This window comes from Rhodohalobacter sp. SW132, from assembly GCF_003390325.1.
Taxonomy (GTDB): Bacteria; Bacteroidota; Rhodothermia; order Balneolales; family Balneolaceae; genus SW132.
Window position 1 is genome coordinate 346,029 of sequence record NZ_QUOK01000002.1, and the last position, 57,671, is coordinate 403,699.

Annotated in this window: 58 protein-coding genes and 1 tRNA gene (2 of these 59 cut by a window edge); 29 read left to right on the top strand and 30 right to left on the bottom strand. The window is 42.9% G+C overall.

What is annotated here, in order from left to right; all coding sequences use genetic code 11:
• From DYD21_RS06045 to DYD21_RS06075, 7 genes are all read right to left on the bottom strand, one after another.
• A protein-coding gene (locus DYD21_RS06045) for a GIY-YIG nuclease family protein (protein ID WP_116034091.1) crosses the window boundary here: on the bottom strand, window positions 1–249 show its 5' portion. It extends 21 nt beyond the left edge of the window; 249 of the gene's 270 nt are visible here — the first part of the coding sequence; it begins with the start codon at window positions 247–249; the stop codon falls past the left edge of the window.
• A 56-nt stretch (window positions 250–305) separates the two neighbouring features.
• Window positions 306–377: transfer RNA gene (locus DYD21_RS06050), tRNA-Asn, on the bottom strand.
• 523 nt (window positions 378–900) lie between these two features.
• A complete protein-coding gene (locus DYD21_RS06055; protein ID WP_116034094.1) occupies window positions 901–1,083 on the bottom strand; it encodes a histone H1 in 183 nt (60 codons plus the stop codon).
• A 120-nt stretch (window positions 1,084–1,203) separates the two neighbouring features.
• Entirely contained in the window at window positions 1,204–1,854 is a 651-nt protein-coding gene (locus DYD21_RS06060; protein WP_116034098.1) for a hypothetical protein, read from the bottom strand.
• The gene (locus DYD21_RS06065; RefSeq protein WP_116034101.1) at window positions 1,844–2,554 is read right to left on the bottom strand and encodes a cytidine deaminase; all 711 of its coding nucleotides are present in this window, start codon (window positions 2,552–2,554) and stop codon (window positions 1,844–1,846) included. The genes DYD21_RS06060 and DYD21_RS06065 overlap by 11 nt, the downstream gene beginning before the upstream one ends.
• Entirely contained in the window at window positions 2,541–5,480 is a 2,940-nt protein-coding gene (locus tag DYD21_RS06070) for a glycoside hydrolase family 3 N-terminal domain-containing protein (protein ID WP_116034104.1), read from the bottom strand. The genes DYD21_RS06065 and DYD21_RS06070 overlap by 14 nt, the downstream gene beginning before the upstream one ends.
• Window positions 5,481–5,526: 46 nt before the next feature.
• Window positions 5,527–7,977, bottom strand: coding sequence for a penicillin acylase family protein (locus DYD21_RS06075; protein WP_116034106.1), 2,451 nt, complete (start codon window positions 7,975–7,977; stop codon window positions 5,527–5,529).
• 117 nt (window positions 7,978–8,094) lie between these two features.
• Between DYD21_RS06075 and DYD21_RS06080 the strand changes: the two genes are divergently transcribed.
• Entirely contained in the window at window positions 8,095–8,940 is an 846-nt protein-coding gene (locus DYD21_RS06080; protein WP_348636178.1) for a 3-hydroxybutyryl-CoA dehydrogenase, read from the top strand.
• A 165-nt stretch (window positions 8,941–9,105) separates the two neighbouring features.
• Window positions 9,106–10,119, top strand: coding sequence for a low specificity L-threonine aldolase (locus DYD21_RS06085; RefSeq protein ID WP_116034111.1), 1,014 nt, complete (start codon window positions 9,106–9,108; stop codon window positions 10,117–10,119).
• A 142-nt stretch (window positions 10,120–10,261) separates the two neighbouring features.
• Here the strand turns inward: DYD21_RS06085 and DYD21_RS06090 are convergent, their stop codons facing one another.
• Entirely contained in the window at window positions 10,262–11,557 is a 1,296-nt protein-coding gene (locus DYD21_RS06090; RefSeq protein WP_116034114.1) for an ABC transporter permease, read from the bottom strand.
• Window positions 11,554–12,489 (bottom strand): ABC transporter ATP-binding protein, encoded by a 936-nt coding sequence (locus DYD21_RS06095; protein ID WP_116034116.1) that lies wholly within the window; start codon window positions 12,487–12,489, stop codon window positions 11,554–11,556. The genes DYD21_RS06090 and DYD21_RS06095 overlap by 4 nt, the downstream gene beginning before the upstream one ends.
• A gap of 199 nt (window positions 12,490–12,688) precedes the next feature.
• Here DYD21_RS06095 and DYD21_RS06100 point away from each other — a divergent pair, with 199 nt between their 5' ends.
• Window positions 12,689–14,128, top strand: coding sequence for a glycogen synthase (locus DYD21_RS06100; RefSeq protein WP_116034119.1), 1,440 nt, complete (start codon window positions 12,689–12,691; stop codon window positions 14,126–14,128).
• Window positions 14,129–14,137: 9 nt separating this feature from the next.
• Complete coding sequence (locus DYD21_RS06105) at window positions 14,138–15,412, top strand: glucose-1-phosphate adenylyltransferase (protein WP_116034121.1); 1,275 nt, start codon at window positions 14,138–14,140, stop codon at window positions 15,410–15,412.
• Window positions 15,413–15,488: 76 nt separating this feature from the next.
• Here the strand turns inward: DYD21_RS06105 and DYD21_RS06110 are convergent, their stop codons facing one another.
• Window positions 15,489–16,718 carry an FtsX-like permease family protein gene (locus DYD21_RS06110; protein WP_116034124.1) on the bottom strand — a complete coding sequence of 410 codons (1,230 nt, stop codon included), beginning with the start codon at window positions 16,716–16,718 and terminating at the stop codon, window positions 15,489–15,491.
• Between the two features lie 157 nt (window positions 16,719–16,875).
• The gene (gene lysS, locus DYD21_RS06115; protein WP_116034127.1) at window positions 16,876–18,411 is read right to left on the bottom strand and encodes a lysine--tRNA ligase; all 1,536 of its coding nucleotides are present in this window, start codon (window positions 18,409–18,411) and stop codon (window positions 16,876–16,878) included.
• Window positions 18,412–18,652: 241 nt separating this feature from the next.
• On the opposite strand from lysS, the gene DYD21_RS06120 reads away from it, so the two are divergent.
• The 4 genes from DYD21_RS06120 to DYD21_RS06135 are packed head-to-tail and all read left to right on the top strand — an operon-like array spanning window position 18,653 to window position 21,249.
• Window positions 18,653–19,324 (top strand): 4'-phosphopantetheinyl transferase superfamily protein, encoded by a 672-nt coding sequence (locus DYD21_RS06120; protein WP_116034129.1) that lies wholly within the window; start codon window positions 18,653–18,655, stop codon window positions 19,322–19,324.
• Window positions 19,281–20,033 (top strand): AmmeMemoRadiSam system protein B, encoded by a 753-nt coding sequence (gene amrB, locus DYD21_RS06125; RefSeq protein WP_116034132.1) that lies wholly within the window; start codon window positions 19,281–19,283, stop codon window positions 20,031–20,033. The genes DYD21_RS06120 and amrB overlap by 44 nt, the downstream gene beginning before the upstream one ends.
• Window positions 20,030–20,917 carry a Rossmann-like and DUF2520 domain-containing protein gene (locus tag DYD21_RS06130; RefSeq protein WP_116034134.1) on the top strand — a complete coding sequence of 296 codons (888 nt, stop codon included), beginning with the start codon at window positions 20,030–20,032 and terminating at the stop codon, window positions 20,915–20,917. Before amrB ends, DYD21_RS06130 begins: the two co-directional genes overlap by 4 nt.
• Entirely contained in the window at window positions 20,917–21,249 is a 333-nt protein-coding gene (locus DYD21_RS06135) for an MGMT family protein (protein ID WP_116034137.1), read from the top strand. The genes DYD21_RS06130 and DYD21_RS06135 overlap by 1 nt, the downstream gene beginning before the upstream one ends.
• A 68-nt stretch (window positions 21,250–21,317) precedes the next feature.
• Here DYD21_RS06135 and DYD21_RS06140 read toward each other — a convergent pair whose 3' ends face one another.
• Window positions 21,318–22,772: a capsule assembly Wzi family protein gene (locus tag DYD21_RS06140; protein ID WP_116034140.1), complete on the bottom strand. Its 1,455-nt coding sequence runs from the start codon at window positions 22,770–22,772 to the stop codon at window positions 21,318–21,320.
• A gap of 236 nt (window positions 22,773–23,008) precedes the next feature.
• On the opposite strand from DYD21_RS06140, the gene DYD21_RS06145 reads away from it, so the two are divergent.
• From DYD21_RS06145 to DYD21_RS06175, 7 genes are all read left to right on the top strand, one after another.
• Window positions 23,009–24,181: a DUF3095 domain-containing protein gene (locus tag DYD21_RS06145; protein ID WP_116034143.1), complete on the top strand. Its 1,173-nt coding sequence runs from the start codon at window positions 23,009–23,011 to the stop codon at window positions 24,179–24,181.
• A 119-nt stretch (window positions 24,182–24,300) separates the two neighbouring features.
• The gene (msrB, locus tag DYD21_RS06150) at window positions 24,301–24,771 is read left to right on the top strand and encodes a peptide-methionine (R)-S-oxide reductase MsrB (RefSeq protein ID WP_116034146.1); all 471 of its coding nucleotides are present in this window, start codon (window positions 24,301–24,303) and stop codon (window positions 24,769–24,771) included.
• Between the two features lie 710 nt (window positions 24,772–25,481).
• Entirely contained in the window at window positions 25,482–26,537 is a 1,056-nt protein-coding gene (locus tag DYD21_RS06155; protein WP_116034148.1) for a matrixin family metalloprotease, read from the top strand.
• A gap of 10 nt (window positions 26,538–26,547) precedes the next feature.
• Window positions 26,548–26,769 (top strand): hypothetical protein, encoded by a 222-nt coding sequence (locus DYD21_RS06160; protein ID WP_116034151.1) that lies wholly within the window; start codon window positions 26,548–26,550, stop codon window positions 26,767–26,769.
• 56 nt (window positions 26,770–26,825) lie between these two features.
• Window positions 26,826–27,155, top strand: a complete 330-nt coding sequence (locus DYD21_RS06165) for a hypothetical protein (RefSeq protein WP_116034153.1) — start codon at window positions 26,826–26,828, stop codon at window positions 27,153–27,155.
• 52 nt (window positions 27,156–27,207) lie between these two features.
• Window positions 27,208–27,648: a hypothetical protein gene (locus tag DYD21_RS06170; RefSeq protein WP_116034156.1), complete on the top strand. Its 441-nt coding sequence runs from the start codon at window positions 27,208–27,210 to the stop codon at window positions 27,646–27,648.
• A gap of 151 nt (window positions 27,649–27,799) precedes the next feature.
• The gene (locus tag DYD21_RS06175) at window positions 27,800–29,824 is read left to right on the top strand and encodes an ATP-dependent helicase (RefSeq protein ID WP_116034158.1); all 2,025 of its coding nucleotides are present in this window, start codon (window positions 27,800–27,802) and stop codon (window positions 29,822–29,824) included.
• Between the two features lie 10 nt (window positions 29,825–29,834).
• Here DYD21_RS06175 and DYD21_RS06180 read toward each other — a convergent pair whose 3' ends face one another.
• On the bottom strand, window positions 29,835–30,068 hold the full coding sequence (locus tag DYD21_RS06180) for a hypothetical protein (RefSeq protein WP_116034161.1): 234 nt from the start codon (window positions 30,066–30,068) through the stop codon (window positions 29,835–29,837).
• Window positions 30,069–30,177: 109 nt separating this feature from the next.
• Between DYD21_RS06180 and der the strand changes: the two genes are divergently transcribed.
• The 6 genes from der (at window position 30,178) to DYD21_RS06210 (ending at window position 34,786) form a co-directional block, all read left to right on the top strand.
• Window positions 30,178–31,488: a ribosome biogenesis GTPase Der gene (der, locus tag DYD21_RS06185; RefSeq protein ID WP_116034163.1), complete on the top strand. Its 1,311-nt coding sequence runs from the start codon at window positions 30,178–30,180 to the stop codon at window positions 31,486–31,488.
• Window positions 31,489–31,588: 100 nt separating this feature from the next.
• On the top strand, window positions 31,589–32,275 hold the full coding sequence (locus DYD21_RS06190) for an NADH-quinone oxidoreductase subunit I (protein WP_116034166.1): 687 nt from the start codon (window positions 31,589–31,591) through the stop codon (window positions 32,273–32,275).
• 15 nt (window positions 32,276–32,290) lie between these two features.
• Window positions 32,291–32,848, top strand: a complete 558-nt coding sequence (locus DYD21_RS06195; RefSeq protein WP_233505481.1) for a hypothetical protein — start codon at window positions 32,291–32,293, stop codon at window positions 32,846–32,848.
• 108 nt (window positions 32,849–32,956) lie between these two features.
• The gene (locus DYD21_RS06200; RefSeq protein ID WP_147303506.1) at window positions 32,957–33,439 is read left to right on the top strand and encodes a hypothetical protein; all 483 of its coding nucleotides are present in this window, start codon (window positions 32,957–32,959) and stop codon (window positions 33,437–33,439) included.
• 11 nt (window positions 33,440–33,450) lie between these two features.
• Window positions 33,451–33,924, top strand: coding sequence for a redoxin domain-containing protein (locus DYD21_RS06205; protein ID WP_116034171.1), 474 nt, complete (start codon window positions 33,451–33,453; stop codon window positions 33,922–33,924).
• Between the two features lie 490 nt (window positions 33,925–34,414).
• Complete coding sequence (locus DYD21_RS06210; RefSeq protein ID WP_158551435.1) at window positions 34,415–34,786, top strand: response regulator; 372 nt, start codon at window positions 34,415–34,417, stop codon at window positions 34,784–34,786.
• 2 nt (window positions 34,787–34,788) lie between these two features.
• Here DYD21_RS06210 and DYD21_RS06215 read toward each other — a convergent pair whose 3' ends face one another.
• Genes DYD21_RS06215 through DYD21_RS06230 form a run of 4 tightly spaced genes read right to left on the bottom strand, consistent with a single transcriptional unit; the run spans window position 34,789 to window position 37,462 of the window.
• Window positions 34,789–35,130: a DUF952 domain-containing protein gene (locus DYD21_RS06215; RefSeq protein ID WP_116034176.1), complete on the bottom strand. Its 342-nt coding sequence runs from the start codon at window positions 35,128–35,130 to the stop codon at window positions 34,789–34,791.
• An 11-nt stretch (window positions 35,131–35,141) separates the two neighbouring features.
• On the bottom strand, window positions 35,142–36,104 hold the full coding sequence (locus DYD21_RS06220) for a succinylglutamate desuccinylase/aspartoacylase family protein (protein ID WP_116034178.1): 963 nt from the start codon (window positions 36,102–36,104) through the stop codon (window positions 35,142–35,144).
• Window positions 36,097–37,020, bottom strand: coding sequence for a 30S ribosomal protein S6--L-glutamate ligase (gene rimK / locus DYD21_RS06225; RefSeq protein ID WP_116034180.1), 924 nt, complete (start codon window positions 37,018–37,020; stop codon window positions 36,097–36,099). The genes DYD21_RS06220 and rimK overlap by 8 nt, the downstream gene beginning before the upstream one ends.
• Window positions 37,021–37,045: 25 nt before the next feature.
• Entirely contained in the window at window positions 37,046–37,462 is a 417-nt protein-coding gene (locus DYD21_RS06230) for a RimK/LysX family protein (RefSeq protein ID WP_116034182.1), read from the bottom strand.
• Window positions 37,463–37,571: 109 nt separating this feature from the next.
• Here DYD21_RS06230 and DYD21_RS06235 point away from each other — a divergent pair, with 109 nt between their 5' ends.
• The gene (locus DYD21_RS06235) at window positions 37,572–38,669 is read left to right on the top strand and encodes an alanine racemase (protein WP_116034185.1); all 1,098 of its coding nucleotides are present in this window, start codon (window positions 37,572–37,574) and stop codon (window positions 38,667–38,669) included.
• Entirely contained in the window at window positions 38,666–39,178 is a 513-nt protein-coding gene (locus DYD21_RS06240; protein ID WP_116034187.1) for a hypothetical protein, read from the top strand. Before DYD21_RS06235 ends, DYD21_RS06240 begins: the two co-directional genes overlap by 4 nt.
• A 47-nt stretch (window positions 39,179–39,225) precedes the next feature.
• Here DYD21_RS06240 and pssA read toward each other — a convergent pair whose 3' ends face one another.
• The 8 genes from pssA to DYD21_RS06280 all read right to left on the bottom strand — a co-directional run bounded on the left by pssA (window position 39,226) and on the right by DYD21_RS06280 (window position 46,397).
• Window positions 39,226–40,035 carry a CDP-diacylglycerol--serine O-phosphatidyltransferase gene (gene pssA, locus DYD21_RS06245; RefSeq protein ID WP_116034190.1) on the bottom strand — a complete coding sequence of 270 codons (810 nt, stop codon included), beginning with the start codon at window positions 40,033–40,035 and terminating at the stop codon, window positions 39,226–39,228.
• Window positions 40,032–40,685, bottom strand: coding sequence for a phosphatidylserine decarboxylase family protein (locus DYD21_RS06250; RefSeq protein ID WP_116034192.1), 654 nt, complete (start codon window positions 40,683–40,685; stop codon window positions 40,032–40,034). Before DYD21_RS06250 ends, pssA begins: the two co-directional genes overlap by 4 nt.
• Before the next feature lie 3 nt (window positions 40,686–40,688).
• Complete coding sequence (rseP, locus tag DYD21_RS06255; protein ID WP_116034195.1) at window positions 40,689–42,032, bottom strand: RIP metalloprotease RseP; 1,344 nt, start codon at window positions 42,030–42,032, stop codon at window positions 40,689–40,691.
• Window positions 42,033–42,035: 3 nt separating this feature from the next.
• On the bottom strand, window positions 42,036–43,208 hold the full coding sequence (locus DYD21_RS06260) for a 1-deoxy-D-xylulose-5-phosphate reductoisomerase (protein ID WP_116034197.1): 1,173 nt from the start codon (window positions 43,206–43,208) through the stop codon (window positions 42,036–42,038).
• Between the two features lie 30 nt (window positions 43,209–43,238).
• Window positions 43,239–44,087 carry a histone deacetylase gene (locus tag DYD21_RS06265; protein WP_199535475.1) on the bottom strand — a complete coding sequence of 283 codons (849 nt, stop codon included), beginning with the start codon at window positions 44,085–44,087 and terminating at the stop codon, window positions 43,239–43,241.
• A 74-nt stretch (window positions 44,088–44,161) separates the two neighbouring features.
• Window positions 44,162–44,905, bottom strand: coding sequence for a peptidoglycan editing factor PgeF (gene pgeF / locus DYD21_RS06270; protein ID WP_116034203.1), 744 nt, complete (start codon window positions 44,903–44,905; stop codon window positions 44,162–44,164).
• A gap of 2 nt (window positions 44,906–44,907) precedes the next feature.
• The gene (gene aroE, locus DYD21_RS06275; protein WP_116034205.1) at window positions 44,908–45,783 is read right to left on the bottom strand and encodes a shikimate dehydrogenase; all 876 of its coding nucleotides are present in this window, start codon (window positions 45,781–45,783) and stop codon (window positions 44,908–44,910) included.
• 146 nt (window positions 45,784–45,929) lie between these two features.
• Window positions 45,930–46,397: an SRPBCC family protein gene (locus tag DYD21_RS06280; protein WP_116034208.1), complete on the bottom strand. Its 468-nt coding sequence runs from the start codon at window positions 46,395–46,397 to the stop codon at window positions 45,930–45,932.
• A 249-nt stretch (window positions 46,398–46,646) separates the two neighbouring features.
• On the opposite strand from DYD21_RS06280, the gene DYD21_RS06285 reads away from it, so the two are divergent.
• Both DYD21_RS06285 and DYD21_RS06290 read left to right on the top strand, forming a co-directional pair.
• Window positions 46,647–47,900: a DUF1302 domain-containing protein gene (locus DYD21_RS06285; RefSeq protein WP_147303507.1), complete on the top strand. Its 1,254-nt coding sequence runs from the start codon at window positions 46,647–46,649 to the stop codon at window positions 47,898–47,900.
• Window positions 47,901–48,049: 149 nt separating this feature from the next.
• Window positions 48,050–50,296, top strand: coding sequence for an RND family transporter (locus DYD21_RS06290; RefSeq protein WP_147303508.1), 2,247 nt, complete (start codon window positions 48,050–48,052; stop codon window positions 50,294–50,296).
• Here the strand turns inward: DYD21_RS06290 and tmk are convergent.
• The 5 genes from tmk to DYD21_RS06315 form a co-directional block, all read right to left on the bottom strand.
• Window positions 50,265–50,873, bottom strand: a complete 609-nt coding sequence (tmk, locus tag DYD21_RS06295) for a dTMP kinase (protein WP_116034215.1) — start codon at window positions 50,871–50,873, stop codon at window positions 50,265–50,267. The two genes, DYD21_RS06290 and tmk, sit on opposite strands and share 32 nt — an antisense overlap.
• Before the next feature lie 14 nt (window positions 50,874–50,887).
• A complete protein-coding gene (locus DYD21_RS21295) occupies window positions 50,888–51,571 on the bottom strand; it encodes a PspC domain-containing protein (RefSeq protein WP_233505482.1) in 684 nt (227 codons plus the stop codon).
• 106 nt (window positions 51,572–51,677) lie between these two features.
• Window positions 51,678–52,253, bottom strand: coding sequence for a 5-formyltetrahydrofolate cyclo-ligase (locus DYD21_RS06305; protein WP_116034218.1), 576 nt, complete (start codon window positions 52,251–52,253; stop codon window positions 51,678–51,680).
• Window positions 52,250–53,869 (bottom strand): bacillithiol biosynthesis cysteine-adding enzyme BshC, encoded by a 1,620-nt coding sequence (gene bshC, locus DYD21_RS06310; RefSeq protein WP_116034221.1) that lies wholly within the window; start codon window positions 53,867–53,869, stop codon window positions 52,250–52,252. Before bshC ends, DYD21_RS06305 begins: the two co-directional genes overlap by 4 nt.
• A gap of 1 nt (window position 53,870) precedes the next feature.
• Window positions 53,871–54,446, bottom strand: coding sequence for a bifunctional nuclease family protein (locus tag DYD21_RS06315; protein WP_233505483.1), 576 nt, complete (start codon window positions 54,444–54,446; stop codon window positions 53,871–53,873).
• 209 nt (window positions 54,447–54,655) lie between these two features.
• Between DYD21_RS06315 and DYD21_RS06320 the strand changes: the two genes are divergently transcribed.
• The 4 genes from DYD21_RS06320 to DYD21_RS06335 form a co-directional block, all read left to right on the top strand.
• Window positions 54,656–54,880, top strand: coding sequence for a translation initiation factor (locus DYD21_RS06320; RefSeq protein ID WP_116034223.1), 225 nt, complete (start codon window positions 54,656–54,658; stop codon window positions 54,878–54,880).
• A 129-nt stretch (window positions 54,881–55,009) separates the two neighbouring features.
• A complete protein-coding gene (locus tag DYD21_RS06325; protein ID WP_116034226.1) occupies window positions 55,010–55,399 on the top strand; it encodes a response regulator in 390 nt (129 codons plus the stop codon).
• A 53-nt stretch (window positions 55,400–55,452) separates the two neighbouring features.
• Entirely contained in the window at window positions 55,453–57,639 is a 2,187-nt protein-coding gene (locus DYD21_RS06330; protein ID WP_116034229.1) for a patatin-like phospholipase family protein, read from the top strand.
• Window positions 57,639–57,671 carry the 5' end (the start) of a tetratricopeptide repeat protein gene (locus DYD21_RS06335; RefSeq protein WP_116034232.1) on the top strand. Its footprint extends 594 nt past the window's final position, so only the first 33 of its 627 coding nucleotides appear in the window; the start codon lies at window positions 57,639–57,641; its stop codon lies beyond the right edge, outside the window. The genes DYD21_RS06330 and DYD21_RS06335 overlap by 1 nt, the downstream gene beginning before the upstream one ends.

Sequence of the window (57,671 nt, forward strand, 5' to 3'; positions counted from 1 at the left end):
GATAATTCCCTCAATCAGCAAGCGCGTCATCTTTTTGCTTTTCCACCCCTTGACCAGCCGTTCAGCAGCTTCAGCTTCTTTCCGGGTAGCGAATTTATGACGATATACGATATTCCAGGGTCGATAGCGTTGGGTAAATCCCTTATTCTCGCCGTTATGATGGGGGAGGCGTCGGTCTGGATCATCAGAGGATCCGTAATAGTATTTCTCTTGTATTTCTGAACGGAGGATGTATAAATAGCATGCCATAGCCTTAAACAAAAAAAGGACAATTCATGATAAGTTGAATTGTCCTTTTTCTAAAGCTCCCCGGGTAGGATTCGAACCTACGACCGATCGGTTAACAGCCGATTGCTCTGCCACTGAGCTACCGAGGAATGTGTGTGATGCAAAAAAATCAATAAATCAAAAACGGATTCGAACCTACGCCCCGACAGCGGTCGGGGTAACAGTCCCGATTGCTCTGCCACTGAGCTACCGAGGAATGTGTGTGTGTTGCAATAAAATCAATAAATCAAAAACGAATTCGAACCAACGCCCCGACAGCGGTCGGGGTAACAGTCCCGATTGCTCTGCCACTGAGCTACCGAGGAATGTGTGTATTGCAAAAAAAATCAATAAATCAAAACGGATTCGAACCTACGCCCCGACAGCGGTCGGGGTAACAACTCCCGAAAGCATTCGGAACTTTGCCACTGAGAAAGATAATCTAATTATTGAATCAGAATTTCAACCTTAGGCGTTCAAAAACAATAAATGTTTCGTTCGAACGGGTGCAAATATAAGGTGTTAAAACGTCGTAAGTCAAGTAACATTTCAAAAAAAAGAATCTTTTTTTTGATGAAATAAAAAAGCTGCTCTAATGAGCAGCTTTAAGTCTAATATTCGCAGCAAGTTCGTTTAAACCTTACCACTGTTCTTCATTTCCTGAATTTCAAGCCTGATCTCCTGAGATACTTTCTTAATCTCCTGAAGCGTCTTGCGGGCACGGGTACCTGCAGCCTTATTGCCTTTTTCATAAAACTTTTCCATGTCAGGCTCCAACTCGGAAATTAAGGATCGTACCTGTTCAATTCTGCTCATAAAACTCCTTGGTTAGTTAATGTTTACAATTTATTCCAATTAAGAAACTGACCAAAACTATGTAACCGAAAGATAAGGATCAAATTAAAAACCGCATTTCTTTTCAATTAAAGCGGTTTTTTACAAATCAAGAATTGTACAATTTTTTATATCTGGGTAATTCTGAAAATCTGTGGCTGTTGTCAATTTTCCATTTAATAAATTATTGTGAAATTCATCAGGTACTCTCTGCTGTATAAATTCACCGGCATTCTCGATCTCACTCAGTTTTGACGGAAGTTCTTTTTTTATGATGTCATCGTCTTCACTTTTCGTAAACAGGTAAAGGTTTTCTGTTTCAAATTTTTCCATCAACAATCCGGCAAGTACCGGTAGTTTTGCATGCACCGGTTTGTCTTCTTGCAATGAATAAATCAGCGTCGAAAGTAACAGTACCGGCTGTGTTGGGAGTTGTCTGAACTTGTCTAAATCAACATCTATTCCGGAATTGTCGATAGTGATCATCTCACGCTGGTATCCGTTCAGTCCGATGGCGGATACTCCCTGATCGGCCAGCAGTGCAATCAGCCGGTGATTCAAATCTTTTATGGCACGGATTCTGGCGTCTGCACGCATCACACCCGTTTGAATGATCCGGTCTGTGTAGGCACTATCGGAATGAAGAATCAGCCCTCGTTCACTATGACTCGCTACGGCTTTCGCAAAAGACGTTAGAAAAAGTCCGTTATCAAGATGGTCATGATCTAAAACTGCGATATATTCAATGTTCATTTTTGAGCTGACTGGATGAAAATGCAAAGGGGAGAAGATGTTCAGTTTTGTGTGTGGAGACGGTTAAATCGCCGTGGTGCAGTTCTACGGTTTTACCCGGCATCCACTCCATCAAAACCTGGCGGCAAGCGCCGCACGGACTGCTGAAGTCGCCTTTCGGGGCATACACTTCAAGTTTATTGAATGATTGAATTCCGGCAGAAACTGCCCTGAAAATAGCCAGTCGCTCGGCGCATAATCCGAGACTCCAGGAGCTTACTTCAACGTTCACTCCGGTGACCACACCGTCATCGGTGTAAAGGAATGCAGCAACAGGAAAATCAGAATGTGGAGTTACCGCTTTGGGAATTAGCGCCTCAGACAATTGCAGGCTTTTTTGTTGACCGTTTTCCAATATCGGATGGAAAAGATCGAGTGTTTCAGGAACAGCTTTTCGTTCTTGCAGATTGTATTCACTAATCCAGTAGGGATGAAGTTCATTGGTATCGGTTTCGGCATAAAATGATACCGGCTGATCCCCGTTCGCCAGACAGCTGCAGATCGCCCCGTGAAGCGGTGTGATCGTAAGGGGAAACGAGATATTCTCAACCCGAACCCCGGGATACCACAGGCCTGATTTTCCCTCAACTACGCACCAGTCACCGGAATGGTCAGAATAGGGTGAATAGGAGTAGGTTTCAAGTTGGTTAATCTTCTTCATTGATCAAACTTTTCATAATTGCATCGGCAACATCAGCTCTCAGGCGTCCAATTCCTCCGCCAAGATCTCTGTTGGGATAGGTCCGGTTTGTTAATATAATGATTGCCATGTTTTCATCAGGATCAATCCAGAGGCTTGTACCGGTAAACCCGGTGTGCCCAAACGTATTGGCGCCTGTCAGCGATCCCGCAGAACTGAATCCATCACTTTTCATGTCGTAACCATACGCCCGCTGGTTCAGCGGTGACTGGTTGCTAGTAAATGTTTCGATGATTTCCCCCGATAAATATCTTCTGCCCGCATATTCACCGCCGTTCAGTATCATTTGGGAAAAGATGGCGATGTCCCGGAGATTGGAAAAAAGCCCGGCGTGACCCGCGACACCATCCATAAAATAGGCGCGTTCATCGTGTACCACACCATGGACGGTCCCTCTGTTATAGACGTCGTCAATTTCCGTTGGAGGTATTCTCCGGGTCATCCAGCGGCCTGAAGAAGCGGGATTATACCGGGTTGAAAACATATTCATCGACCGGAAAAATTGATTGCGAACAAACCGGTCGATGCGATCTCCTGTGATCTGTTCCACGATTTCTGCAAGCAGAATAAAGCCGAGATCACTGTACGTATACTGTTCACCGGGAGCGGCTTCGAGCGGTTCATTCCGGATTGCATCCAGAATTTCGCCGCGGGTTTTAAGTCTGTCAACATATGTTCTGAATGCAGGTAAACCGGATGTGTGCAGTAACATCTGCTCGATAGTGATATCTCGTTTATCATCACGGTCAAACTCGCTAATATAATCTGCAACCCTGTCATCCAGTGATAGTCTGCCGTCATCAACCAATTTCATTATCGCTGTAGTTGTGGACATCACCTTGGTTAATGAAGCAAGATCGTACACGTCAGAATCCCGAACAGGCTGCGTTTTGGAATAGTCATGATAACCGTAACCTTCACTCCAGACCAGGGCGCCATCTTTCATCACACCAACAGCTCCTCCGGGAAATACAGAATCGTCAATGGCTTGCTGCATAATCAAATCCACTTCAATGAGTTTTTCGGTCCGCAGTGCAACCGATTCCGGAATATCGAACCGCAATGATGTGTGATTAAACTCAAGCCCATCACCAATCTGGTACATGCCGGGAATTTCTGCCGTCAGTTTTCCGCCAATATTTGCAGCTCCAAAGAGTCCGGGAACAGACTGACGAACCTGGTTTGCATCTGTTGACCAAGCCAGTACGTGCGAATCAACATCCCGCAGATCCCGAACGATATACGGATTACCAAAAGCCATCAGCATGGAAGGGGTATTCACTTTTGTTAACTCCACCGTGATGTCCCGTAATTCATCCGGCAGCTGAATGGGCTGATGGGATCGAACCATAATAAACGAACCGATGACCACAAGGTCGGCATTTCGTGCGGCTTCAAGAATCGATTCTTTCTCCTCGTCAGTCGTTCTTCGATCAATATTTCTATAGGTGACACGCTCGTGATACTGCCGGAATTCACGGGCCAGATTACTGCCGGTTGAGCCGGACCTGTCATCAGCAACGGTTACAACCAAAACATTCGGAAACTTGGCTTCTGTAATTGGCAGAATATTTCGATCATTTCGAAGCACGGTGAGCGACTGCCTTGCAATCGAGTTGGCAATTGCCTGGTAGTTCAGTGTATTGATTTCGAGGCCAAGCCGATTGATATCCACATCCGGCTGTTCAAAAACACCCCGCTCTTTTTTCAAAGTCAGCAGTTTCTGAACTGAACGATCGATTCTCTCTTCAGAAATTCGCCCCATACGCACAGCCTGTTCCACATCGGCGATTGCTGTAAGTTCATCCGGACTAATGAGCATAAGGTCGGCACCGGCAAGCAGGGAGAGCACAACAGCTTCGCCAGGGGAGTAGTGATCGGTAATTCCCTGCATTTCCAGTCCATCGGTAACTACAAGGCCGTTAAAACCGAGGGAATCGATCAGTATTCTGTTTAAAACGGTTTCATCAAGTGTGGATGGCCGGCCGATATTTTCACTGATACCGGGATATGCGATATGAGCGCTCATCACACTTTGCAGGCCATGTTCGATATTTACGCGAAATGGTACGAGTTCCAGCCCGTTGATTCGGTCGTAATCGTGCGAAATCGTGGGAAGGGCGAGGTGCGAATCGATATTGGTATCGCCATGACCCGGAAAATGTTTGGCCGTTGCCAGAATGCCTTCACTTTCAAGTCCCCTGATAAAATGGTTGCCAAATATTGAGACAGTTTCCGGCTCTCCGGCAAATGAGCGCACATTAATCACCGGGTTATCAGGATTGTTATTCACATCCAGAACGGGGGCAAATACCTGGTGAACACCGAGCGCTTTTGCTTCTTTCGCAGTGATTTTTCCTTTCAGATAAGCATTTTGAGGATCTCCGGTGGCTGCAATCCCCATTGCCGGTGTAAATCGCGTGGTACCCCTGACTCGCATCGCAGCTCCGAATTCCATATCCTGTGTGATCCACAGCGGTATTTCGGCCAGTTGCTGGAGTTGGTTGGTCATTACAGCCTGGCCGTATACGTCACCCTGCATGAAAATTATTCCGCCGATTTTCTGATCGCGTACCAGCCTTTTCAGCCGAAGATATCGCGCTTCATTTTCATAGGTAAACGAACCGTAAGCCGGAACCACAAATAGCTGGGCTATTTTTTCACGCAAACTCATGGATGCAAGCAGAGAATCCACATTAAGATCTGTGTCGTATTCAATTTTCTCTGGAGCTTCAAGCGGCGATTCCGAGGGTTCAAGAAGCACGGGAGTTTCTTCTTTTTCCCGAACTTCTGTTATCGGTTCTGATGTTCTGCATGAAGAGAACACAAGCGATAGAATGAGTATGGCGGGTACAACTATTTTAATGTGGGTGATCTGGTTGATCATGGATAAAATGGGTAATGATTTCAGATGATTGTTCTTACAAGCGATATTACCGACGGTTACCCGGTTGTAACGTCATCGTTCGGTAATTGATTTCGTTGAAAAATGTGCTGTCTGTATAAATACTTCTGTAACGACCATCAAGCCATAGATCGGTCTGATCTCCGTAATTTGCTGACAATGCATGGCCTGACTGCCCGGTTGGCAGAACGGATAATGAACGAGAGGGTGAATTAAAATCAATAATTCTGCGGATGGATGGACCGAGAATCACGGAAAAGGGATCGTTCCAGCTGTATTCTGCTTTATTGATCGTCATTCCGTGTCCGGCAGCCGGGTGCGGGCCGCTGCTTAACAGATTGTTTACGATTAATCTTAGAGCTGCAGGTGTATCAGGATGTTCGGAGATTTCACCGAGCAGGGGTGGTTTTAAATTCAATGTATGAACCGATTCCCAACGCCATTCAAATGATTCCGGGCCTAATTCCCGGGAAAGCTGATCTATCGTCTGCTGCATTGCTGAACGAACGGTTTCATTTCTGAAAGCGATATTCGCTTCCTCCACAACATTAAAAAAGGAGCTGCCATCAGACAAAATATGTGTCACCATCTGAACAGGTATATACTCAAGCCTCACAAGCCCTTCATACAGTTCTTCCGGAATATCTCTCTTCAGGATAAGTTCGGAAAGGTAAAGAAAAAAGAGGTCGAAAATAGTGGCGGCAGTTGAGTTTACACTGTAGTTATAATCCCAATTTTCGAAATAAGTAAGCACATCACTGAACTCATTATTCATTTGAGCTGACCGGAGCAACGGAATGATGATTTCCAGAATGATTTCAGCGTGCTCAGAGTAAATATCATTCTGAATTTGCTGCATCGTTTCGGCATTTGCGGATTCATTTTCATTCAGCAGGTATTCAATCCGGCTAATTCTGGATGGATTTGCCCAAAACCGCCCAATGTAATATGGGTATGTTTCTGCCGCTACTTTGTTATTCGCGTGGGCAACAAAGCCCCTGTCCGGATTGATTTCGCGGGGAAGTTCATCGAATGGAATCCATTCTTCCCAGCGATGTTCCGAATTCCATCCATCCCGGAACATATACGCCTCATCGCTGCGAATCGGCAAATTGCCAGCACCAATAAGGGCAATGTTATCTTCCCGGTCGGCGTAAATAAAGTTCATAGCAGGTGAACCGAATTCACTCAATGCATTCAAGAATTCATCTAAATCTGACGCTCGATTCATCTCGTAGAAAGCACCCAGCTCATGGCTGATCTCGTGCCCGGCCCATCGCATTGCAACCGGCTGCGTTCCGATGATTTCGCTGTCAGGATGAACTGAATTGATAAGTGGTCCGTGAATTGTGTGTGGAATCCGAAGCAGATAATCATCAGAGCCATTTATTTCAATAATTTCCTGCTGCCAGGTGAATGTGTTGTAGACAGCCTCACCGTTTAAACTATCAGCCAGGTATTCTGACGGATTTTGGGGATTACTTTGCATCAGAAAGAAATCTGTATCGTCAGCCATCATATTTGTGATACTCCAGGCAAGATCTTGATTCTGACCCAATACCACAAAAGGAGCCCCGGGGATGGTTGCCCCCGTAATCGAAAGTCCGGGGGAGTTCTGGCTGACTTCATACCAAAATCCGGGCATACTCAGCCCCATATGCGGATCGCCGGCAAGTATCGGCAAACCGGAATAGGAACGATCACCATTTACGGCCCATGCATTGCTTCCGACAGCAGAACCCTCTTTTTGCAGCTGACGCCTCACACGGATTTCACGATCTATAAAAGGTTTAAATATATCTTGTAATGAGTTGTCTGGGTTGTGATTATGAGATAAAACAGGAGCATCAGCGTCAGGAAATAGTTGTTGTAATCTATTGCCGCCAATTGATTCTGCAATTAATGCAAGGCTGATTTCACTCTTCCAGTGCATGTTCTGATCCCATGCCATTAAGCGGGAAACAGCGATGGAGTGAGCAGGTGTCCACCGGGGCGGGTCAAGTCCGAGGAGGGTTAGTTCAACCGGTTTTTTTCGGGGATATTTTTCCGTGTAGGCATTGATACCGTCAGCATACCGCTGCAAAACGGATAGGATCTCGTCGGGTGTTTCTTGCTCTATTTTCTGTGCTGTCCGCCAGATTCCTAAGGTTCGCTGATGAATATCAATCTCCAGAAATTCTTCACCGAGAAACTCAGCAAATCGTCCCTCGGCCATCAGTTGAGACAAGGTGAGCTGCCATAGCCGATCCTGGGCATGAAGATAGCCCATCGTAAAATAGAGGTCGTCATCCGTTTCGGCGTAAATATATGGAACTCCGTACGGGTCCCAGTGCACGTCTGCCGGCTGGGTTATTCCATCTATGTTTATGGTACCCGTGTGATCGGGAAGCTGATTATAAAATGTATGGTATACTGCAATCGAAGCAATTCCTACAAACAGAATGATAAAAAACAGAGATAACTTAAAAAATAACCTCATCAGCCGGGTGTATGTAAAGCAGTAATTTAGATTTGTAAATCCTCGCTAAAATACATACTCTCACTGCCGAATGAAACGTATTGAACACAGAATTTAGATATTTGAACAATGAGTAAAATTGAAAGAGTTGCGGTAGTTGGAGGCGGTACGATGGGAAATGGAATCGCCCAAATATTTGCCATGAATGGATTTTCTGTTACGCTGATTGAAACGCGGCAAGAACTCGCTGAGAAAGCACTAAGTACAATTGAAAAAAACCTCGGCCGGATGGTCAGTAAAGAGAAGATCAGCGAGGAAGAAAAGGAAGCCACACTGGAGAGAATTGAATCCTCAACAGATACAGCATCGGCGGTAAAAGATGTGGATTTGGTGATTGAAGCCGTTCCTGAGCTGTATGACATCAAAAAGAAAGTTTTCCAGACGATTGATGAAAATGCACCTGAACACGCGATTTTTGCCAGTAATACATCATCTATTTCCATAACCAAACTGGCTGAATGTACCGGCAGGCCGGAGCAGTTTATCGGGATGCACTTTTTTAATCCTGTTCCGGTGATGAAACTGGTTGAAGTGATAAACGGACTGAAAACGGACCCAGAAATCACCGATCAAATTATCAGTCTGTCCGATCAGCTGGGTAAAGTTGCGGTACCGGCTAATGACTCACCAGGCTTTGTCTCAAACCGCGTGCTTATGCCGATGATCAACGAGGCGATTTTTTGTGTGTATGAAGGCGTTGCCGAGCCGGAAGATATCGACAGCATCATGAAGCTTGGGATGGCTCACCCGATGGGCCCCCTTCGCCTGGCAGATTTTATCGGCCTGGATGTATGCCTCGATATCCTGGAAGTTCTCTACGAAGGATTCAAAGACCCGAAATACCGTCCATGTCCGCTTCTCGTGAAAATGGTAGATGCTGGTAAACTCGGTAATAAAACAGGCGAGGGATTTTTTACCTATTAAAAATCTATATCAGTTTGTCGATTGTAAATATTTTAGGCGAATCGATAGTTTTTATTACGAAGTGAAAAAGTATCCGAAACACATTTTACTCATTTTATCCGCACTTTCAATGAGCGGCCTGTGCATTGAAACTCTTACGATCAATAAAAAAATTGAAATAACTCTATGATCGATCTACGCAGTGATACGGTAACCAAACCCACGCCCGGTATGCTTCAGGCGATGGTGAAGGCTGAAGTGGGGGATGATGTTTTTGGTGAAGACCCCACGGTGAATCGTTTTGAAGAGAAGATGGCCGCTCATTTTGGAATGGAAGCCGGGCTGTTTGTACCAAGCGGCACGATGAGCAACCAGCTCTGCCTGAACGTTCTCACACAGCCGGGAGATGAAGTGATCATCGATGAACTGGGGCATGTATTCAATTACGAAACGGGAGCTGCTGCGCATCTTTCCTCTATTCAATTACGTCCGGTAAAAGGAACGCGCGGAAAACTCACCCCTGAGCAGATTGAACCCGCAATTCGAACCACGAATGAGTGGGATCCGCTGAGTCGGGTGATCGCTCTTGAAAATACAACGAACAAGGGTGGAGGTGCATGTTATTCCAAAGAAGAGCTTACGGAAATCAGAAAGCTCGCTGACCGGCATAATCTTGCCGTTCATCTCGACGGGGCGAGAATCTGGAATGCGATGGCTGCAACAGGAATCGATGCGTCATTTTTTGGATCCATCGCAGATACAATCTCTATCTGTTTCAGTAAAGGATTGGGAGCTCCAGTCGGTTCGATGATGCTTTGTTCCAGGGAACAAAAAAAGAAGGCACGGCGATATCGCAAAATGTGGGGAGGAGGGATGCGTCAGGTCGGTTTGCTCGCCGCCGCCGCAGATTACGCGGTAGAAAATCATCTGCCGTTACTCAAAAAAGATCATGAAAGAGCGCGGCAGTTTGCTGAAACGGTGCACCGGTCTTCGCATTTTAATATCACAATGGAAACTGTTGAGAGCAACATCGTTCTGTTTGATACCATCGAAAAGTCAGCCAAGGAGTGGGTAGAAGTGTTCACTTCAAACGGAATCGGCGTTGTACCGTTTGGACAGCATACTGTCCGGGCGACTTTCCATTTTCAAATCACGGATGATCAGTATGACCAGCTGTTAAGTACCGTTTCAGAACTTTGATGCAGTAAGTTTCGGGATTTTAAACGCTTTTAAAAAAAGAGAAAGTAAACTGAAATGAACCGACGAAATCCTGTAGCAGGAAAAACTGTGCGAATTTTGCGCACAGTCCCTGCTTTTTCATCAGGATTTTATCTGATAGGCATTACTGTCGGATCCACTTCAGGATATCTTTAAACCCTGCGCTGCTTCCGTAACTCAGGATTCCCACCTTGTAGATTTTCGCACTGAGCCACATGGTGCCGATAAAGGTGACAATCATCAGAATAATAGACAAACTAAGTTCCCAGAACGGCACATCACTGATCGCAATTCGCGTAATCATCACAATTGGGGCGAAAAATGGCACCAGGGAACCGACGACTGAAATGATACCATCAGGATTTTTTACCGCCTGAAACATGATAAAATAAGCGATAAATATCGGAGCCATAATGGGTAGCATCAACTGCTGAGTGTCCGTCTCTGAATCTGCGGCAGAACCTACAGCTGCAAATAGCGAACTGTAGAGAAAGTAACCCAGGAAAAAGAATACGATAAAAAATACAATGAGCGATGTTTCAATGGTTGGAATACTCGTAAGAATAGGAATATCGGTCTGTGCGGCAACTTCACCCATCGCTTGCTCCGCATCGCCGCCATTCGCGAGAAACATCGATAGCAGGGGAGCTGCGAGCAATCCAAGTCCCACGATTGTGATACCCCAAATACCGATTTGCGTGAGAGCCAGTGCACCCACGCCCAACATTTTCCCGGTCAGAAGCTCAATCGGCTTTACCGAAGAGGTGATTACTTCAATAATGCGGTTTGATTTTTCTTCAATGACCCCCCGCATAATGTAACCGCCGTAGCTGAATATGGCGATGAATATGATGAATCCCATGGCAAAACCTACGCCCGAAAGAAATGCGGTGTCATCGTCCTGTTCTTCACCGGCGTCCGTAAGCCGCCGTGACTCCACACCAATACGACTTGCAAAGATCTGCTGTATTTCATCCGATACCTCCGCACGCAAGAGTTTTTCTTCACGGATCACATCCCGAAGATCACTTCTGACGGAAGAAAGCAGAGTAAGCCCACCAGAACCGGTATAAATCAGCTCAAGCGGTATGTTCTCTTCGATATTTCGTTCATCAATCTGAACATACCCGGTGATTTCACCCCGCTGAGTCATGGCACGAAGTGTATCAATTTCAACATCGCTAACATCAAGGTAACGCTGCGGATCGCGCTCAACCAAAGATTGAACCACGGCACCGCTGTTATCATGAATACCAACTTCGTAGGAAACCTCACTGTCCCATATAATGACAAGGAATCCAATTCCGTAAATTGCAATAATGCCGATTGGAACCAGAAGTGTAGCAGCTATGAACCCTTTGCTTTTTACGCGCGTGAGATATTCCCGCTTCAATACTAAAAATACTTGTCTCCAACTCATACTAATGCTTCTTGTTCAGTTTTGATATTATCTGCTCCAACGGTGGAAATAAAAATCTCATTCAGAGAGGGTTCAACCAGTTCAAATTTATGAATCTCAGCGTGCTCAATGGCTGATTTTAAAATTGCTTGCGGGTCCTGTCGATCCAGGATTCTTATCTCAGCGAAATTAGTTGATCTGTTATTGACTCGCACATCAGAAAGTTTATCGATAAAACTTCCATCTCCCTGGAATTCAATGAGAACCGTATTTTTTCCAAAGTCCTTTTTTATTTTTCGAAGATTTCCTTCCAGTACCATTTTCCCGTTATTGAACAGGCAGATATCATCACACATTTGCTCAACCTGTTCCATTCGGTGTGTTGAAAAAAGGATAGTTTTTCCTTTTTCACGAAGCTCAATGATAATCTCTTTCAAAAGCTCGCTGTTGATAGGATCCAGCCCGCTAAACGGTTCATCAAAAATATAGATATCTGGATCGTGAACGATGGTTGCAATGAACTGAATTTTCTGACTCATCCCCTTGCTGAGCTCTCCTACGGTTTTCATGTGCCAGTCGGATGCGCCGAACCGCTTGAGCCAATATCGGATCTGTGTTTTTGCATTTTCAACACTCATCCCTTTGAGCTGAGCCAGGTAAATGAGCTGTTCACCAACTTTCATTTTTTTATAAAGCCCGCGCTCTTCGGGCATATAACCGATTAGTTTCTGAGTGCGCGGACTCACTTTTTGATTGTTGATGGTGATGGAGCCCTGATCCACCGGGATAATGTAATTAATCATCCGGATCGTAGTTGTTTTTCCGGCACCGTTCGGCCCAAGAAGCCCCGTGATTTTCCCCTTTTCAACGTTGAAAGAGACATTCTCTACCGCTTTGGTCTCTCCGAATGTTTTACTAAGGTTTTTAACTTCAATAGTGTGCTGTGGCAGCATGATGATTCTGTGAATTAATAAAAATGACTGTCTGAAAATCTGATACTCTGATGTTTATTGAAAGTAAAATCTGAAGTTTTTCTGAATAAAAATGCAATTTAGTATTCTCTTTTTGTAGATTATCCGTACGTGGATAAGGCTTTAGATAACAAATATTTCGTCAAAAGTACGTAGGTTTATTCAATTAGTTTCGAACAATATGAAGATCACACACATTACAGCCGAATGCTATCCTGCAGCTAAAGCAGGTGGATTAGGCGATGTAGCCGGTGCACTACCCAAGTATTTAAATAAAGAGGGCCACAGTGCCGAAGTGCTGCTCCCGTTCTACGAAACAGACTGGCTGAAGAATGTAGAAACGGAACTGATTTATGAAGGTACATTTCCATATCACTCCAAAAGTTTTCCATTTTCAATTCACCGGGTAAAGAAATCAAAGCTTGGGTTTGAACTCTACCTGGTTGAAATCCCGGGAAGATTTGACCGGCCCGGAATTTATATTGATCCGTGGTCCGGCCATCCATACTGGGATGAACGAGAGCGTTTCTTTTCCTTTCAAATCGCCTCTCTTGAATGGTTGATTTCGCGTCAGAGCAGGCCGGATATAATTCACTGCCACGATCACCACACCGCGCTTGTACCATTTATGATGAAAGAGTGTTTTCGGTTTGATGCATTCCGTGATATACCTTCCGTTTTAACAATCCATAACGGGGAATACCAGGGGCGTTATCCGATGGATGTGTATCAGTCGCTTCCGGCATTTAATTTACAAAATTTGGGTGTTCTTCAGTGGGATGAGGGATTAAACTGTCTTGCTGCAGGGATAAAATCTTCCTGGAAAGTAACTACGGTTTCAAGGGGGTATATGAAAGAACTTCTCACCTTTTGTAACGGACTTGAAATACTGTTGCAGCACGAGCAGGAAAAAACAATGGGGATCGTAAATGGAATAGATCCTGAAGTTTGGAACCCGAAAACAGACCCGCTGATTGATACGAACTATACCACTACAAAAGCGGATGTTGGAAAAGAGAAGAATAAAAAAGCGCTCAGTGAATTCTTTTCGATTCCGGGTGACCGCCCGCTTTTTTCGTTTATCGGGCGCCTGGTTCGCGAGAAAGGTGCTGATTTACTCCCCGATTTGATACGATCGTGCCACAGCCAGGGTGTGGAAGCTTCGTTTATTGTTTTGGGAACGGGCGACCCATCTCTGCACAATTTATTTAAGAAACTCGAAAGTGAATATGTTGGTTATTTTGATTCAAGGCTAGAATACAATGAACAACTCGCTCATTTAATTTATGCGGGAAGCGATTTTCTGATGATGCCGTCAAGGGTAGAACCGTGCGGGCTTAACCAGTTTTACTCTATGAGATACGGAACAATTCCCGTAGTTCGTGGAGTAGGCGGCCTTGCTGATACTGTAATCGATATTTCCCACAATGACGGTTACGGAATTGTGTTTGACAATTTTAATTTAGAAGAGTTTGTTGAAGCAGTAAAAAGAGGAGTTGATATATTTGGGAAAAAAGAGTTGTTTGAAAACGTACGAAAGAAAGTGATGAAACTCGATTTTTCCTGGAAACGTTCTACGAAAGAATATATTGAGATGTACAAATCCATAATCCCGAAATAAACCGAACTCATGAAATCATCTACAATTGCGATTATTCTGGGCGGGGGTAGGGGAACTCGTCTGCATCCGTTAACCGGTCACCGAAGTAAACCTGCCGTTCCTGTAGCTGGAAAATACAGGCTGGTTGATATTCCCATCTCCAACTGCCTGAATTCCGATATTCGCAAAATTTATGTTCTCACTCAGTTTAATTCTGCTTCCTTAAACAGGCACATCAAAAACACCTATAATTTTGATCTGTTCAGCCACGGTTTTGTTGATATTCTCGCTGCCGAACAGACACCTAAAAGCCAGAATTGGTTTCAGGGGACTGCAGACGCTGTCCGACAGTCGATCCACCACATGTCTAATCACGATTATGAGCATGTATTGGTTTTATCGGGTGATCAGCTCTACCAGATGGATTTTCGTAAGGTGATGGATCATCATAAAGAACAGGGAGCGGATCTTACCGTTGCTACAATACCGGTTACTGGCGATGATGCCACCGGCTTTGGAATCATGAAAACGAACAAGGAGGGAATGATCGACAGTTTTGTTGAAAAACCTTCTCACGATGAACTCTCAGAATGGAAAAGCAGAACCTCCCCGGAACTGAAAGAGAAAGGGAAAGAGTATCTGGCCTCAATGGGGATTTATGTTTTCAATAAAGAGGTAATGAAGAGGCTCTTCAATGAAAATCCCGATGCTACTGATTTTGGAAAAGAGATCATCCCCAAAGCGATCAAAGAAGGCACAAAAGTGTCGAGCTACTCGTTTGATGGATACTGGACAGATATCGGTACAATCAAATCATTTTTTGAGGCGAACCTGGAGCTTACCGATACACTTCCAGCATTTAACCTCTATGATGATGAACAGCAAATTTACACCCGTGCACGCCTTTTGCCGGCATCCAAGCTCGCAGGCACCAACCTCGAGCGTGTGATTGTTTCTGAGGGATGTATCATCGAAGCGAGCCGGATCGAACGTTCCGTGGTTGGAATTCGATCAAGGATTGGCAAGGGTACCAGCATCGAGGAGTCAATTATTATGGGTAATGATTATTTTACTACCCGCGAAGATCTGGCAAACCGCTCTACAGACCGTCCCCTAATGGGAATCGGAGAACGATGTTTTCTCAGCAAAACGATTGTCGACAAAAATGTGAGAATCGGTGACGATGTGAAAATCGTCGGCGGCTCCCATCTCGAAGACGGTAAATTTGACAACTATTATGTAGTGGATGGAATTGTAATTATCCCGAAAGGAAAAGTTATTCCAGACGGATTTAAACTCGGATAACCGAGTATCTTTCGTTCTATAATAAGTACCCTGGTTTGAGAATAATCCCTTTTGGATTTTCTCAGTCCGGGGTTTTTTATTTACCGAATGACAGAACCTGAACCGGATCTGTTTTGGCCGCAATACGGGCCGGCAGCCACGATGCGAGAGTACAGAGAAGAATTGTTAAAGCACCCACGATAAAAAAGTCGATAAGATGTGGTTCTACCGGTGCTGTGCTCATATAATAATTTTCTTCAGACAGCGGAATAATGTTGTATGTAGTCTGTATGAAATAGAAAAAGAGAGAAATTCCAATTCCGATAACCAATCCGGTGACAGCTACAAAGAATCCTTCAAGCAGAAATATTTTTCGAATTGCGCGGCTTTTTGCACCCATTGTTTTTAAAATTCCAATATCCCGGACTCTCACAAGTACCATCATCAAAATAGTGCCAATCAGGTTGAATGCGGCCACAATTACCATCACACCAATCACAAGCGGAATGGTTTCTTCCTGCAAATCGATCCAGGCAAAAATATTGCGGTAGGTTTGATAGACATTTTCTGTCACCAAAGGAAACTGGGTGCCGTCGCGAATAGTTGCATAGACCGGACGAATGTCGCTTATGTTCGAAGCGTTAATCTCCATCATAGATGCCTGGCGGGTACCCAGTCCGAAAAGTGTGCGCACGGTTGAGATGTCGGCTACAGCAAAATTATCATCAAACCGGTCAATTCCCGTCTGGTATATACCGCTTAGGTAGTATTGACGGATCTCAGGTGTGTTTAAAGGCGAGGGGAGTCCGTCGAGTGCAAAAACCGTCACTCTGGAACCGAGCACAGCCCCGATCTCTTGCGCAAGTGAATGCCCGAGAACAATGCCCGGCAACCCGTCCTCATTTCGTTCTACGTTGTACTCACCCTCAATGATGTAGGTATGGAGCTGGGTAAGATCACCTCCCGGCGTAATCCCTTTTAAAACCGTTCCGCTGATGTCTCCAGCGGATTGAATCATCACATCACCCAGAATTACGGGCTCAACCTGTTCAACTCCTTCAAATCCGGCCAGATAGGTTTGAAGTGTGTCGGATCTCTGGATAGGTTCGCTGGCAAGAAATGGCTGAACCGTGATGTGAGGTGCAAACCCGAGAATTTTCTCGTTAATAGAAGATTTAAAACCGTGCACAATAGCCAGTGAGATCAACAAGCCGGCAGATCCAACTGCAACACCAATAATCGCCATAATTTTTATAAAAGAGAGAAAACCCGAGTCTCTGTTGCTCCCTTTAAAATATCGACGGGCAATATACCAGGTAAAATTCATGAACGGTTTTAAGTGCGTGTGTTTTTTTGATAGATGAGGCTAACGTGTGATACCCCGGTATGTTTCGGCAACAGATTTTTAGGCCAAATTCGCCGAAGAGTAAAAGTAAAATGAGATCTGAGCACTTTTAAACTTCAGCTGCTATAGCCGGATGTAATTATGATTCGGTTTCTGGCCGCATCTGAGGGAAGAAAAGTACATCCCTTATAGAATCTGAGTTCGTCATGATCATCGCCAATCGGTCGATCCCGATTCCAATTCCGGCTGTCGGCGGCATTCCGTATTCAATCGCCCGAAGAAAATCTTCATCAACCGTCATCGCTTCATCATCACCCTCAGCCCGCAATCGCGCCTGTTCTTCGAATCGTTCGCGCTGATCCACCGGGTCGTTCAGCTCTGTAAAGGAGTTGGCAATCTCTTTTCCATTGCAAACGGCTTCAAATCGTTCCACAAGTCCATCTTTCGTGCGATGTTTTTTCGCCAGCGGACTCATTTCAATGGGGTAGTCTGTGATAAACGTGGGCTGAATGAGATTGGGTTCAACCGTTTCCCCAAAAATCTCGTCGATCAGTTTCCCTTTACCCATCGAATCATCTACTTCAATGTGGAGTTCTTTGGCGATCTTACGGATTTCATCCGTTTCTTTTTTGTAAAGATCATGACCAGTCTCATTTTTTATCGCTTCATACATCGGGATTCTTGGCCAGGGACGTTTAAAATCGATTTCGTGATCGCCCACCGTAACCTTTGTGGAGCCGTGAAGGGTAAGGGCAACTTTTTCGATCATCTCCTCCATGAAATCCATCATCCAGTTGTAATCTTTATACGCCACATAAAGCTCTACCTGGGTGAACTCCGGGTTATGAAAACGTGAAAGGCCCTCATTCCTGAAATCTTTTGAAAATTCGTATACACCGTCAAATCCGCCTACAATTAATCGCTTGAGATAGAGCTCGTTTGCAATTCGAAGGTAAAGATCCATATCCAGCGCATTGTGATGCGTAACGAACGGGCGTGCCGCTGCGCCACCATACACAGGCTGAAGAATCGGAGTCTCCACTTCAAGATATCCGCGATCATTCATAAAATTGCGCATCGTTTGAACCATCTGTGTGCGCTGACGAAAGGTTTCACGGACATCGGGGTTTACAATAAGATCAACATAGCGTTGGCGGTAGCGCTGCTCTTTATCTGAAAAAGCATCGTAAGTAATGGTTTCACCTTCATCATTTTCAACTTCTTTTGGAGTTGGAATCGGACGAATAGTTTTACCCAAAAACTCAAACTCTTCGGCGTGAACAGTGGTTTCGCCGGTTCTGGTTTTAAAAACGAACCCTTTTATACCGACGAAATCACCAATATCCACCATCTTCTTGAATACCTTATTGTATTCGGTGACGCCAACATCATCGCGGCGGATATAGATTTGTATCGTTCCCTGTGAATCCTGAAGCGTAAAAAATGAGGCTTTCCCCATAATACGGCGGGTCATAACCCGGCCGGCCACCGACACCCGCGGAGCATCCTCCTGCGATTCGGAGAAATACGATTCTTCATCATTTAAAATTTCTTGGGAGTGATGGGTTACATCGTAGCTGTAGGGAAAAGGATTTACATCAAGCTCCCGGAGCTGGTCAAGTTTTTCACGCCGGATTGCCTGCTGTTCACTGATACTCGGTTCGGTTTGAGACATATAAAATGGATGGATGCAGTTTGTATAAAAATTTAACAGCCAAAAATAAGAAAATTGCGGCCCAATTCGCATATCTTAATTCGTGGAGATGGAATGGGGGCATCCCCTGAATTTAATATCACAAACTACTAAGGAAGTTAGAGTACCTCTGGTGATTAAATCAAAATAGGTCCGCTAATTTGCCCTTACATCTTAAGAATTGCTATTTTAGAGTGATTAAAAATTTTATGTATCACGGCACATGACATCAAAAGAAGATCAGCCTACCTATATCAAAAAAACATTCTTTCCGCATTCGCTGATTGTTGCCATGAGAAAATTGCAACGTGAGATCACGAAAGAAAATCAGGTAGAGATAGAATCCAATTCCGGTAAAAATATTTTACAGGTGATGGTTTCGCAAAAGATGAATGGGAGGGAGGTGGAGTTTGTGACGAAAAAATATGAAAAACCACAAGCTTTTCTGAACGGAAACCCTATCTCTGTTAGTTTTTCACATACACCCACAGATGTATGTGCTGCTGTTTCTGAGGAATGGGTTGTGGGCATAGATATGGAATCGCAGGAGCGCACCGTATCCAGCAAGCTTGCAAACCGAATGAGAAATCACAAAGAGCTGCTCAAGTTTTATGATGAACATCCGATAATTCAAATATGGACCATGAAAGAGGCTGCGCTGAAAGCGATTGGCACGGGATTGCGAAAACCGATGAATAGTGTTCAGCTTTCTGCAGAATCAGATTACATATTTCGTGCAGAATTTGATAATGGAACTTTAGCAAATATTTGTAGTTTTCTACAAGATAAACAGTGGATATCCATCTGTTATATTTCATCACAATTATCTGAATCATTATTACCTGAATCATATGTGCCTATTCACACGGGAAGAGATCAAAGAAAAGCTCAATGAAGCCTCCGGAAACGTACAGGACTCATCGAACCCAACTCGAATCATATTTACACCTACATCGCTAAATCATTACTCCATCGAACGATTCAGTGAAGTGTATGCTCAGATTCACGATGGTGATTTTGATACTGTTGTGATTGTGGAGTCGCAACCCGGTACTCACGAGAAAAAGTTACCAATGCCGTCTCATAAGTCGTTTACTACAAGATTTGGAGAGGTGCCGGTGAATGATAAGCTGCGTAATGAACTCTGTGATGAAGACGACGACTTTTTTATTGATGATGAGGCGTTCAGCAAAGATCTGAGCCTGTTTGATCAGCTGCTTTTCCTGCAGAATCAGATAGATAACTTTTCCGTTTTAAGTTTGCAGATTACAGATGAATCTCCAGCTATCATTAAGGAACTTTCTGCTGCTCTTGAAGAAATCCTCGCATCGCGAAACGCACTGCTCATCTTTTGCTGTGATATTCACCACCTGGGCGTTGAACAGTTTAAAACAATAAAGAAACAAATCAAGGACGGCAACATACCCGGTTTGATGCACTCCATGAATTCAGGTGAAGTGAAAATGAAGGGTGCGGGTGCGTTTTTTGCGGGACTTCTAATCGCAAATAAATGGAATTTAAATGTTCAATTTTCTGAAACAAAGGGAGAAGAAATACCGATTTCAGGGTACGGAAAAGTCCAGTATCAACCTGTTTTTGGATGATGGGAAAATCTTCTGCTATTTCAGTTATCGGACCGGGCGCACTTGGGTCTGCGCTGATAAAACTTATCAATAAAAACCCCAAAATTACTACATTACAATCAGTTTGGGGTAGTAAATCATTTGATTCCTATTCTGTTCTTGATGGTGAAATAATTCATCAGCCTAACAATTCTCCTCAATCTGTTTCAGATTTTGGCCGTATTATTTTTATCACAACACCCGACGATAAAATAGCAGATATCGCCCAGGTTATTTCGGAACTTTCTGTTGACTGGAGCGGCTACAGCTTTGTTCACTTTTCAGGAAGTTTTAATAGCGATCTGCTGCATTCGCTCAAAAAGAAAGGTGCAAAAACGGCCTCACTTCATCCACTTCAAACATTTACAAAAGGTGACGCTGAGGAACGGTTTCACAATATCTGGTTTACTTTTGAAGGGGATACCAGCCTTTTTTCTGAACTTGAATCCTTGGTGAAAGCTGCTGGGGCGCGTGTGAAGAAAATCAGTTCGGAACAGAAAAAAGCAATGCACCTGGCCGCTGTGATGGCATCAAATTATATGGTTTCATTGATGGATGCTGTCCGGGAAGTAACCGATTTGTTTGAACTTGAAGATGGAGTGGCAATGCTTGAACCATTGATTCATCAGACCACACAAAATATTTTCGAAAAAGGAATTCCGGATTCACTCAGTGGTCCTGTTGCAAGAGGGGATCAACAGACGATCAAATCCCATTTGGATCAGATAAAAAACCATCCTGAACTGACAAATCTATACTCTCTTTTGGGTTTAAGAGCCGCCAAAATTGCTTTGAATAATGGCAGACTCGGTAAAGATCAATATCAGGAGTTAAAAACGTTATTTTCAGAGAAAAGTAAATTGTAATGGCTGACAATGATCTCTACCCGCGGATTTATGAAATATGCCGTACTATTCCGGCGGGAAGGGTCACCACATACGGAGCAATTGCCAGGGCAGTAGGAGTGGCGTCAGGCGCAAGAATGGTAGGTTATGCACTGAATGCTTCCATTGAATCAGAAAACGCCGTGCCGGCTCACAGAGTGGTAAACCGGCTGGGTCAGTTAACCGGCCGAGCCTACTTTCCCGGAGATACGATGCGAGAAAGGCTAAAGCAGGAAGGTATTTCTTTTACAGGTGAATACACGGTGGATATTGAAAAGCATTTTTGGGAGCCGGGTGAAAAAATGCAGGCTTAAACTTATGAAGTTATGTGAAGTTATAGCACAGTCGCTAATATCGGAAATAGTTGAATATAAGACTGTATTTACCGCACCCATCGTAAGCCAAAAGTAAACCCGAATTGATTTCCAAAAAGATCGCCACGATCCCAAGCAACATCGGTGAGCAGGAATACCGGTTGTTCAAACAAAGATATGGGTGTTTGGGACTGAAGACCCAGTGAAATTTGGTTTGCCGGATCCTCAAAGGGATCGTCACGCGTACCGAAATTTCGGCTGAAAGTCGCTTTTCCAATGACTGCAGAGTTTCCCAGCCGTGTATCGACTCCGATATGGTGGGCGATAATCCTGTTGTTATCAATTCCATCAACAAGCTGATCGAGCGGAGTTTGCGAGGTTCTGAATAGGGCATTCCCGATTGTCCGGCCATGTGTAGCCCAACCGGTTCGGTAGATGTGATGGTTATAGTAGTTTTCATTTCCCTGGAATGGGTCCCGGCAGCGTTCCGGTTCCTCGCTGCAGCGTGTGCCATCATCCAGAATATTTTCTACCCTTGGACCATCCTGCCATTTGGTATACATAAATTCGTACACAAACCCACGAACAGGAAAATTGATACTCTCATGAAGCCGAACGGAAAATCCGTTTAGTGCATCCTGCATGCTTTTCAGTTTCAGATTATCTTTCGTCTCCAGCGGGTGCTGTCGGTAAAAAGTCGCTGAAAATAGATCCATTTCAAGAAAAAAACCGAAATCCCATGCTCCCAAATGATCTCCAAGCATATAATCTGCTTCAACAGCGGGGGCATCATCTCCACCGCCGCGTGCAAAAAAAACACGCCAGAAATCGACAAAACCGGATGGTAAATCTCCAAACTGAGGATTGTTTTTCCCTCCCCATTTCGCATAGTGTGCGATACCCCCATATAAATTTAACGGAAAATCCCCGCCAAAACGAGCGTGCCCGACTTTTTCGTGGTACAGCACATTATCCGTGTAACGTTCTCCTCTAAGCCACCCATGAGCGGCGTGAGCTCGTATCTGGATAAAATCATTTGTAAAGGGGAGACTTGTCCAGTCGGCCAGTCCAATGCGTACTTGCGGAACGGGAGCGGAGTTGGTGCTCACTCCAAGAGAACCCATTCCCAACTTTTCATCATGGATAGGCGAACTGTTATGAAAACGTCCGCCAGTTAATTCAACTCCGTAAACATTCACCCGGAGATACGCCTGGTTGAAGGACAAGGTGCCATCACTGCCGGGGCGTGCAATGAGATCTGCACCGTATTGGGTAGAGATTTGAGGATTATCAAAAAGATCAGAGCGAGCGTGCAGCTGCAAACGGGTTAGGAGTTGATCCCCGCTTCGGTGATATATTCCATGCCTGTTAGATTGTATCCAAAAGGGCGTTGTATCAGAACTGCTAACTACACCTGCTACATCAAATGATGTCGTTAGAGTTTGAGCTATTGTTTTTAAAAGAAATCCCGATAAACAGACTAACAGTATAGAAAATAAGAGGCCTGCAATAAGTTTTTTCATACGGATAAGTAAACCGATAACAGTTTGAAAATATTCAGATAATTTTGTTACAACTCAATTCCTATGCTCGATAGATCTGAGTGATAAATAGATAATGTTGGATCATTTGCTAATTACGATGAAAAACTCGCAAAATCATCACATGATTGTTACACAGATTGATTGTTTTGTACCTAATCTACGTTGTTTTTTATTGAAATTCAGATCGGTCTGCACCTACGGAGAGCTCACGAAGTATGAACGTATCTAATAAGAATTTCTACGGGAACTTGCCGGAAATCATCCGCTTTACGGATATTCTTGACCTTCAATATTATGCTGAGATTCCGGGTGACTGGTTAATTGTTGCGACAGATATCAGGGGATCTACAAAAGCTATACATGATGGAAAATACAAATCTGTGAATATGGCCGGGGCTTGTGCAATCGCAGCAATTTGTAATGAATTTTCAGATCTCGATATTCCATTTGTATTTGGTGGTGACGGAGCTACATTTGCAATTCCGGATGTGGGAAAAGAGCACATTATGGGGTTACTTCTTTTCTGCAGGGAAGCAACCGATTCGGTGTTCGGATTGGAGCTTGCTGCCGGATGCCGTAAGATGTCAGAACTACGTGACGCCGGAAAAAATATCAAAATTGGAAAATATCGTCTTTCAAATCATATCCAACAGGCGATATTCTGGGGTGATGGTGTGGATTATATCGAAGAATTAATAAAGGAACAGGATAACAATTTTCTGAATTACCAGATGATTGAAGCTGATTTTACCGGACTTGAATGCCGCTGGAATGAAATACCCTCAGACAAAGGTGAAATTCTTTCCATTATTATTAAGTCTGTGATTTCTGATGAAAACGAGAAAAGCACATTTTATAAACGATGCTTTGCAACCATTGAATCCATTTACGGTTCTGCTGATGAATACGCACCGGTTAAGGAGGATAAATTGAAGCTGGCAGGCAACCCATTTAAGCTTTCTGTAGAAGCACTTATCAGAAGTTATCCGGCAACTTATACAAAAAAATTATGGCATTATCTGAAACTATATTACATGCAAATAGCAGGGCGGTTTTTGATAAAGAAGCGCATCAAAACAAAACATACCAACTGGGGAGATTATAAAAAGGATTTTGTGCAAAATGCGGATTTTAGGAAATTCAGCGACGGATTGAAACTGGTTGTTTCTGGAAACGAAAAGCAACGGTTAAAACTTCGGGCTTTTCTGGAAGATGAGCATCAAAAAGGAAATGTTGTGTTTGGTCTGCACAAATCTCCGGCCGCAATGACAACCTGTTTTGTAACGGATTACCAGGGGCAGCATATTCATTTTATTGACGGAACAAATGGCGGATATGCTGCTGCCTCGGTGGAACTAAAGAAGCAGCTAAATAGGTTAAAGGAGTAGTTGTAATCAAAACAGACCTCCTAAAGCAAATGAATCCAGTCCAGATCTTTATATTTTGTACAACAATCTGTTTTGGATTCCTTATCTCTGCCTGTAATTCAAATAGCCAGCCACCACAAATGACTCAATCTGATCACGAACAATTTCTTGAATCCATTTCTTACGAAGAAGCACTTGAAGATACTAATAATTCAAAAAGAGTTGAGCGAAGTGAAGAGGAGTGGAAAAATCTGTTAAGTTCGGGTGAGTACAGAATTCTTAGAAATGAGGGCACTGAAATGCCTTATGTTAATGAGTACAACAGTTTATATGATGAAGGTGTATACCTGTGCAGGGCTTGTGGAAATCCCCTTTTTCATTCAGATGCAAAATATAACAGCCGAACCGGATGGCCAAGTTACTGGGAGCCGATCCGGGAAGGGGCCGTGGGAGAGCGCGAAGATAAGAGCCTGTTCATGACGCGTACTGAAACCATTTGTGCCCGCTGCGATTCTCACATTGGCCATGTTTTTGAAGACGGCCCCGAACCAACCGGACTGAGATACTGCATGAATTCCCAGGCACTGAAGTTTATTCCGAAAGAGAATTAATAGACGATTAATATTTGAGCTATAAATTTTGATGGATGCTTTAATCTGTAGTTCGAGACTGTGACCCTCTGGCTCGGAAAGGATTAAAGACCCTCTTTAGATGGGAAAACGAACGGAGTGAGCAGGGGGATGCACTCTGAGTTCGGAAGTGTCCAATTCTTGAAGTTTAGGCAAGGAAGATAATCCCATATTTCCCCTTCTCCCCTAGTAGGGATACCTTTGGGAGAAAGCGGACACTCCAAAGTAAACTCCATATTGAAAAAAATAATGGATTCTAAATCGATACCTCGCGGGCTTTGCCCCGAGTTAGTTCATTGCTATTCGTCCTTATCCTGTTCTCATCTGTACTATCAAAAGAACACTGCGTAGTTGTTTCATCACCGCACGTTTTTTTGAGATATAAGAGAACTAATGCCATTACCACTAAATTGGTTAAGTAATTTTATATCATTATCTGGTGTAGGTAAGATTTTTTAAACTTAGCTTTCTGAATTAATTTGTCTCGGTACCAGAGCTCCACCTCTTCATATATTATCAAATCATTTTATTAATTATAAACTATTAATTAAATGATTAATTATTACATAATTGACATTTTAAAACACATTAATATACTGTTAAATTGATTAATTATTTTTTGAAATAAATTGTATTTTTTATTTCGGTTATATATATTCGGCTAGTTTCTTAAAATAAAAAAAGGAGGGGAAATGGCATTAAAAGCAGATCTTGTGCCAACCAGAGCAGGCCTGAATAAAGGGTCGGAGGGTGTAAATGTAGAGAGACTGCAAAACTATCTCGAACGGTTTGGCTATCTAGAATCAGAATGGACCAAAAAATCAGAGATAAAAAGCAGCCTCGCTGAATCTGCACCTGAAAAGAAAGGTGAGTTTGATGAACAAACTGAAAAAGCGCTTATAAATTTTCAGAAGTTTACCGGATTAGAACCAACCGGTGAGCTGGATCAGCCAACGCTGGAAAAGATGAAGCAGGACAGGTGCGGTACCCTGGATATTCTGCCTGGCAAAGCCACATCAGGTGAAATTCCATCCAGTTATGTATTATCCGGATGCAAGTGGGGGACAACGCACTTACGGTATGGCTTCGAAAATTTTTCAACTCATCTGACTCAAGCTCAGGTGAGAAGTGCAATGCAGGCAGCCTTCAATCTTTGGGCCGCGGTAACGCCGTTAAGTTTCTCGGAAGTTGCCCTGAGTCAAAATCCTGAAATAAGAATTCGCTTCGGGACTACAGGTCACAATGGGTGTGGATACCCATTTACCGGTGAGCTTGCGCATAACTTCTACCCGCCCACCTGCGGGGGATCCCAGGCTGGAGATGGGCATTACAATGAATCATATACCTGGTCGGTGAATTCACCGCCTTCAAATTATGATTTAATCACCATAGCCGCACACGAAATCGGGCACGGACTGGGTTTGGCACATTCAACCATAAATGATGCTTTGATGTATCCTTATTATTCAGGCGAACATCGTTTTCTGCATCAGGATGATATCGATGGAATACAGGAGATTTATGGATCTGCCGAATGGTTAAACAACCAGGTAATCCAACGGGTATACACCTCACATCACAGTCAAAATTGCTGGGCTCTGCTACAGGGCAAAGGATGGAGAAAAGTGGATACCGGAAGTGTGGATGGTACCACAAACCTGTTTAAAAATTTGTGCTATGCGCGAAGTTCAAATCAGGAAGTGAATTTATTTCTCGAAAATAATAATATACAAATCATGTACTTATAAGGAGGGAATTATGGCATCATATAATGTAAAAATCACAAGAACCTATTGTTCACACCATTCGCAAAACTGCTGGGCACATCTTCAGGGAATAGGCTGGAGAAAGGTGGGTAATTTATCTGTTGATGGAACATCTAATGTTTTTACTGCCCTGTCAGCAGCAAGAACAAGCAATATCACTCCCAATGTGATAACTAATGCTGCAGATAATCAGATTGAACTTGTGTACGTCTGATATACTTGATCGATCCGGATTTATTTTCATAATAGTTTAAACATTGGAGGTATATTTTGAATTCAGAAATAACGATAAAAATTACGCCGATTGACAATGGTAACGTTAGTATGGGTCAGCAGCGTGCCGGCGGAGGCCCCGAGCCGGATAGTAATATGGGGATGAGCGATTCTCAGAAGGGTATGACCAGCGGTAGTGCTCCCGAACCTGATAAAGCTCTTGGGAATTCATCAGGTGGTGGTGAAATGCACGGTCAGCCGCCAGCACCGGAAGGTGTTCAAACCTCAGAAAAAAACGAGCAAACCCATCCGAAACCTGTTGAAATAGATGAAATCGAAAATCTGGGAGGAAAAGCGGGCAAGTCATCTTCGCCTAATCCAGAGTAGTTTTGACACTAAATTTCAATATAAACAAAACGGAAACCGGGTAGATGTTAAAATGAATCAACAAGATAAACAGATCGTAAAATTACAATCGATGTTGCTTTCATCGCTGATTCAACAAACCACTCTTCCCGGTATGTCCGAGCCTATCCAATTTCCTGATATCCTTCATCTTAGAAATCAGGATATCATTTATGTATCATCTGAGAATATTAAGGCGGATTTACTTCGTGAAAGTCTGCCAAATTTGGAGATTGAAATTCTGAATGAAACCATGCTCAAAAGTAAAGCCGTTGAAAACAGGGATATCTATTATCTTAGCTTGCGAAAGCCAACGGTAACCGAAAATGAAATTCGGATAATATCAGATCTGAAAATGTGTCCCTCCGAGAAAAACATTCCGCCGTTGTCACTCGGTGCAGTATTAATCATTTTCCAGCAGAATTCGGCTGGTGAATGGATAGTAAATGATTCTCCCTCTGCTATTGCAATGTAAGCCCTATCTTATTGCTGCTAAATTGTGCCTATACCTATAACAATTGAGGTTTAATTCAAAAAAAATACTTACATGGCAGTAGTCATATTAGTATCAGAATTGAATTCTAACATAAATTTTACATATTCGGAGAATTCTTTAGTTTCCATGTATGAAAAAATTCGTTCTCCACAAAGATGACAGTACCCGGAAGGAGCATTACTCCATTGAGTATGAAAATCTGCTCAACCCGGCACAGTATGAAGCTGTAATGCATGGCACTGGACCCGCTCTGGTCATTGCAGGTGCAGGTACGGGAAAAACACGCACATTGATTTACAGGCTCTCCAGGTTGATAGAAAGCGGCTGTGATCCGTCATCTATTCTGCTCTTAACGTTTACTCGCAGGGCAGCCGGAGAAATGTTGCGCCGCGCAACGGCCATTCTGGATAATCGATGCAGAAGGGTGGAGGGAGGTACATTTCATCACTACTGCAGTAAACTTCTGCATATTCATTCCGAAGAGATCGGGTATCCTGAGAATTTTACCATTATTGATTCGGGAGATGCGATGGATACTATTCAGCTGCTCAGGGGAAGGATCGATAAGTCGAAAATTCGTAAACGGTTTCCAAAAAAATCAACACTCTATTCCATTTTCAGCGGATCTGTAAACAAAATGGTTTCCATTCCAGAACTGATTCAGAATGAATATTCACAATTTTTGAATCATACGGAAAACATTGAAGATCTGTATCAGGAGTACTGCCGGTACAAAGAAAAAAACTTTGTGATGGACTTCGATGATTTATTGGTAAATACCCGTAACCTTATGCGCAACAATAAAGAGGTTCGAATTAAAATAGCCATCAAGAACAAACATGTTCTTGTTGATGAGTACCAGGATACGAACGCATTACAAGCTGAACTTACAGAACTCTTCAGCAGTGTTCATAAAAATGTGATGGCTGTAGGGGATGATGCGCAAAGCATTTATTCATTTCGAGGTGCGGACGTTCAAAATATGCGGGAGTTTCCTGAACGTTTCAAAGGCACTAAAATCATCAAACTGGAAGAAAACTACAGGTCAACACAGCGCATTCTTGATCTTGCAAACCAGGTTTTATCTCAGTCGAAAGAAGCGTTTGAAAAAAATCTATACACCAACAACAATGAAGGGGATCTTCCTGGCCTGGTAAAAGCGGCAAATAATAATGACCAAAGCAGGTTTTTAACTCAAATGATTTTAAATCTGCGGGAACAGGGCAGAGACCTTGCTGATATGGCCGTGCTATTCCGCAATGGACGCGATTCGTTCGACCTTGAAGTTGAGCTGAATAAGAAAAACATTCCTTACACAAAATATGGCGGACAAAAATTCACAGAAGCAGCACATGTAAAGGATGTATTGGCTCATTTGAGAATCTATATCAATCCGCAGGATACCATTTCCTGGAACCGTGCTCTAATGCTGATGGATGGGATCGGGCCGAAAACGGCCGAGGAGTTTTTTACCTGGGCACAGCAAAGCAATGATCCGTTCAATCCCCACAAAGCGCCCCATGCGAGTGACCGTTATTTGAATCAGTTGAAGGCTCTGAGCACACTCTTTACCGATTTAAAATCATTTGAAGGATCCGTTTCCGAGCAGCTTCAGTCGGTTGTCGATTACTACAGCACATTTTGTAAAAAAAGGTTTGATGATCATCCCAAACGGATGAAAGATCTCGAGACGTTTGTGGATATTTCGGGTACCTATCGCTCTCTGCAACACCTGGTTGAAGAAGTGGCCCTCGACCCGATTGAGGCAACCGCGATTGATACCGAAGCAGCAGAGAAAGATGAATCACCGCTTATATTGAGCACGATTCACTCCGCAAAGGGCCTGGAATGGGGGACGGTATTTCTGATACAGTGTCTGGATGGAATCATTCCTTCAGGTTACGCGATTGATGATCCGCTGCAGATGGAAGAAGAGATTCGCCTCGTATACGTTGCCGTGACCCGTGCGAAAGACCAGCTATTTTTAACGTATCCGGCGATGCACCAGGGGGCCTATGGAGATTATTTCACCAATCCGTCGAGGTTTGTGGAAGATATTCCGGAGTCGCTGTTAGAACCGTGGCTCCTTGTTGAAGAGCCCGAAAGTAATGCACTGGATCCATCAGCCGACGATCAGCAGCTTTTAAACGAGTAAAAACAACGCTTCATAGTTTATTAAGCTGACGTTTTTGAGAAATCATCTCTGCAATCAACCAAAAGACAGGATAAACCGGAATTAAAATCCCAAAAAATAACCGGGCTATTGTCCCTTTCTGACCCTCATGTTCTTTGCAGATGCCCGCGACTCCCGCCATCCAAAAAATGAAGAAAAAGAAAATGCCCAGGGAGACAACCAAAGATCCTAAGAAACCAAAATTATTATAAACAGTTTCAAGCATTTACTTGCAATTTTATCGTTACCTTTAGGATTGAAAAATAGCTGACAATTCACTTCCATTATTTCTACAGTCAGCATATATAATCTAAATTACAAATTTACCACAACAGATGTTACCCACGGTTTCTATAGTCGGCCGACCCAATGTTGGAAAATCTACACTTTTTAATCGCCTGATAGGTGAGCGGCAGGCCATTGTACATGATGAGTATGGCGTAACGCGCGATCGACATTACGGGGAAAGTTTTTGGAATGGCCGGGATTTTACGGTCATCGATACAGGCGGGTATCTGCCGGATGAGGGCAATGTGATCTCAGAAGGTATTCGCGAACAGGTACATGTTGCTATTGAAGAGTCGGATCTTATCCTTTTTGTTGTTGATGTGGAGCATGGTATCAATACCCTTGATAAATCGGTGGCAGGCATTCTCAGGAGGGTAGATAAACCGGTTTTGGTTGTAGTGAATAAAAGTGATAATGAACGCCGTAAGATGAATTCCGTTGAGTTTTACGAACTTGGACTCGACGAAATTTTCCCGGTTTCTGCCATCAGCGGAACGGGAACCGGCGAACTGTTGGATCGAGTCGTTGAGCTTTTACCGGAATCACCCGAAGAAAGTACAGAGGACCAGACACCAAAAATTGCATTCGTTGGTCGCCCCAATGTGGGTAAAAGTTCGCTTATGAACTCCTTGTTGAAAAGTGAGCGCTGTATTGTCTCGGACATCCCGGGAACAACACGTGATTCCATTAACAGCCGGCTCAGCTATAACGGAAAAAATTACACACTGATCGATACCGCCGGGCTTCGAAAAAGAGCAAAAGTTAAAGAGAATATCGAATTCTTCAGTAATGTCCGCACGGATCGCGCTGTTCGAGATTCTGATGTTGTTATCGTAATTCTGGATGCCACGCAAGGGTTTGATGCCCAGGATAAACGCATCATCCGGGAAGCTGAAAAATATAATAAAGGTATTGTAATTGCCCTGAATAAATGGGATATCGTACCGGATAAAGACACAAATATTCTTCGTGAATTTGAGCAGTATATTTACGATCGGATACGAACAGCAACGTACATTCCTATCATCTCTATATCTGCTCTTAAAGGAATGAGAATTGAACGGGTCATTGATGTGGCTGAAATGGTGCTGCAGGAGCGAAGGAAGAAAATCAGCACGCCGGAAATGAATGATTTTGTGAAAAAAATCCTCAAAGAACGACAGCTTCCCATGAAGCGCGGAAATCAGCTTAAAATTCAATATGCACTTCAGGTAAAACAGAATCCTCCTGTGTTTAAATTTTTTATGAATAATCCACAGGAACTTCCGCCGAACTACAGAAGGTTTATTGAGAGTAAATTGCGCGAAGAGTTTGGGTTTACAGGTGTTCCGATAACGATGGTCTTTCGCCAGAAATAGAGGTGGCCTCGTCAGAATAAAATTGAACGATACACTTCAAAAGGTTATTTTTCTCAAATAGTACTTAGCATATTTTTAAACAAACAGACGGTTCTTTTTGATGGATTTGGATAAACCGGTATCAAATGCGTTAAGTGAAGATTTTAAACGCGAAAGAAAGTTATCATTCTTAGAAAACCTCTATCTGCCCGAGATTTTCAAAGGGTTGTGGTACTCATTTAAACAGATGTTTGCTCCCACATTTACTATGAATTACCCTGAAGAGAAATGGGATCCGCCATCTATCTTCAGAGGTAGGCCTGTTCTGGTTGAAGACAACGGGAAAGAGCGATGTGTAGCCTGCGGATTATGTGCACGCGCATGTCCGCCTCTGGCTATTAGTATGCAGGCAAACGAAGATGAGGAAGATCCGAAAGAGCGATATCCTGACTTTTTTGAAATTAATATGCTTCGCTGCATCTATTGCGGCTACTGCGAAGAAGTTTGTCCGGAAGAGGCAATCGTAATGAGTAAAGATTATGATATTGTTTTTGAATCCCGTGAAGATGCTGTGTACGACAAACAGCGCCTGCTGGTTCCCAAAGAGGATTTAAAAGAACGACTCGATTTTCTCAAAGAATATAAAAACCGACAATTTGGCCAGTTCTGGGATTTTCAGGAAGAGAACAACATTCATTCCGTACGTGATCGAGATCGCGACTGGAATTCAGGTCTTTCCCTTGTTGATATGCTTGAACAGCAGAAAAAAAATGATGCAACCAAAGCATCATCTCACTGGTCGGTTTAAAAAGAGCGGCTCTTAATGATGAAAGATTTTGAGGTGACCCAGGAACAGGTACAGTCATTAGTAGATGATGCCCGTTACCTGGAAGATGAGGCAGAGGCTCTTACCTATCTGATTGAACAAGTTCCGTATGCCGAAGTACCATCCGGCGGTATGTCAATTCTGCAAAAACTTGCCTTAATTGATCATGCACAACACCGATATTATCGCCCGCTCATTGAAAAAATATTTGCCAACGCCCGGCCACTGAAAATACAGGACATTGAGCATTACAGAGATTCCTTTGATTTTCCAGATGACGAAAAAGATGTCCAGAAAGTTCTCAGGAAAATTATCAAACACAGGGCTGCATTACTTAGTCTTTTTGATAGAATTCCCTTAATCGACTGGGAACGGGAAGTTATTGATCCAGAAAACAATTCCATTACTCTCTACCAATTCGCGAGGAATATGATACAAGAGGAGAGAAGGCTCTTAAAAGAAATTGCCGACCTTGTACTAATCTATCAGAATAACAAGCAAGCTAACCGCGAGGCAAACGCTAAAGCTAAAAAGCGCAATAACAGAGAGGAATAACACTTGTGGAGCTCAATACTTCTTATTCTTATATCGCTGTTCTGTTGCCTTGCGGTTTGGCGAAGACTTAAAGGCTCGCCTCACATTGAATACCTCTCATACACGATTTTGCTTTTAATTACAGCAATGTTTGGTATGGAAATTACCGAAGCAATGGTTTTAAACCGGGCCATTGAATTGGTATATGTCGCAATTTTGCTGCTTTGTATGGTATTTTTGATGGTTGTTGTACACGAGCTTCAACCAAATTATGCCAGGCAGCCACTGGCCTATTCATACCTGCCGTTAATTATCTTTCCATTCTATTACTTTTTTATAGATAATCAGATACTGGCAGACATCACGGCTTTGGCTTTGCAGGGAACTATTCTGATCGTATTTGGCGGACTCATAATCGCTTACTTCAAACGCGTAATCAAAGGGTATCTTCTGTTAATAGCGCTGTTATTATTTCTTTCATCGTTTGCAGTGCATTGGTTAGTTGATTTTGAGAGTGAATGGATAACTGCTTCTGTACATTTAACAACGGGTGCGGGAATGATCATAACCAGTTTTAGATTCCCATCTGTAATTAACAAACACAAACGTTAAATGAGAATGTCATGAGCATGAATAAAGGCGATAGAGCCCCTGAATTTCAACTTACAGATACCAATGGTGATAAAGTTACTCTCAAAGAGATTCAGGCCCAGGGGCAGGGCGATACTATTTTACTTTTCTTTCCGCTCGCTTTCTCTGGTGTTTGCACAAAAGAGATGTGTACCGTTCGGGACAATATGAAACTTTATAATGCATTTAAAGCAACTATTACTGCGATAAGTGTAGATAGTTTTTTTACCCTGAAGGAATTTAAAAAAGCAAATAACATAAACTTTACTCTGCTTAGTGACTTCAATCGGGAAGCATCAAAAACATATGGTGTTCTTTATGAAGATTATTTTGGGATGAAGGGAGTTTCAAAGCGTTCAGCATTTATTATCTCACCTGAAGGAAAAATTAAATATGCTGAAGTGCTGGAAGATTCCGGTCAGCAGCCAGATTTTAAGGCGATACAAAATATCTTGTCAGGAAAATAACACCGTTATATTTTTTAGCAGTGTGATCCTGATCAACGAGGTGTTGCTATACATTCGAAGTGAAAGGCAGGACCTCAAAACCTGGCAGGATTCTTATCATATTTCGAAAGACTTCAATTGTAAATTTGGTATCAAGGGCGACTGTTCACCCAAGAGATGGGGGAGCCATCGTGAAGTAGAAGATATGATGATCGCATGTTATTAAGATTATAACTTTACATAATATATATTATACGACATTTATATAATGCCTGGATTCAGAAGTATGTAATAAGCTGGCTTTTTCATGATAAATTTTTAAAATGGCGACATCTCCCCATTCCAAGATGGCTCAATCAGTTACAGTAATTTGTTTCGAAAAATGGATTTATTAGTGAATTTCTTTTCAAAATTTCAGGAACATTCTAACTTTTTCATCTTACAAGCATAATTATCAGTGTACATAATTAGTATTAGCAAGTATTAGATGGATCAGGATCTACCCCGGCAAATGACAGTATTTATTGTTGAAGATGATAGTATTCAATCTCTCCTTTTAAAATTAATGGTCGATAAACTGGATGTGCAAATTACCGGAACCGCAGCTTCAGGTGAACAGGCTCTCCAGAGAATTGTGCACCTGAAACCAGATATCATATTAATGGATATCATGTTAAAGGGTTCTGTAGATGGTATATATGTTACGAAGGAAATCTATAAAATCTACCAGCCTGCAATTATCTATATCACAGGGAATTCAGACCGGGCAAGTAAAACCCGCGCTGAAAAATTTGGTTACCACGACTACATTAATAAACCCGTGTCGCTTAACCAGCTGAAAGATTCTATTTATTCCGTGGATGATGATGTTCTGCATCCATAAAATTATGTAAAGCTCTTAACCGACAGGTCAAACTCCCCCTTTTCATTGGAGTCTATTCGAATTTTATCGAGAATGGCATCAATATTGATCGGATCCTTTAAATATATATATCCGTTTTCTTTTGATTTACGAATGTTGGTTGCTAAACGGGATACATCTATAACTAATAATATCAGGTTTTTACGATCTTTAAAGTGTGTATTTAAATATTCCTGAAGTTTATCAGGAACTGCACACTGTATTTTCCCTTCCTCTTCAAAATCTTCTGGTGTAAACTGTCCGTTTTTATTTAAGCGTGTCCATTTTCGCCTGGAAACTGCGTGAAATATTAAATCTTCCTGCATGGTGACCTTTTTTATTTTACTTCTATAAGTTCATTTGTAGCAATGTGCATCACAGCATCTCCTTTGTGAACCACAGGAGAATTGTTTAAACCTATGACTCTGCCATCAAGTCGAGCCGAGATATTAAAACTTTCATTACCATATGGATCGGTAATTTTACCAAGTATCTGGCGCGGTTTAATGACATCTCCCAGTTTAACTTTTGGATTAAAGATACCTGCATATTTCGCCCGTATCCAATTCGATTTACGATATATTGCTGGTTTGATGAGTGGCTGAGGACTGCTTTTTCTCATTTTCATGTGATGAAGAAATCGTTGTGTACCCCTGATTGCAATAGCAATTCCATCCTCATCAAACCGCATAGATTCACCTGTTTCATACACCAGAATCTGTTTCCCTTTTTTACTGGCTGCCTTTCTGAATGATTTATCAATGAGTCCGGAATGAAGGATGACCGGTGGAGCAAAGGCTTTCGCAAGCTTTAGATCGTCTTTTAAATCGAATACACAGCGAATCTGCGGATAATTTGCCCGGCTGGCCCCGCCTGTGTGAAAATCAATACCGTAATCGATAATAGGGATAATCTCCTTCACAATGGTGTGAGCGACAAGCATCGCTAAAGAACCGTTTTTAGTCCCTGGAAATGAACGGTTGATATCTTTTCCGTCCGGTACACCTCTTACATTTTGAATAAAACCGTAGACATTCATTAAGGGCACTGCGATGATTGTACCTGCAGTTAGCTGAAGGTGATCTTTTGAGATTAGCCGGCGTACTATTTCAATTCCATTAATCTCATCACCGTGCAGCCCACCGGAAAGCAGAACCACCGGCCCATCCTGTTCCGCGCGAATTACCCGAACGGAAAGGTCTATATTCGTATAGGTGGGCAGCCTCGCTATGCTTATGTGTACCTGTTTGTCTTCTCCGGGTCGTATCTCTTCACCGTTAATTTGGATCACTTCAGGCATTACTTTTCAGGTTTTTTCTGCCATTGGGCTTTTCACGGTTTTTTTCAGCGAGCTTTACAACGTAGTTCACTATTTCTGAGGCAATATCTTTATTGATTGTTTTTTCGATTCCTTCCAGTCCCGGTGATGAATTCACTTCCAGCACAAGCGGACCTCTTTCAGATTGTAGCAGATCCACTCCTGCAATCGATAAGCCCATCACTTTAGCAGCCGTAAGAGCCACCTGTCGCTCTCGTTTTGATAATTTAATTAATTCACCTGTACCGCCCTGGTGAAGGTTAGATCTGAATTCTCCTTCTTTTCCCTGTCTCTTCATCGCGCCTACTACCCTGTTCCCGATCACAAAGGCACGGATATCAGCGCCTTTTGCCTCCTCAATAAACTCCTGAACTATCACTCGGGCTTTCATGCTGTGAAACGCTTCGATGATAGACTCCGCGGCTTTTTTTGTGGGAGCCAGAACTACTCCATACCCCTGTGTGCCTTCTAAAAGTTTCACAATCAACGGAGCACCGCCAACACTATCGATGATTTTTTTCACCTCTTTGGAGTAGTTGGTAAATACGGTTTTTGGCATCCCCACATCAGAACGTGCCATCACCTGCAAGCTTCTAAGTTTATCCCTGGAGCGAACTAAAGCCTGAGATTCAACTGCGGTGGGTACTCCCATCATTTCAAACTGGCGAACAACCGATGCACCATAAAATGTCACAGAAGCTCCAATACGCGGGATTACGGCATCCACATCTTCAATTTTTTCGCCCTTGTAATAGATCGAAGGATTATCCTGTTCGATTACGATATCACATTTAAGATGATCGAGCACAGTGGCTTTATGGCCTTTATTTTCAATAGATTCTATCAGGCGGCGGGTTGAATACAGAGAGCGGTTTCGTGATAATACAACTATATGCAATGGATTGTTGTTTAGTGAATTAGGGTTATGACATCAAATATTTCTCAGATACATCTACCAGAAAGTTTCTCAAGAATCTTCTGCCTAAAAGCAGATCATATTTCATGTTGCTTCTGTCTGTTAGCGTGAGTTCAATGGATCTTTTTTTTCCACAAAATATGGCCGACTCTTTTATAGCGTAGCGTGTCTGGACCTCTCCGTTTGAACTTTTCACTTTACGAACATCGTGAAGTTCTGATTTAAATCGCTGTTTACGATATGACGGGTGCTCCGGATCAAAAAGGGAAAACACGACAAACTCTTTACCATCAATCTTCTCTACTTCAATATGGTGGCAATGGAGACTTGAGGTATACGCTCCGGTATCAACCTTTGCATCCAGTCTGTCGACAGACCAAGCTGGAAAACTTATTTTTTCAATTCGTCCTATAATTTTCTTCAACTGACTAACTTATTTTAACATCAAAAATTCTAAAAATAACAGCTTTTAAACTCGGTTGCATTCACTATTTTTGAACCGGACGATTTATTTTAAAAAACAGTAACCGTTTATGCCCAATATACCTCTTTCCCGCCCGAAAGCCGTTGTTTTTGAACAACATTGTAAATCAAATATTAAATCCATGCAGAACAAGGCCCAATCTGCCGGAGCTGTTTTCAGGCCACATTTTAAAACACATCAATCACTGGAAATCGGGCAATGGTTTCGTGATGAAGGTGTAACTGGAATTACGGTCTCAACCCCCGAAATGGCGAAATATTTTGCTTCTGACAGCTGGGACGATATCACAATCGGATTTCCATTTTACAGTGGTCAGATTCATGAGATCAACGAACTAACAAATCATTGCTCTTTAAAATTGTTTGTGCACCGGCCGGAAGACGTCCGGTATCTGGCAACTGAACTGACGAATCCTGTGTCTATATTTATTGAAATTAACGCGGGGTATGGCCGAAGTGGTGTTAATATTTATAATTCTGAGCTTATTCGGGAGATTATCAAGGCGTGTGAAGAATCTCAAAAAACTAGGTTTTACGGGTTTTACATTCATGATGGAGATACCTATAAAGTTCACGGCTCCTCAGAAGTAGAATCTGTAATTAAACGAGATTTCAGCGCTTTAAATAATCTGAAAAAAAACTGGCCTGACGCATCTGTTTCACTGGGTGATACTCCCTCCTGTTCACTTCTAAATGAATTTCCAGGTATTGATGAACTTACTCCCGGTAATCTCGTGTTTTATGATCTGATGCAGGTAAATATCGGCAGCTGTACTTATAGCCAGGTGGGTCTTCTTATAAAAGCTCCGGTTGCCCAGCTAAAACCGAAATCGAATGAATGTATTATTCATGGAGGTGCGGTTCATTTTTCGAAAGACAATATTCACATGGACGGTAAACAATCGTACGGGCAGCCGGTAACTGTATCTGATAATGGGAAAATCAAACCCATAAACGGAAGCTCGCTTGTGGCTCTTTCGCAGGAGCATGGCACCGTTACCGGGTTAAAGGAACTGCAAAATGCGCTTGGTAAAAATGAGTTAGAGGAAATTTGGATCTGTCCTGTTCACTCTTGTTTGACCGCAAATCTCTTTAAAGAGTACCACACTTATTCCGGATCTGTAATAGGTAAAAAAGTTTTATCATGAAGAGCACACTAAACGTTTCGGAAAAATACTCGCGACACTGGCCGGCTATTGCAGTGGGAAGCATCATTGCATCAATCCTGTTTTTCGGCGCCTATGTGGCCGTGTCTGACGTTCTGATCGGGAGTTATCTCAGGCTTGCTGCATTCGCATTTTTTGTAATAGGGTTTCTTAGCTTTTTTAAGATCAAAGATGGCAGAATTGAAATTCAGTTTGAAGTGAATCAAAAAAACAGCAATGAACTGGATGTGGAATATTCCGTTCGCGGTCGTGAAATACATGCTGAGCTCATTGAGCTGGACGATATCAAAGATATTAAAACCGATCGGATGCCGAACCGTTCTTTATATAATGATTTGAACCGAACGGACCGTTCTGTTCGATTTCAGAAAAAAAACATGGAAGGCTGGCTCTATCTGAATGAAATTCACGGTCGTGTGATCCCGCTCAGTGAAGATAACGCAAATAAAATTGTCGCTTTTATCCTGTCACTTCGGCCAGATCTCAACTAAAAGATTTATGAGCTCTGGTAATTCTAAACATAAAGCGAAAGTAGAAATCAAAGAGGAACTTCAAGCGGTTCGGTCTCATCGGTAAACGCGCGCTTCCAGAAAACAATCAAACCGAGAACCAGGCCTTTCAGAATAAAGAACGTAAAAACCACCATCAGACCAATATCCTGGAAAATGGCAATCACAAGAATGTAAATAAAAAAGAGAATCATCCGGTTTTTATACTTTTTGATAGAATCTCTGTCAAATCTCGGGATTTTATCGAACGGAATAGTACTCACCATCAGAAATGAGAGCATAATCACAATCGGGATGATAAAAGAGATAAAGCCGTGCTCAAAATTTGCGAACCAATCCATTCGGTTATTGAATGTGAGGTATAACGCCGAGATCATTGCAGCTTGTACCGGTATAGGCAATCCGCGGTAAAAATCGAGTTCAACATGCTTTGTATCTATGTTAAACCGGGCCAGGCGTATGGCACCGCAAACCGGCGGAAGTGCACTAAGGATAATCCCGATTATTGCCAATTCGTGAAGTATGAATGTATAAAGCAAAAATCCCGGGGCAACACCAAAAGAGACAACATCACTGATCGAATCGAGTTCTATGCCAAATTCGCTGGTTGCGTTGGCGAGGCGTGCCATAAATCCATCGAGTGCATCGAACAGGCCCGCTACAACGATCAGCCACGCACCAAAAATCATGTTCCCTTCTGCAACCATGATTATGGAAAGAAATCCGCAAAAGAGATTCATCAAAGTGAAAAAACTGGGGATCACAACCCGGGGAATCGGTTTACGTTTCCTTTTTTCCCTTTTTCGCTTTGATCGAAGGCGCTGAATCGGATATTTCATGACTGGCGAATCCTCCCGATTACTGATTCGCCCGCAACGGTCTTCTCCCCTTTCTTTACCAAAATTTCTACATTATCGGGAAGTAAAAGATCCATTCTCGAGCCAAATTTCATAATACCGAATCGCTCACCGGCCGTAATCTCATTTCCCTCTTCTAATCTATACACGATTCGGCGGGCCAGAAAACCGGTGATTTGCTTAAACAAAATTTTTACACCGGATGGATGAACGACACCAAAGTGTGCCCTCTCATTTTCTTCCGACGCATGATCTTCCCACGCCATCAGGTATTTTCCGGGCGAGTAACGCACATATTCCACGGTTCCTGAAATGGGGACGCGGTTGACATGGACATTCAGCGGGGAGAGAAAAATACTTACCTGCGTTACGTTTTGGTTCAGGTATTCGTTTTCTTTGGCTTCTTTGATAAGAACCACTTTCCCATCTGCCGGCGAAATAATCAGGTTTTCATCATCAGGTGTAACGCGCTCGGGATCACGAAAAAAGTAGACGGTAAGCCCGAAAAGAATAAACAGAAGTATATAGATGATTATGCTGATCAAATTTGGCAGATAGGAAGCACCAAAAGCGACTACGATTGAAAAGATTGCAACCACTACTATGGTAGAATAGCCATCTTTAGCTATCATGAATTAACCCCCAAAGGTTCTTAAAATATCATTAAAAGTCACCAGGATAATTAGTCCGATCAGGAATAAAAACCCAATTTGCTGCAGGCCCATTCGAACTTTAGGTGATGGCTCCCGCCTGGTAATGCCTTCGTACAGTAAAAACATAAAATGTCCGCCATCGAGTGCAGGAATGGGCAGCATATTCATTATTGCAAGAGTGATGCTCAGGAATGCCGTAATTTCCCAGAAACCGAGAAATCCTCGTGAATCAGTAGCCTCTTTGGTTACATTCGCGATAGCAACCGGACCACCAAGGTTCTGGCGAACAGAGATATCACCGGAAAACATCATTCCAATTCCCTGAATGATACCAAAGAAAGTGTCTTCAGATTTCTTCAGGCCTTGCCCGAACGATTCAGCGAGGTTATAATTGATGGTTCGCACATCAAAAATTTCCCGTGGATTTGGCGGTGCGATACCGATCATATTGGTTTCGGGGTCAGCAGCAACCTCTATTGTATGCTGCTCTCCGTTTCGCAGAACAGTGAGAGACAGTGCTGATTCACTATTTTGAATTTTTTCAACAAGCTGAACCCAATACCCGATCTCTTCGCCATCAACGGCCACTACTTCATCACCATCCTGCAGCCCGGCTTTGTGTGCAGGGCTGTCTTCAAGAACCATCGAAATATGGCTGGGAAGTGCGTTCGATTGATTCAGAAATCCATCCTGACCAATCCGGTCCAGGAAATTTGGCGGTGTAAATAAATTTTCAACTTCACCATCTCGTACAATCATAAAAGACAGATCGCGACCAGTAATAGCAGCAGGATTAAATATTTCATTAAAATATTCAACTCGTTCACCATTTATCCCGATGATCTGGTCACCGGTTCGAAAGCCTACTTCATACGCGACACTCTCTTCAACAACATAAATACCGCCAACTGCTTCAATCGGAATTACATCCTCGCCATATGAAAAAGCAATACCGGCATAGATAAACACAGCCAGGATCACATTGAAGATCACACCTGCGGTAATCACAATCATCCTTTGCCACACCGGCTTACTGCGGAATTCGTCGTCTTTCGGCTCTTCGTTCATGAATTCATCATCCATGGACTCATCGATCATTCCGGCAATACTTACATACCCTCCCAGTGGCGTTGCACCGAGTACGTATTCGGTTTCCCCTTTTTTAAACCCAAATATTTTGGGCGGAAAACCGATTGAAAATTTGTCCACACGCATGTTGAAAAACTTCGCTGCAATAAAATGCCCCAGTTCGTGAATTGTAACCAGGATAAAAATAGCCGCGATGAAGATCACGATTGTGGTTGATAAGCTAAAAATCCATTCCATTCTTTACATCAATAGTTTGTTCGCGAATTTACGTGTTTCCCGGTCGACTTCAAGAAGAGTTTGTGGTGAAACAATTTCTTTATGATGAAATTTATTAAGCGCTTTTTCGATTAATTGCGAAACTTCAATATAACGAATTTCTCTGTTTAAAAAGCGATCAACAGCAACTTCATTTGCTGCATTCATAACGGCAGGCATGATCCCTCCCTCCTTCGCTGATTCCACAGCAAGCCCAACGCAGGGAAATTTCTGCATGTCTACAGGTTCAAACGTCAAAGACATCCGTTCGTTGTAGTCTAAAACCGGATTTTCATAATTTATTCTTTCAGGATGCGTGAGCGCATAGAGAATTGGCACTTTCATGTCCGGCGGACCAAGCTGGGCTTTGGACGAACCATCCACAAATTCTACGATTGAATGAATAATACTTTGCGGGTGAATTACAGGTTCAATTAATTCGAGGTCAATTTCATAAAGCCAATGCGCCTCAATGATTTCAAGCCCTTTATTCATCATCGTAGATGAATCAATAGTGATTTTTTGTCCCATCTCCCAGTTTGGATGATTCAATGCATCTTCAACGGTTATTTTGTGCATTTCATCTTTGGAAAATGTACGGAATGGTCCGCCGCTTGCCGTAATAATAATTCTTGCTATATTTTCCGCTCTTTCGCCCGTCAGGCACTGCCACATTGCGGAGTGTTCCGAATCTACCGGTACAAGCAGTTCTTGAAATCCTGTGATATTCGAAAGCAGTTCGCCGCCAACAACAAGCGATTCTTTATTGGCAAGCGCTACTTTCTTACCACTTTTCAGTGCTTCATATGTAGACATAAACCCTGAAAATCCCACGAGTGCATTTAAAAGAAGATCGGATTCGTCGTCAATAGCCAGGTCAGTGAGAGAATCCGGGCCGTAGAGAATGTCATCCGGACGGTAACTGAGTGCGCTCTCAAATTCTGTTCGATATTTTTCATCAGCCAAAAGCACTCGTTTCGGTTTAAACTTATTCACCTGTTCGGCGAGCCTCTTCCAGTTTTGGTTTGCAGAGAGGCCGGTTACAGTGAATTTATCAGGATGATTTGAGATGATTTCAAGCGCCTGTGTGCCGATAGATCCGGTGGAACCGAGAACGGTAATCTTTTTTGGCAAATGTCCGTCTTTTTTTGATTTCATAAAGTTCTGCTAAAATAGAAAAAATATCATTCAAAGCCGGTTTTTCCAGATTTCCTTTGCTGCCCGGTACATGATGGCGTGGGCTTCCGCTGTTTCTCTTACACTGGGTGCATATCCGCCGGACAATAGCAGAGTTAATGGAATGTTTCGTTCTGCTACAGAAGAAATCACCAAAAATTCCCTTTCCCTGAGGCCCTGTTTTGTGAGCGACAAACGACCAAAATGATCGCTCTCCAGCGGATCAATTCCGGCAAGATAGAAAACAAGGTCGGGTGTAAATTGATCAAATATTGAATCGATAGCTTCTGTTAGCGTATTCAGATACTCTTTATCTCCGGTTTGATCGGGAAGTCCGATATCAAGCGATGAGGGCGGTTTTTTGAACGGATAGTTCTTCTCGCCATGTATGGAAAAGGTAAATACAGAATCATCATCCCGGAAAATTTCAGCTGTACCGTTTCCCTGGTGTACATCGCAGTCGATTACCAGCACATTCTTCACCCACATCGCCTGTTTGAGCACCCTTATTGCCACGGCAACATCATTATATACGCAAAATCCTTCGCCGTAATCCGGCATGGCATGATGTGTACCCCCGGCAAGGTTACCGGCCAGGCCATCCTGCAGCGCCATCAGACCCGCGTTGATGGTTCCCTGTACCGCAAGCCTGGAGCGGATAGCAAGACTTTTACTCCACGGCAGCCCCATTCGTCTCTCCTCCTTTCGGGAGAGTGATCCATCCCAGACTGCCGTTGCATATCTGGGGGTGTGCGCGCTGTAGAGATGAGTGAAATCTGCGAACCCTGGTTCTACTACTTCCTGTTCGCGGATAATCTCGTGATCGAGCAGATAGCGGTGCAGTGCCACAAATTTTCCCATTGGAAAGATATGGCCTTCTGGTAACGCAGCATTGTATCCCGGGGAAAAACTGACTCGCACGTAATTTGTATCCGTTATGATTCGAATGTGATAAATGCTAACATCCGTCCGGCCTGGCTGCGTTCTCTTCGGAAAGAATAAAACCTTTCGTCTTCGATGGTACATTTGCTGTCCACATCAATCGAATCCCGGCTGATTCCGGCCTCAAGCAGCTGCTGAGTCAAAAACGATTTTAAATTCAGGTGGGGTTTCGGCCCGATGGTTCGATCGATAAACGAATCATCAAATTTAGCGGCAACCTCTTCCCCAACTTCAAAATTTTGTACGGAAATACACGGTGATATATAAGCTGACACATCGTTCATTTCACACCCCAAACTTTGCATCTTCTGGAGAGCGGAAGGCAGAATATTTGCGGCGGCACCGCGCCAACCGGCGTGAACTGCGGCAATGGTTTGTGTGGTGGGATCTGCCAGAAGTACCGCAGCGCAATCGGCTACTTTAATTGCCAGCGTCAGATGTTTTTGGCGGGTCACAAGTCCATCCACGCCCAGGTAATATCCCGGCTGGGATACGATTTTTACTTCTCCGCCATGAACCTGTTCAGCCCTGGCCAGTTGATCTGGTTTTAAACCTAATTCACGAAAAAAGATCTCAAAATTTTTGTCAACTTCTGCTTGTGGTGCGTTTGTATTCTCCCCCAGGTTCAGTCCCCGAATGATTCCTTCACTATTCAGGGAATTTCGCGAAGCAAAGGTTATCCCCGCTTTCAAACCGTTTACTGAGTTTAATAAATCAGATTGTTGAAATGCTTTCATTCTCAAAAATGGGTTAACAGCTCATTTTTAACAAGATCAAATGGGAACGTATAGCCGGTCCAAATTTCAAATGAACGGCTGCCCTGGTAAATCAGCATATCCAGACCGTTAATGGTAACCGCACCGGATGTTTTTGCCAGTTTCAGAAATTTGGTTTCCATTGGGTTATAGACCAAATCATAGCAAACCGTATCCATCAAATAGTCAGCATCCTGTTGATTGACGACTGAACTTTCCGAATACTTTCCCATTCCAAGTGGAGTGGAATTTATGATCAGGCACGCCTCATCAGCAAATTCCTGCCATTGTGAATAATCCACAACCCTGGTAAAAGAGTTGCCAGCCGGAGGCTGAATGCGGTCAGGGGTTCTCGATACTATGATAATCTCTTCAAACCCTTGCTCTTCCAAAGCGTATTGCACAGCGAGGCTGGCTCCGCCTGTTCCAAATAGAATGGCCCGGCCGTAATCAAGTTTATCCCGGTACTCCTCCAGCGGTTTCTGAAATCCGTAAATATCAGTATTAAAGGCAGAAAGTTCGGTTCCTTCAGGGTTCCGTTTAATTGTATTAATTGCACCCACTGCTTCTGCTTCTGGTGAAACCGAATCAACTAAAGGAAATAACTGTCGTTTATACGGAATGGTGATATTGCATCCAAGAAACGAATCACGATTCATCCAGGACGTAAAGTCTGCGATTGATTTGGGATTTAAATCAACTGCTACATACTTCGCCTCAATGCCGTGGTGGCGAAGCGCAAGATTATGCATAACCGGAGATAAGGAATGGCTTATTGGATGGCCAACAACAAGATAGTGTGGTGAGGTGGAATAATTAGAGGTTCTGAATTCATCAAACGAGTAGATAGTTTGTTGCATTGAACGGGTATAACCGCTTAGGATTAATCGCTAACTCACCACGAGTAAGGAGATTGAAAGAATTGGTAAGGCTAAAAATCTCGCGGAATAAAAAAATGCGCACCGTATTGGTGCGCATATTCAATCCCATTGAGATCAGGAAAAAATTAAGCAGTCACTTCGCTGCTCTTCTCTTCTGTCTGTTCATCTTTAAAGGTGTCTGTTTCAGCCAATTCTTTGAATTTGCCAAGATCAGCTTTGAGCTGTTTCGCCAGACCTTCAATAAAGTTTGCAAGTTCTTCTTCCGGCTCGCCGAAGAACGTTCTGTAATCGAGAGAAAAATCAATTCGAGTGCGCTTTCCGTTATCCAACGGAGTAAATCGAATAGTACCGGTTTGATTTAAATTCCCATTAATAGTAATCCAGGCAAAACGTGTGTTTCTTAGATTATCAATAATATTTGTTGTCCATTGAAACTCCTCGCCACCAATATTGGTTTTGTAGTCGAACGTTTGGGAATTGACTTTTTCGATCTCGTCAATTCTATCCAGAAATTTTGTATAATGTACTGGATTGCAAAGCAATTCGTAAGCTTTGGCAAGGGGTAGGTCTACTTCGATTCTTTCGTGCGCCATAGTATGATTGAACTTCGGAAATGAGAATTTTAGTTCATGTTTGAGAAGTTTGTGGTAAGCAGATACGGCTTATCCACAATGCATCAAATTTAAACATATTTTGATTAATCATCAATCAATTTCGTGCAGAAACATTTTAAAAAGTTTTTCTTTGTCAGTATCACCTCTTTTCTACCGCTTCTTATTTTCTTTTTTATCTTCCTTAACCTCTTCACCACCAACAGTTTCGCGCAACAATCACTATCTGGTATGTACCAGAATTATACTGGCTATCAGCTAACGGGAGATCATGAACTTGTTGCCGGCAGAAACCGATTACGGGTGCAATTTAATCAATCTCTTCCATTTGGTACGCTGTATGCTGAGATCGATTTCCTTGACAAATACGCTGATGAGCGTGATTTTGAAATACTGCCGAGGCAAATGTATGCTGATTGGTATACTTCCAATTACGATATCCGGATCGGGAAGCAGAATGTAATATGGGGTGAATCGATTGACACATTTGTAAATGATATTATTACACCCGTGGACTTAAGCGAGTTTTTAACTCAATCGCCCGAGGATTTGAGAGTTGGTGTTACGGCTGTAAATATCCGCCGCTACTTTGGAAGTCACTCTCTTCAGCTTATTATCACCCCGGCTATCCAGCCCGATCGGTTACCCGATCCAGATTCCAGATGGTTTCCGATTGAGCAGCCTCCAACATTTATTCCAGTCAGCTTCAGAGAAAGAGACCGATCCCCTGCCCTATCCGATGTTCAGACTGCGTTGCGGTTTGCCTGGCGGCCATCCGCATCCCTTGATGTTGATTTTATGCTCTACCGCTGGGCGCATCCCATGCCCGCTTATTCGGTACGACCAGCCATTCAGGAATTCCCGAACACGCCTGAAGTCAGCCTGAGAGAGAATTACAAAACATCTCCAATGGCGGGATATTCTCTCTCCTGGCAAATATCCGACCGATGGAGTTTTGTTTCAGAAGCGCTTTATGTTTACAGCCGCCTTTTCACCTATTTACCTGTATCCGTAAACCGCCTGGAATCGGCTCTGGATAATCCGGCAGAAATTTTACCTCTTTTGCAGGAATTTGAAATTCGGGATGATGGTTATCTCCTCACCAAACCGTGGCTACACACAATGGCAGGGATGCAGGCAGATCTTTGGGATACCATCGTGGGAGTGCAAGCGTATACCGAGCTGATTCTGAATTATGAAGAACGAATACTCTCCCAGCAGCTCTTCCCCTACCTGTCTGCTTTCGCCCAGCGAACATTTCTGAGAGAACGGCTGGCTCTAACAGCAAACGGACGTTACAACATTTATGGTGAAGATTTTTGGGCTCAAATCCGAACCTCGTATGAAATAAATGATGGCTTTGAGGTCGCAATGGGTACCAATCTGTTTGGCGGCCCATCCATTTCTCCATTTTACGGCCACCTCTCATTTGAACTATTTAAAGAGAACAGCTTCGGTTTCGTACAAACATCGATCTATTTTTGATCACAGATATTTAGATTGAACCGCAAATTTGCGGGAATGTATCACGTAATCAATTAGTTCAGAAGCTGAATTCAACAGACGCAAATGGCAGTATAGTGGAACGATTTGGCAACATATTACTGGCGGCTCCGGGTACGGTAATCACAGGGATGATATTACTCATATTCCTTGCTATCTATCCTGCAAGCCAGATTACCACCGATTTTAACCTGGAAGGTTTTTATCGGGAAGATGATCCTGTAATCGAGGATTATCAGCTTCTGGAGGATGAATTCGGAAGAGATGACAATACGATTCTGATCGGCTTTCGTGCAGATGATATCATCAAACCGGAAATTCTAAGAGATATTCGTGACCTGACCCACCGATTTGAAGAGATCCCGTATATTGAATCGGTGAGAAGTATTACCAATGCCGAGCAAATCCGGAATGTTCAGGATCAGCTCGATTTTTCACCGTATATCCCTGAAATACCAGAATCTGATGATGAACTTTCCAGTCTGAAATCATCGCTGACAGAGGATCCTTTTCTCAGCGGGCTGTTAATCAATCAAAACGCAACAGCGACCTCGTTTCTGCTCACAATTCGTGAAGCCGACAACACCTACCCAAACAGAAATGTAATCATCAATCAGATCAATGAGATTACAGGTGAATATTCCGGGGATTATACATTTCGAAAATCGGGGATTCCATTTTTCAGAAATCAATATGTAAATTTGCTGAACGGTGAGATTTTCATTTATATAGGTCTTTCGTCGGTTTTGATCATACTATTACTTTGGTATCTCTACAGAAGTATTTGGGGTGTACTTTTCCCGATGATTATAGTTTGGACAACACTGCTGTTTACCGTTGCCATTATTCATCTGACGGGCGGTTATCTCGAAATCATGAGCAGCACCATCGCCCCGATTCTTCTCTGCGTTGGCGTTGCCGATGCTGTTCATATGATATCAAAATATGACGACGCCAGGGAATCAGGAATTAAAAAGAGGGCTTCGATTATAGAAATGCTGAAGACGCTTGGCAGTGCTACGTTTCTCACCAGTGTCACCACCGCAATTGGCTTCGCATCCCTTCTGAGCAGTTCTGTAGTACCGATGGCACGTTTTGGAGCCTACACGGCAGCGGGAGTTCTTCTGGCTTATGTGATCACCATCTTCTTTCTTCCCGTAGCGTTGTCAAAATCGCGAAAATCCCGTGTGTTCAATGAGAAATCCGGTTCGTTTTATCCCGCCATTCAAACGATTTTATCCCGGATTAGCGCGATTAACCGGGTGCATTATAAAAAAATACTGCTATTCGGTTTGGTCGGTACTACAATTGTGGCTTTAGGAATAAAAAATGTGGATGTTAACGGAAAAGTATTTGATGATCTCGGCGACGATACCCAGCTGATGCAGGATAGCCGCTTTTTCTCGGAGCAGCTCGCACCGCAGTTCCCGATGGAGTTTATCATCAATACCGGTGAACCGGACGGAGCCGGAACAATTGACCTTTTGCAGCGAGTGGATCAATTCGAGGAATTTTTACTCGGATTTGATGAAATCCATCGCGTAATAGGACTCAACCAGCTGATCAAAGAAGTCCATTATATTTTTCGGGAAAATAACGAAGTGACTGATGCACGCACTCTGCCAGATTCTGATGCGACCATCGCGCAATATTTGCTTCTTTTGGAGATCAATGATGCGCCTGAGTTAAACAGGTTGACCGATTTTGATTACAGTAAGTTACGAGTCACCGCATTTACAGAAGACGCTGGTTCAAAGCGAATAAATGAGATCAGAGATGAAATCGACGGTTATATTTATGATCATTTTACGGAAGATGTAACTGTTACGGGTACCACTATTCTGAGTGCTGACTTGACTGACAAAATTGTGTATTCGCTCGTATGGAGCATCCTGATTGCTTTGGTGGCCATATCTCTGATCATGACATTGTTATTTAGAAACGTAAAAATGGTTTTAATTTCGCTGGTGCCAAACGTCATACCTCTTTTAGTAATAGCAAGCGTGATGGGGTTTTTGAATGTAGATATCAAACCGTCAACGGCTGTTATTTTCACGATCGCACTGGGAATTGCGGTGGATGACAGTATTCACTACCTGGCCCGGTTTCGAATTGAAATGCAGCGGCGCGGTGTGATGAACGCCGCACTTTCGGCCACTACTATAAAAACCGGTCGGGCAATAGTGGTTACAAGCTTTATTTTGATTGCGGGATTCGGAACGTTAATCACTAGCGCGTTTGCATCTACAGCGATGATGGGAATCCTGGTGTGCAGCACAATTTTCGCAGCCCTGATTGCGGATTTGTTTATTTTGCCTTCGCTTTTCTACTGGCTGCGGCCTGATATTAAGATCGGGAAAAAGCCTGAACTGCTTTGAGTATGTCGGCGTGAATTAACTCCACACTCTGTTCCGCATTTATCGTTTGGATACGTGATTCCTCGCTAGCCAGTTTATCAAAACCGGCGGCTACTTTAGCGAAAAAGGAATCTCCGGCACGCTCCATGCGGTCTTTCTCATTTTCTTCAGTCCGTTTTCGGGCAGTATCAGCAGAAATTTTCAGATAAAACGTTAAATCGGGAACCGTTTTGTGAGACGCGATGGAGTTCAGCTGATTGATCACCCCAATAGTGGCTGACTCCCGGCCATATCCCTGGTAGGCAACTGTTGAGTCGTAAAAACGATCAAGGATTACCACGGTTCCTTTCTCCAATAGTGGATTTACTTTTTCAGCAATGAGTTGTGAACGAGCGGCAGAAAAGAGGAGCATTTCGGTGACGGGATCCATCTCATCACCCCCATGCAGCAGTAACGTGCGAATTTGCTCGGATATATCGGTACCGCCCGGTTCCCGGAATACTGAACAGTCTGTTTTTTGCTTTTCGAAATATTCTTTTAGCAGGCGAATTTGCGTGGTTTTTCCGCTGCCATCAATCCCTTCAAACGTAATAAACACGTGTAATCTTTCGGTTATTTAAAATCATCCATGTCGTCGATCGACTCTTTTGGCATTACAACTGCCATTGCAATATATAAAAGAAAGAAACTACCTGAACTAAGAAAAAAGGCAATCAGAAAACCGATACGTAAAACGGTTGAGTTGAGCCCAAGATATTTTGCGAGACCGCCGCATACTCCAAAAAGCTTACGGTCTGTGCGGGATTTGGTCAGACTGCCTGAACTTGATCGTAATCCGCTGGTAAATGAGGATGAAGAACCACTTTTCTGCTTACTCTTCCTTTTTTCTTTTTTCCCGGCAGCAGCATCTGAATACAGAAATTCATCCAGTTTATCGTACGTTTCTCTTTTAATTTCTTCCTTTTCCTTTTCGCGATGTTTTTCTTTTTTTGATCCTTTCAAAAACCCAATACAGATTATAGCAACCATCGCTCCAGCCAAATAGGGTGTCAGATTAACAAGAGTTGAAAGAAATGTAATGCCACCCGATCCAAACAGTTCTGCGCCGATTGTCTGGCCAACGAAAGCAAGTGCAATAAAAATAAAAGCGAGACCGCTGATGGTTCGGATATTCCAGATACTCACCTTCTCTTTTTCTTCATCTGTTTTCAGAAAATCCTTCAGTGAAGTTTGTAAATCCTCATCTGAAATCTGCAGAGTGGACGACCGTGAATGCTGTTTAGATTGACTGACCATGAGTTCTGACGTTTATTTCGATATCATTAATTTGCGTAGTAAGAAACGATTGGTTTCCAAACTTTCTTAACCTTACGAAAGCATGTTCAATCGGTTACACCTTTTTTTAAATGACTTTATTCTCGGTAATTACCTGATTTGGTTGTTCATCAAACGTTTCCACAGGCAAGCTACTCCATGATAATGTACAGTTGTAACATAACCCAACAGAGAACGAATTTGAATTCTTTAGAAACCGATCGTAATACCCTTTTCCATACCCAATTCTATTCCTTGAAAAATCAGCAGCAGCCATCGGAACGATGATCAATGAAAGTTCTGAAACATCAACCGGATCTTCTTTAAAAGGCTCTTTTACTCCCCATTCATTGGTGTACAGATCATCTAAACTTTTTATTCTATGATGAGAAAGTTTGCCGTTCGGCTTCATTTTTGGAACCACTACCCTTTTCCCCATATTAAAACAGGTTTCAATGATTTTTGTGGTAGAAACTTCCCGCTGCTCTTCCATCGATACGTAGGTGTGAACCGTATCCGCTTTTTGAAATGCGTGTTGATTGAATAACTGGTCCGCAATTCGAATACTGAGTTCAAGGTGTTCTACCTCGCTTAACGACCTGCGCACATGAAGAAACGACCGGCGTATATTTTCCTTTTTCTCTGCAATGGATCGTTCAGTCATAACCAAATCATTTTGTGTGAAAAAGGTTCTTCATCCTGAAGTGCATCCATCAGATAATCCCAAATATTGAGTCCGTATCGGTTCATATAGTACACAAACGCGATCTCACGTTCCTGTAAATTTCCATTGGGGAAAAGGTTCTGTTTGATACGCATAATCCGATCAATCTGAATTTGATCTTGTTTTTTCATGGATCGGTAAACTTTTCCCTTTACCTTCTCGAGTTCATTGAAATAGGCAGCTGTTGCTTTGCCTACACTGCCGGCTAATGTTGGATCTATCTCCGAAATCTGTTGCTTTTTCACACGAGATAGCTCTTCAATATGATTTTGCCATACTGTGAACATTTTTTCAACATCATGCTCTTCGGTCTTTTCAATGTAGTTCTGCTCAAGATCTTCGATTCGCTGCTGGTAATCGGTCCATTCAAAAGGAAGTTCCCCCAATATTCTATCGATAGCACTCTCAATTAAAGTGAGGCTGAACCGCGGAATAATCGGTGGCATTTGCTTGTCAAAAACCGGGTAGATCTCTTTCATTTGAGCATAATATGCAATTTCTCCCGGACCGCCCACATAGCCGATCACAGGCAGCAAATGATCCTGAATTACAGGTCTCAGAAATACATTAGGTGAAAACCGCTCCGGATCGGAATCAATTTCGGCAATCAGTTCAGCTGAATTCCAATCTTTGTCTGGAATACGCCATTTGTCATCTTCAAAATGAATCTTAATTCGCCTGCCGTTATCGTCAAAGTAAAAAAGGTTTGATGGATTCACATCAACCTGCCCGTGATACCCGGCATCTATCAAGTTATATGTGGTATCATCCAGTAGATTTGATATTTCATTCTGATGATCAACCGCAGTGATGAACACATCTTTCGTAAACTCTTTTATTTTTTTGTGATTGTTTCCTGCTAATATCAGCCCATCATCCTCAAAAATTGAGAGCAGCCATCTACCAAAACTTTGAGCAAATGTCTGCTCCGGTGTGTAATATTTTCGAAGTTCATTTAGCAAACGATCGGTAAAGTCTGTTTCATCGAGTTGTTCTTCCACCTTTTTCTCAAAACGTACGAACTCATCTCCTAAATGTATGTTGCCAGCTGCGGGTGGATGATATTGATAGTCTTTGTGTTTGTAGGTGAATTCATCTGTTGTATCAGCCTGGAACAACTTTACAGCTGATACTTCTTCGATATCGTGATCTTCATCAGCCAGCCAGAACACAGGAACAACTTTTCGGCCGGTATCCGCCTCAATATTTTTTGCGGTAAGTATTGCTGTGATTGTCTTGTAAATCGTAAAAAGAGGACCCCCGAAGAGTGAAACCTGCTGACCAGTCACCACAGCAACCGTGTCCGGATCCCGAAGTGATTCAATCTCTCGAATTGTTCTGTCAGAAGGGCTAAAAGTTTGGTTGAAATCGAGCAGCAGGTCCGTAATGTGCTCACGATCGCCAGTGAATGAGAATTCATGGCAGTATTCAGAAAGTACCTTTCGATCAGGCAGACCTGTCGTAAAAAACCGAAGGATCTCTTCGTTTCCGTTTATATAATCTTTGAAAAGCTTAGAAAATGGAAGATTCTCGAATGTTTCCGGCGTAACTTCCACACTACCCCTTTAACCGGTTGATCTGATCTCTGATTTTAGCAGCTTTTTCGTAATTTTCGGTATCGATTGCGGTTTGAAGCTCTTTTTCGAGTTTTTCAATTCCGCTGAGTTCATTCTTTTCCTCTACAATACCTTGCGCACTCTTTTTGGAGCCCGGTTTTTTCTGTTCTTCAGATTCAATACCAGCTTCATCAAGAACACTTGTATGAACAAATATCGATGCACCAAAACGGATAGCAACCGCAATCGCATCACTTGGCCTGGCATCAATTTCAATTTTTTCATCACCGCGGTTAAATACTAATTTTGCGAAAAACGTCCCTTCTGAGAGTTCATTGATCAGTACGTAATCAATCGCCGTATCAAAACTCATGATAATATTCTTTACCAGGTCGTGCGTCATCGGCCTTGGAGGTTTAATACTTTCAAGTTCCAGTGCAATTGCCTGAGCCTCAAAGGTTCCGATAATGATGGGTAAACGCCTGCCTCCACTCTTTTCAGTTAAAATAAGAGCGTATGCCCCGCCGCTGCTGGGGCTGGTTGACAAACCAAGTATGTCCATTTCAATTTTTTGCAATGGTGTCTCCGGTATGCATTAATTTTTGATTGGAAGTTAAGGAATTTCAACTATCTCTTAAACAATAACCGTTCCGATATTTATCCTCAAGATTTTGAATGATATGCTGTGTGGAATCCCACAATCTGAATTGCTGACCGATATATCTTTTGTATCTTATTTGATACACAATTAACATAACAGAAACTGGAAGAATTTGATTTCAAATTATGAATGTAAAAATCAAAGAGCAACGAAACCCGAGAACCGGAAATCCAACTACCGTAATTACCGGGATCACTCACAATCCACAGGTGATTGAAAAACTTGAAAAGAAGTTAAAATCGAACTGCGGAGCAGGTGGGCACACGGAAGGAAAAACTATTTATATCCAGGGTTCCCATACTGATAAGATAAAATCTATCCTGACAAAAGAGGGATACACTGTACAGTAATGAAGTAAAATTGTGTATTTACATTAATTTACAATAAAGTTTCAATTTTTTTGTAACAAATCGGTGTCAGGATACTCTTGAACATACAGACGTGTATTGTTCTCTTGATCAATTTAAATACCGGATCTCTTGTTTGTAAAGACTGATAGAAAAAATGTACTGATCGTTGAAGACGATGGTATACAGCAAATTATAATGAAAAGATTTGCAGACAGACTTGGATTGAATGTACTGGCAATCGTCTCTAAAGGTTTTGAGGCCGTGGAAACTGCAAGATCTCTACCCGAAATTGATCTGATCATGATGGATGTCCGTTTGGCGGACAATATTGATGGTATTGAAGCAATGACCCGTATTCGAAAATCAGCCAATAGCATTAAAGTTATCTACGTTACTGGTAATTCGGAACCTGAAACGAGAAATCGTGCATTAGAGACGAATTATGATGCTTTTCTTGAAAAACCGGTCACTGAGGAGAAACTCCGGTTTGCAGTATCCAAAGCGTTTGCTGAGGTTTAAGTTTTCATCATTTAAATTAGCAATCGAGGGTAGAATCATTGTATTTTTAGTAGATGAAATTCTCTGCAATACCATCGCTTTTTCTACTGTTTTTCTACATTTTTCCGGCAAATTCTGTTTACTCACATCCGCTGCCGGAGATCGTGGAGTCAGATTCCATTCGTGTTGGTGTTGTACTTAGCGGAGGCGGAGCAAAAGGTATTGCTCATATAGGGGTGCTGAAGAAATTAGAAGAAGCCGGCGTTCGAATCGACTACATCACCGGAACAAGTATGGGCAGCCTCGTAGGCGCCCTGTATTCGATCGGCTATACCACAGACCAGTTAGAAGAGATTGCCAAATCAAGCAGCTGGGATCAGCTTTATACTGAAAGACCAAATCGGCGATATCTCTCAAACTTTGAGAGAATGCAAGGTGACAGAACCATCGTCTCTTTCCCCATTCGTGAACGTGGCCTTGATTTTCCCTTCGGTATAATCAGCGGGCAAAATATTTACGCTTTTCTATCCCGCTATACATGGCCGGTTCATGGTACGGATCGATTTGAAAACTTTCCTATCCCTTTCGCAACGGTTGCAACTGAGCTTGAAACCGGTGAGCCAAAAGTGTTTCGTTCAGGATATTTGCCGGATGCAATACGTGCCAGTATCTCCATTCCCTCCCTGATTCGGCCTCATGTAATTGACGGAGTTGCATACATTGATGGCGGACTATCAAATAATTTACCGGTACAAGAAGCGAAAGAGTTAGGTGCAAATTTCATCATCTCGGTAAATGTAGCTGCCCCGCTTATGCCAACGGACAGCCTGACCTCTTTTGCCGATGTTTTCACCCAGGTATTAAACTATCGGATAAATGAAAAAATTGAGGCTCAAATTGAAGAGTCTGATATCTACATCAGCCCTCAAGAAGCAAATAGGTTTGAAATTGTTGATTTTGACCGGGTTGATGAGTTAATACAGGTTGGTTTAGATGAAGCCGATCTCTATATGGATCAATTTAAAGAAGTTGCTGCCCGGCAGGTTGCAAAACCGCAATTGCGACCCGGAATCGGCAGTTACGGGGCATTACCATTTAATCGCGTGATCATCAGCGGAAACGACCTTATAACCGACGAATTCATATTAAGTGAATTAAATCTTGAGCAGGGGTTTCAATTGACCCCGGATTTTATTGATGAGAAAATCAATCAGCTTTACAGTACCCAGCTTTTTGATCTGATTACCTACCGAATTCAACCGGATGAATCGTATTACTATAATCTGCACATCAATGTTGAAGAGAACAGAACTGATGTATTCAGAGTTGGTTTGCGATACGAAACTCAAACGGATGCATCCATATTGCTGAATACACAGTTCAGAAATTTGTTGTTTAACGGCTCTAATTTACGGTTTGATTTACGTCTGGGTGATGAAATCAAAGCTTCAGCAGAATTACTGGCATACGGAGGGCTTGGATCCCGTATGGGTATAATGACGAAAGCAGAGTACAGTTCAGAAAATATTGATCAATTTGAGGCCGGTGAACGTACATCACGCTTCAAAAATCACAGAACCCGATTGCAGCTTTCTGTTGGTAATTATTTAAGCTCCAATAACCTTATTGCCGGGGGAATAAGACGAGATTTTATCTATCAGAACAATACCATTAATCCTGATATGATTCTCCCCTCTTCAAGAGATCATACCTCCTATTTTTTCCATTTTAACAGAGATCGTCTTCACAGGAAGTCGTACCCAACCAATGGTACCCGTTTCGTATCGAATGCAAGTTATAGCGGCGATTTTTCGCTGAGTAACATCAACTACCTGAGAGCCGGAAGTTTGATCGAATCATTTTTTGAGTTATCTAATGATTTTTCAATCAGGGCCCTGTTATACGGCGGTTACAGTTCGGGGGACGACCTGCCCTGGGGATCATGGTATGCCATAAACCGGCTCGATTCTGAATTTGGTTTTGTACGTTTTGGCGGATTCAACCGGTACGAACTTACCAGTCGCAACATACAAATGGCCTCCGCAGGGATACAGATGGAGCCGATTTATCATCGGTTTATTAACTTTGATTTTTATATCGGTCGATTTCCTGATGAGTGGGACTTAGCTACAACAGATATCGTGCAGGGAGCGAGTATTTCTGTCGGTGCCCTTACCATATTGGGACCTGTTCAGGTTATACTATCCACAAGTACAGAAAACAGTTTTCTTGCAGAATTTCAAATAGGATACCAGTTTTAATGAACGAAGAAAAAATACGCAGCCAGATTACA

Excerpts from the sequence above, each read along its gene's own strand:
- lysS (WP_116034127.1), bottom strand. The coding sequence starts at position 18,411 with ATGTCTCAAACCGAACCGAGTATCAGTGAACAGCAGGCAATCCGGCGT.
- DYD21_RS06215 (WP_116034176.1), bottom strand. The coding sequence starts at position 35,130 with ATGCAGGAAGATTTAATATTTCACGCAGTTTCCAGGCGAAAATGGACA.
- rseP (WP_116034195.1), bottom strand. The coding sequence starts at position 42,032 with ATGGAATGGATTTTTAGCTTATCAACCACAATCGTGATCTTCATCGCG.
- DYD21_RS06235 (WP_116034185.1), top strand. The coding sequence starts at position 37,572 with ATGCCCAATATACCTCTTTCCCGCCCGAAAGCCGTTGTTTTTGAACAA.
- DYD21_RS06075 (WP_116034106.1), bottom strand. The coding sequence starts at position 7,977 with ATGAGGTTATTTTTTAAGTTATCTCTGTTTTTTATCATTCTGTTTGTA.
- DYD21_RS06180 (WP_116034161.1), bottom strand. The coding sequence starts at position 30,068 with ATGCTTGAAACTGTTTATAATAATTTTGGTTTCTTAGGATCTTTGGTT.
- DYD21_RS06175 (WP_116034158.1), top strand. The coding sequence starts at position 27,800 with ATGAAAAAATTCGTTCTCCACAAAGATGACAGTACCCGGAAGGAGCAT.
- DYD21_RS06160 (WP_116034151.1), top strand. The coding sequence starts at position 26,548 with ATGGCATCATATAATGTAAAAATCACAAGAACCTATTGTTCACACCAT.
- DYD21_RS06210 (WP_158551435.1), top strand. The coding sequence starts at position 34,415 with ATGACAGTATTTATTGTTGAAGATGATAGTATTCAATCTCTCCTTTTA.
- DYD21_RS06305 (WP_116034218.1), bottom strand. The coding sequence starts at position 52,253 with ATGACTGAACGATCCATTGCAGAGAAAAAGGAAAATATACGCCGGTCG.
- DYD21_RS06065 (WP_116034101.1), bottom strand. The coding sequence starts at position 2,554 with ATGAAGAAGATTAACCAACTTGAAACCTACTCCTATTCACCCTATTCT.
- DYD21_RS06105 (WP_116034121.1), top strand. The coding sequence starts at position 14,138 with ATGAAATCATCTACAATTGCGATTATTCTGGGCGGGGGTAGGGGAACT.
- DYD21_RS06120 (WP_116034129.1), top strand. The coding sequence starts at position 18,653 with ATGACATCAAAAGAAGATCAGCCTACCTATATCAAAAAAACATTCTTT.
- DYD21_RS06135 (WP_116034137.1), top strand. The coding sequence starts at position 20,917 with ATGGCTGACAATGATCTCTACCCGCGGATTTATGAAATATGCCGTACT.
- msrB (WP_116034146.1), top strand. The coding sequence starts at position 24,301 with ATGACTCAATCTGATCACGAACAATTTCTTGAATCCATTTCTTACGAA.
- DYD21_RS06070 (WP_116034104.1), bottom strand. The coding sequence starts at position 5,480 with ATGATCAACCAGATCACCCACATTAAAATAGTTGTACCCGCCATACTC.
- amrB (WP_116034132.1), top strand. The coding sequence starts at position 19,281 with ATGTGCCTATTCACACGGGAAGAGATCAAAGAAAAGCTCAATGAAGCC.
- DYD21_RS06260 (WP_116034197.1), bottom strand. The coding sequence starts at position 43,208 with ATGAAATCAAAAAAAGACGGACATTTGCCAAAAAAGATTACCGTTCTC.
- DYD21_RS06090 (WP_116034114.1), bottom strand. The coding sequence starts at position 11,557 with ATGAGTTGGAGACAAGTATTTTTAGTATTGAAGCGGGAATATCTCACG.
- DYD21_RS06145 (WP_116034143.1), top strand. The coding sequence starts at position 23,009 with ATGAACGTATCTAATAAGAATTTCTACGGGAACTTGCCGGAAATCATC.
- der (WP_116034163.1), top strand. The coding sequence starts at position 30,178 with ATGTTACCCACGGTTTCTATAGTCGGCCGACCCAATGTTGGAAAATCT.
- pssA (WP_116034190.1), bottom strand. The coding sequence starts at position 40,035 with ATGAAATATCCGATTCAGCGCCTTCGATCAAAGCGAAAAAGGGAAAAA.
- DYD21_RS06220 (WP_116034178.1), bottom strand. The coding sequence starts at position 36,104 with ATGCCTGAAGTGATCCAAATTAACGGTGAAGAGATACGACCCGGAGAA.
- DYD21_RS06265 (WP_199535475.1), bottom strand. The coding sequence starts at position 44,087 with ATGGGAAAATTTGTGGCACTGCACCGCTATCTGCTCGATCACGAGATT.
- DYD21_RS06290 (WP_147303508.1), top strand. The coding sequence starts at position 48,050 with ATGATATTACTCATATTCCTTGCTATCTATCCTGCAAGCCAGATTACC.
- DYD21_RS21295 (WP_233505482.1), bottom strand. The coding sequence starts at position 51,571 with ATGGTCAGTCAATCTAAACAGCATTCACGGTCGTCCACTCTGCAGATT.
- DYD21_RS06130 (WP_116034134.1), top strand. The coding sequence starts at position 20,030 with ATGATGGGAAAATCTTCTGCTATTTCAGTTATCGGACCGGGCGCACTT.
- DYD21_RS06100 (WP_116034119.1), top strand. The coding sequence starts at position 12,689 with ATGAAGATCACACACATTACAGCCGAATGCTATCCTGCAGCTAAAGCA.
- DYD21_RS06140 (WP_116034140.1), bottom strand. The coding sequence starts at position 22,772 with ATGAAAAAACTTATTGCAGGCCTCTTATTTTCTATACTGTTAGTCTGT.
- DYD21_RS06250 (WP_116034192.1), bottom strand. The coding sequence starts at position 40,685 with ATGATAGCTAAAGATGGCTATTCTACCATAGTAGTGGTTGCAATCTTT.
- DYD21_RS06170 (WP_116034156.1), top strand. The coding sequence starts at position 27,208 with ATGAATCAACAAGATAAACAGATCGTAAAATTACAATCGATGTTGCTT.
- DYD21_RS06095 (WP_116034116.1), bottom strand. The coding sequence starts at position 12,489 with ATGCTGCCACAGCACACTATTGAAGTTAAAAACCTTAGTAAAACATTC.
- DYD21_RS06330 (WP_116034229.1), top strand. The coding sequence starts at position 55,453 with ATGAAATTCTCTGCAATACCATCGCTTTTTCTACTGTTTTTCTACATT.
- DYD21_RS06205 (WP_116034171.1), top strand. The coding sequence starts at position 33,451 with ATGAGCATGAATAAAGGCGATAGAGCCCCTGAATTTCAACTTACAGAT.
- pgeF (WP_116034203.1), bottom strand. The coding sequence starts at position 44,905 with ATGAAAGCATTTCAACAATCTGATTTATTAAACTCAGTAAACGGTTTG.
- DYD21_RS06280 (WP_116034208.1), bottom strand. The coding sequence starts at position 46,397 with ATGGCGCACGAAAGAATCGAAGTAGACCTACCCCTTGCCAAAGCTTAC.
- DYD21_RS06085 (WP_116034111.1), top strand. The coding sequence starts at position 9,106 with ATGATCGATCTACGCAGTGATACGGTAACCAAACCCACGCCCGGTATG.
- DYD21_RS06055 (WP_116034094.1), bottom strand. The coding sequence starts at position 1,083 with ATGAGCAGAATTGAACAGGTACGATCCTTAATTTCCGAGTTGGAGCCT.
- DYD21_RS06060 (WP_116034098.1), bottom strand. The coding sequence starts at position 1,854 with ATGAACATTGAATATATCGCAGTTTTAGATCATGACCATCTTGATAAC.
- DYD21_RS06190 (WP_116034166.1), top strand. The coding sequence starts at position 31,589 with ATGGATTTGGATAAACCGGTATCAAATGCGTTAAGTGAAGATTTTAAA.
- DYD21_RS06155 (WP_116034148.1), top strand. The coding sequence starts at position 25,482 with ATGGCATTAAAAGCAGATCTTGTGCCAACCAGAGCAGGCCTGAATAAA.
- DYD21_RS06320 (WP_116034223.1), top strand. The coding sequence starts at position 54,656 with ATGAATGTAAAAATCAAAGAGCAACGAAACCCGAGAACCGGAAATCCA.
- DYD21_RS06110 (WP_116034124.1), bottom strand. The coding sequence starts at position 16,718 with ATGAATTTTACCTGGTATATTGCCCGTCGATATTTTAAAGGGAGCAAC.
- DYD21_RS06195 (WP_233505481.1), top strand. The coding sequence starts at position 32,291 with ATGATGAAAGATTTTGAGGTGACCCAGGAACAGGTACAGTCATTAGTA.
- aroE (WP_116034205.1), bottom strand. The coding sequence starts at position 45,783 with ATGCAACAAACTATCTACTCGTTTGATGAATTCAGAACCTCTAATTAT.
- DYD21_RS06240 (WP_116034187.1), top strand. The coding sequence starts at position 38,666 with ATGAAGAGCACACTAAACGTTTCGGAAAAATACTCGCGACACTGGCCG.
- DYD21_RS06285 (WP_147303507.1), top strand. The coding sequence starts at position 46,647 with ATGTACCAGAATTATACTGGCTATCAGCTAACGGGAGATCATGAACTT.